At 39.3% G+C, this 52,394-nt stretch carries 59 protein-coding genes; 12 read left to right on the plus strand and 47 right to left on the minus strand.

Translation table 11 applies throughout. The features are described from left to right. On the minus strand, nt 1-1,255 hold a 1,255-nt coding region (locus AB4653_RS00400; protein WP_170965287.1), incomplete at its 3' end, for a hypothetical protein. A gap of 117 nt (nt 1,256-1,372) precedes the next feature. Between AB4653_RS00400 and AB4653_RS00405 the strand changes: the two genes are divergently transcribed. Further along, a complete protein-coding gene (locus AB4653_RS00405; protein WP_102258390.1) occupies nt 1,373-3,034 on the plus strand; it encodes a hypothetical protein in 1,662 nt (553 codons plus the stop codon). 136 nt (nt 3,035-3,170) lie between these two features. Here AB4653_RS00405 and AB4653_RS00410 read toward each other — a convergent pair whose 3' ends face one another. Beyond that, nucleotides 3,171-3,914, minus strand: a complete 744-nt coding sequence (locus tag AB4653_RS00410; RefSeq protein WP_102258391.1) for a hypothetical protein — start codon at nt 3,912-3,914, stop codon at nt 3,171-3,173. A gap of 345 nt (nt 3,915-4,259) precedes the next feature. On the opposite strand from AB4653_RS00410, the gene AB4653_RS00415 reads away from it, so the two are divergent. Next, the gene (locus AB4653_RS00415; RefSeq protein ID WP_133151980.1) at nt 4,260-5,246 is read left to right on the plus strand and encodes a hypothetical protein; all 987 of its coding nucleotides are present in this window, start codon (nt 4,260-4,262) and stop codon (nt 5,244-5,246) included. A 47-nt stretch (nt 5,247-5,293) separates the two neighbouring features. Here the strand turns inward: AB4653_RS00415 and AB4653_RS00420 are convergent, their stop codons facing one another. Then, nucleotides 5,294-5,929, minus strand: a complete 636-nt coding sequence (locus AB4653_RS00420) for a hypothetical protein (protein WP_133151981.1) — start codon at nt 5,927-5,929, stop codon at nt 5,294-5,296. A gap of 73 nt (nt 5,930-6,002) precedes the next feature. Between AB4653_RS00420 and AB4653_RS00425 the strand changes: the two genes are divergently transcribed. Both AB4653_RS00425 and AB4653_RS00430 read left to right on the plus strand, forming a co-directional pair. Continuing rightward, nucleotides 6,003-8,459, plus strand: a complete 2,457-nt coding sequence (locus AB4653_RS00425) for an ATP-dependent helicase (RefSeq protein ID WP_170962714.1) — start codon at nt 6,003-6,005, stop codon at nt 8,457-8,459. A 465-nt stretch (nt 8,460-8,924) separates the two neighbouring features. Next, entirely contained in the window at nt 8,925-10,235 is a 1,311-nt protein-coding gene (locus tag AB4653_RS00430) for a site-specific integrase (protein WP_102258395.1), read from the plus strand. Between the two features lie 653 nt (nt 10,236-10,888). Here AB4653_RS00430 and AB4653_RS00435 read toward each other — a convergent pair. From AB4653_RS00435 to AB4653_RS00445, 3 genes are all read right to left on the minus strand, one after another. After that, nucleotides 10,889-11,185 (minus strand): hypothetical protein, encoded by a 297-nt coding sequence (locus AB4653_RS00435; RefSeq protein ID WP_102258397.1) that lies wholly within the window; start codon nt 11,183-11,185, stop codon nt 10,889-10,891. Nucleotides 11,186-11,223: 38 nt separating this feature from the next. Then, entirely contained in the window at nt 11,224-11,385 is a 162-nt protein-coding gene (locus AB4653_RS00440) for a hypothetical protein (RefSeq protein ID WP_157936405.1), read from the minus strand. Nucleotides 11,386-11,448: 63 nt separating this feature from the next. Beyond that, nucleotides 11,449-12,054, minus strand: coding sequence for a restriction endonuclease (locus AB4653_RS00445; RefSeq protein ID WP_157936406.1), 606 nt, complete (start codon nt 12,052-12,054; stop codon nt 11,449-11,451). A gap of 167 nt (nt 12,055-12,221) precedes the next feature. Here AB4653_RS00445 and AB4653_RS00450 point away from each other — a divergent pair, with 167 nt between their 5' ends. The 3 genes from AB4653_RS00450 to AB4653_RS00460 all read left to right on the plus strand — a co-directional run bounded on the left by AB4653_RS00450 (nt 12,222) and on the right by AB4653_RS00460 (nt 14,844). Beyond that, nucleotides 12,222-12,650, plus strand: coding sequence for a S24 family peptidase (locus AB4653_RS00450; RefSeq protein WP_102258399.1), 429 nt, complete (start codon nt 12,222-12,224; stop codon nt 12,648-12,650). A 17-nt stretch (nt 12,651-12,667) separates the two neighbouring features. Then, the gene (locus tag AB4653_RS00455; RefSeq protein ID WP_372085552.1) at nt 12,668-13,888 is read left to right on the plus strand and encodes a DUF4113 domain-containing protein; all 1,221 of its coding nucleotides are present in this window, start codon (nt 12,668-12,670) and stop codon (nt 13,886-13,888) included. A gap of 440 nt (nt 13,889-14,328) precedes the next feature. Then, nucleotides 14,329-14,844, plus strand: coding sequence for a Fe3+-citrate ABC transporter substrate-binding protein (locus tag AB4653_RS00460; RefSeq protein WP_102258446.1), 516 nt, complete (start codon nt 14,329-14,331; stop codon nt 14,842-14,844). A 97-nt stretch (nt 14,845-14,941) separates the two neighbouring features. On the opposite strand, the gene AB4653_RS00465 is transcribed toward AB4653_RS00460, so the two are convergent. The 15 genes from AB4653_RS00465 to rdgC form a co-directional block, all read right to left on the minus strand. Continuing rightward, entirely contained in the window at nt 14,942-15,847 is a 906-nt protein-coding gene (locus AB4653_RS00465; protein WP_102258401.1) for a DNA cytosine methyltransferase, read from the minus strand. A gap of 76 nt (nt 15,848-15,923) precedes the next feature. Next, entirely contained in the window at nt 15,924-17,393 is a 1,470-nt protein-coding gene (locus AB4653_RS00470) for a hypothetical protein (RefSeq protein WP_102579720.1), read from the minus strand. 53 nt (nt 17,394-17,446) lie between these two features. After that, nucleotides 17,447-18,649, minus strand: a complete 1,203-nt coding sequence (locus AB4653_RS00475) for a site-specific integrase (protein ID WP_102258403.1) — start codon at nt 18,647-18,649, stop codon at nt 17,447-17,449. Nucleotides 18,650-18,661: 12 nt separating this feature from the next. After that, nucleotides 18,662-19,126, minus strand: a complete 465-nt coding sequence (locus tag AB4653_RS00480; RefSeq protein ID WP_102258404.1) for a hypothetical protein — start codon at nt 19,124-19,126, stop codon at nt 18,662-18,664. Nucleotides 19,127-19,187: 61 nt separating this feature from the next. Further along, nucleotides 19,188-19,457 carry a hypothetical protein gene (locus AB4653_RS00485; RefSeq protein ID WP_102258405.1) on the minus strand — a complete coding sequence of 90 codons (270 nt, stop codon included), beginning with the start codon at nt 19,455-19,457 and terminating at the stop codon, nt 19,188-19,190. Nucleotides 19,458-19,471: 14 nt separating this feature from the next. Then, nucleotides 19,472-20,029, minus strand: a complete 558-nt coding sequence (locus tag AB4653_RS00490) for a hypothetical protein (RefSeq protein WP_133153714.1) — start codon at nt 20,027-20,029, stop codon at nt 19,472-19,474. A gap of 118 nt (nt 20,030-20,147) precedes the next feature. Further along, nucleotides 20,148-20,621: a hypothetical protein gene (locus AB4653_RS00495; protein ID WP_372103087.1), complete on the minus strand. Its 474-nt coding sequence runs from the start codon at nt 20,619-20,621 to the stop codon at nt 20,148-20,150. Nucleotides 20,622-20,698: 77 nt separating this feature from the next. Continuing rightward, nucleotides 20,699-21,109 carry a hypothetical protein gene (locus AB4653_RS00500; protein WP_102258408.1) on the minus strand — a complete coding sequence of 137 codons (411 nt, stop codon included), beginning with the start codon at nt 21,107-21,109 and terminating at the stop codon, nt 20,699-20,701. A 322-nt stretch (nt 21,110-21,431) separates the two neighbouring features. Then, nucleotides 21,432-21,875 carry a hypothetical protein gene (locus AB4653_RS00505; RefSeq protein WP_102258409.1) on the minus strand — a complete coding sequence of 148 codons (444 nt, stop codon included), beginning with the start codon at nt 21,873-21,875 and terminating at the stop codon, nt 21,432-21,434. A gap of 430 nt (nt 21,876-22,305) precedes the next feature. Beyond that, complete coding sequence (locus tag AB4653_RS00510) at nt 22,306-23,049, minus strand: hypothetical protein (protein WP_102258410.1); 744 nt, start codon at nt 23,047-23,049, stop codon at nt 22,306-22,308. A gap of 52 nt (nt 23,050-23,101) precedes the next feature. After that, the gene (locus AB4653_RS00515; RefSeq protein ID WP_102258411.1) at nt 23,102-23,491 is read right to left on the minus strand and encodes a hypothetical protein; all 390 of its coding nucleotides are present in this window, start codon (nt 23,489-23,491) and stop codon (nt 23,102-23,104) included. A gap of 42 nt (nt 23,492-23,533) precedes the next feature. Next, nucleotides 23,534-24,946, minus strand: coding sequence for a DNA cytosine methyltransferase (locus AB4653_RS00520; RefSeq protein WP_102258412.1), 1,413 nt, complete (start codon nt 24,944-24,946; stop codon nt 23,534-23,536). Nucleotides 24,947-25,189: 243 nt separating this feature from the next. Next, nucleotides 25,190-26,575, minus strand: coding sequence for a hypothetical protein (locus AB4653_RS00525; protein ID WP_133151984.1), 1,386 nt, complete (start codon nt 26,573-26,575; stop codon nt 25,190-25,192). 16 nt (nt 26,576-26,591) lie between these two features. Beyond that, nucleotides 26,592-27,395 (minus strand): hypothetical protein, encoded by an 804-nt coding sequence (locus tag AB4653_RS00530; RefSeq protein ID WP_133151985.1) that lies wholly within the window; start codon nt 27,393-27,395, stop codon nt 26,592-26,594. Then, entirely contained in the window at nt 27,382-28,302 is a 921-nt protein-coding gene (gene rdgC, locus AB4653_RS00535) for a recombination-associated protein RdgC (RefSeq protein WP_157936407.1), read from the minus strand. The genes AB4653_RS00530 and rdgC overlap by 14 nt, the downstream gene beginning before the upstream one ends. A 137-nt stretch (nt 28,303-28,439) precedes the next feature. Between rdgC and AB4653_RS00540 the strand changes: the two genes are divergently transcribed. Together AB4653_RS00540 and AB4653_RS00545 are read left to right on the plus strand one after the other, a co-directional pair. Beyond that, entirely contained in the window at nt 28,440-29,930 is a 1,491-nt protein-coding gene (locus tag AB4653_RS00540) for a RecQ family ATP-dependent DNA helicase (protein WP_102258416.1), read from the plus strand. Nucleotides 29,931-29,949: 19 nt separating this feature from the next. Continuing rightward, nucleotides 29,950-30,351 carry a hypothetical protein gene (locus tag AB4653_RS00545; RefSeq protein ID WP_133151986.1) on the plus strand — a complete coding sequence of 134 codons (402 nt, stop codon included), beginning with the start codon at nt 29,950-29,952 and terminating at the stop codon, nt 30,349-30,351. Between the two features lie 46 nt (nt 30,352-30,397). Here AB4653_RS00545 and AB4653_RS00550 read toward each other — a convergent pair whose 3' ends face one another. The 9 genes from AB4653_RS00550 to AB4653_RS00590 all read right to left on the minus strand — a co-directional run bounded on the left by AB4653_RS00550 (nt 30,398) and on the right by AB4653_RS00590 (nt 37,924). Beyond that, the gene (locus AB4653_RS00550; RefSeq protein ID WP_102258418.1) at nt 30,398-31,138 is read right to left on the minus strand and encodes a hypothetical protein; all 741 of its coding nucleotides are present in this window, start codon (nt 31,136-31,138) and stop codon (nt 30,398-30,400) included. 27 nt (nt 31,139-31,165) lie between these two features. Further along, the gene (locus AB4653_RS00555) at nt 31,166-31,579 is read right to left on the minus strand and encodes a hypothetical protein (RefSeq protein ID WP_102258419.1); all 414 of its coding nucleotides are present in this window, start codon (nt 31,577-31,579) and stop codon (nt 31,166-31,168) included. Beyond that, a complete protein-coding gene (locus AB4653_RS00560; RefSeq protein ID WP_102258420.1) occupies nt 31,576-31,854 on the minus strand; it encodes a hypothetical protein in 279 nt (92 codons plus the stop codon). Before AB4653_RS00560 ends, AB4653_RS00555 begins: the two co-directional genes overlap by 4 nt. A 4-nt stretch (nt 31,855-31,858) precedes the next feature. Then, nucleotides 31,859-32,317: a hypothetical protein gene (locus AB4653_RS00565; protein ID WP_102258421.1), complete on the minus strand. Its 459-nt coding sequence runs from the start codon at nt 32,315-32,317 to the stop codon at nt 31,859-31,861. A gap of 8 nt (nt 32,318-32,325) precedes the next feature. After that, nucleotides 32,326-32,718, minus strand: coding sequence for a hypothetical protein (locus AB4653_RS00570; RefSeq protein WP_133151987.1), 393 nt, complete (start codon nt 32,716-32,718; stop codon nt 32,326-32,328). Nucleotides 32,719-32,723: 5 nt separating this feature from the next. After that, nucleotides 32,724-33,668 (minus strand): DNA replication terminus site-binding protein, encoded by a 945-nt coding sequence (locus tag AB4653_RS00575; protein ID WP_102258423.1) that lies wholly within the window; start codon nt 33,666-33,668, stop codon nt 32,724-32,726. A gap of 384 nt (nt 33,669-34,052) precedes the next feature. Then, nucleotides 34,053-35,345, minus strand: coding sequence for a hypothetical protein (locus tag AB4653_RS00580; protein ID WP_102258424.1), 1,293 nt, complete (start codon nt 35,343-35,345; stop codon nt 34,053-34,055). A gap of 11 nt (nt 35,346-35,356) precedes the next feature. Next, nucleotides 35,357-36,727, minus strand: a complete 1,371-nt coding sequence (locus tag AB4653_RS00585) for a hypothetical protein (RefSeq protein ID WP_102258425.1) — start codon at nt 36,725-36,727, stop codon at nt 35,357-35,359. A 9-nt stretch (nt 36,728-36,736) separates the two neighbouring features. Beyond that, a complete protein-coding gene (locus tag AB4653_RS00590; RefSeq protein ID WP_102258426.1) occupies nt 36,737-37,924 on the minus strand; it encodes a hypothetical protein in 1,188 nt (395 codons plus the stop codon). A gap of 292 nt (nt 37,925-38,216) precedes the next feature. Between AB4653_RS00590 and AB4653_RS00595 the strand changes: the two genes are divergently transcribed. Continuing rightward, entirely contained in the window at nt 38,217-39,536 is a 1,320-nt protein-coding gene (locus AB4653_RS00595) for a trypsin-like serine protease (protein ID WP_102258427.1), read from the plus strand. 471 nt (nt 39,537-40,007) lie between these two features. On the opposite strand, the gene AB4653_RS00600 is transcribed toward AB4653_RS00595, so the two are convergent. The 17 genes from AB4653_RS00600 to AB4653_RS00680 form a co-directional block, all read right to left on the minus strand. Continuing rightward, the gene (locus tag AB4653_RS00600) at nt 40,008-40,274 is read right to left on the minus strand and encodes a hypothetical protein (protein ID WP_102258428.1); all 267 of its coding nucleotides are present in this window, start codon (nt 40,272-40,274) and stop codon (nt 40,008-40,010) included. Nucleotides 40,275-40,426: 152 nt separating this feature from the next. Next, a complete protein-coding gene (locus AB4653_RS00605; RefSeq protein ID WP_102258429.1) occupies nt 40,427-40,774 on the minus strand; it encodes a hypothetical protein in 348 nt (115 codons plus the stop codon). Nucleotides 40,775-41,041: 267 nt separating this feature from the next. Then, a complete protein-coding gene (locus tag AB4653_RS00610) occupies nt 41,042-41,488 on the minus strand; it encodes a hypothetical protein (RefSeq protein ID WP_102258431.1) in 447 nt (148 codons plus the stop codon). Nucleotides 41,489-41,616: 128 nt separating this feature from the next. After that, complete coding sequence (locus AB4653_RS00615; RefSeq protein ID WP_102258432.1) at nt 41,617-42,672, minus strand: hypothetical protein; 1,056 nt, start codon at nt 42,670-42,672, stop codon at nt 41,617-41,619. 70 nt (nt 42,673-42,742) lie between these two features. Beyond that, nucleotides 42,743-43,819 (minus strand): hypothetical protein, encoded by a 1,077-nt coding sequence (locus AB4653_RS00620; RefSeq protein WP_102258433.1) that lies wholly within the window; start codon nt 43,817-43,819, stop codon nt 42,743-42,745. A 37-nt stretch (nt 43,820-43,856) separates the two neighbouring features. Further along, nucleotides 43,857-44,486, minus strand: a complete 630-nt coding sequence (locus AB4653_RS00625; RefSeq protein WP_102258434.1) for a hypothetical protein — start codon at nt 44,484-44,486, stop codon at nt 43,857-43,859. Nucleotides 44,487-44,562: 76 nt separating this feature from the next. Then, a complete protein-coding gene (locus tag AB4653_RS00630; RefSeq protein WP_157936408.1) occupies nt 44,563-44,721 on the minus strand; it encodes a hypothetical protein in 159 nt (52 codons plus the stop codon). A gap of 82 nt (nt 44,722-44,803) precedes the next feature. Continuing rightward, entirely contained in the window at nt 44,804-44,971 is a 168-nt protein-coding gene (locus AB4653_RS00635; RefSeq protein ID WP_157936409.1) for a hypothetical protein, read from the minus strand. Nucleotides 44,972-45,241: 270 nt separating this feature from the next. Next, nucleotides 45,242-45,547 (minus strand): hypothetical protein, encoded by a 306-nt coding sequence (locus AB4653_RS00640; protein ID WP_102258435.1) that lies wholly within the window; start codon nt 45,545-45,547, stop codon nt 45,242-45,244. Nucleotides 45,548-45,764: 217 nt separating this feature from the next. Then, entirely contained in the window at nt 45,765-46,190 is a 426-nt protein-coding gene (locus tag AB4653_RS00645) for a DUF262 domain-containing protein (RefSeq protein ID WP_170962758.1), read from the minus strand. A gap of 156 nt (nt 46,191-46,346) precedes the next feature. Next, nucleotides 46,347-46,622 (minus strand): helix-turn-helix domain-containing protein, encoded by a 276-nt coding sequence (locus AB4653_RS00650; RefSeq protein WP_102258438.1) that lies wholly within the window; start codon nt 46,620-46,622, stop codon nt 46,347-46,349. Between the two features lies 1 nt (nt 46,623). After that, entirely contained in the window at nt 46,624-47,601 is a 978-nt protein-coding gene (gene rhuM, locus AB4653_RS00655) for a RhuM family protein (protein WP_102258439.1), read from the minus strand. A 52-nt stretch (nt 47,602-47,653) separates the two neighbouring features. Next, nucleotides 47,654-47,965 (minus strand): hypothetical protein, encoded by a 312-nt coding sequence (locus tag AB4653_RS00660; protein WP_102258440.1) that lies wholly within the window; start codon nt 47,963-47,965, stop codon nt 47,654-47,656. A 57-nt stretch (nt 47,966-48,022) separates the two neighbouring features. Continuing rightward, complete coding sequence (locus AB4653_RS00665; protein ID WP_102258441.1) at nt 48,023-49,099, minus strand: hypothetical protein; 1,077 nt, start codon at nt 49,097-49,099, stop codon at nt 48,023-48,025. Nucleotides 49,100-49,115: 16 nt separating this feature from the next. Beyond that, nucleotides 49,116-49,964, minus strand: coding sequence for a hypothetical protein (locus AB4653_RS00670; protein ID WP_102258442.1), 849 nt, complete (start codon nt 49,962-49,964; stop codon nt 49,116-49,118). Nucleotides 49,965-50,042: 78 nt separating this feature from the next. Then, nucleotides 50,043-50,234 carry a hypothetical protein gene (locus AB4653_RS00675; protein WP_102258443.1) on the minus strand — a complete coding sequence of 64 codons (192 nt, stop codon included), beginning with the start codon at nt 50,232-50,234 and terminating at the stop codon, nt 50,043-50,045. Nucleotides 50,235-50,260: 26 nt separating this feature from the next. Next, nucleotides 50,261-51,001 carry a site-specific integrase gene (locus AB4653_RS00680; RefSeq protein ID WP_102258444.1) on the minus strand — a complete coding sequence of 247 codons (741 nt, stop codon included), beginning with the start codon at nt 50,999-51,001 and terminating at the stop codon, nt 50,261-50,263. A gap of 742 nt (nt 51,002-51,743) precedes the next feature. On the opposite strand from AB4653_RS00680, the gene AB4653_RS00685 reads away from it, so the two are divergent. Next, nucleotides 51,744-51,959, plus strand: a complete 216-nt coding sequence (locus AB4653_RS00685) for a helix-turn-helix domain-containing protein (protein ID WP_029189208.1) — start codon at nt 51,744-51,746, stop codon at nt 51,957-51,959. A gap of 64 nt (nt 51,960-52,023) precedes the next feature. Further along, on the plus strand, nt 52,024-52,394 hold a 371-nt coding region (locus AB4653_RS00690), incomplete at its 3' end, for a hypothetical protein (protein ID WP_137002694.1).

The following is a 52,394-nucleotide window of genomic DNA, read 5'->3' on the forward strand; positions in this document are numbered from 1 at the left end:
CGGCTTTAGGAGCTTCGGTATTTTGAGCTTGTGCTTCCGAAACTAGGTTTTTATTGCCATCATTCTTATTTTCGAAAACCTTTTTAAATTCATTTTCATTTGAGTAATGATCTGTAGGCAGATGCGCTAATGGATATCCCTTTGGAAATACTTCGCAAGTATTGGATTCTGTCACGAATAAGTAGTCCGGGTGGTTGTCATTAGGGTCATTTGGCTTTGACAGCCCAATAACGGTAGGTACGTATAGGCGTTCAGATCCATTTTCAGTTCTGCGCATGTATCGGTTGGCTATAACTTCACCTTTTTTAGATAAGTCGTTAACAACTTTTTTTCCGCCATTTCTTGCATCGACTTCTTTCAGTGCAAAGAAGTTCTTCGTTGTAAGAGGGCCGAATTTACGGCGTTCCACGGGCATAACTTCAATAAATAGGTCTTCAGTAGAAAGTTCTTCAGATTCTTTCATTGAATTAACGATAGATTGAAATACATCGATATATGCACCAGTAATATCTTTACCATTACTATCAAGCCTACGAGATAAGAAGTATTCAACACATTCTTCAGGTGAAAACAGTTCATTAGGCTGGTCATCAACCTGGGGCTTGTATGGGGCGGTAAGAGTGATGGAGTCAACGAATGGTTCATCTTCCGTGTAATCTACGATACGAATAGCTACTTCTGGTAAATAGCGTCCAGACCCCTCTGGTTGGATCATTGCTGATTTAACGGCGTTTAATAATTCATTGAACTGATTAGCCGCAAACATTTTTGATTCTTTAACCATCGCTTGACGAACAAATGCCTGATTTCGAATTTCAGCATCAGGGTTTTCAGAGTCATACTCTCCGGCTTTTAAAACCACGGTACTTAAACCAAGCGAAAGAGACTCTTTTGACTTGGCGCTATCTCGGATAAGAACATTACACCAATTTGATTTGAAAGATGATTTCCCTGATTGTTCACAGCCATTAAATAGAACAACCCCTGCTTTATCGCCATTAGTTGAGGCATTAACATGGAGGTTGTTACTTGAGTCTGCAAAATCGGCGATGGAAGGGCGATTTTCGGAAGTATTTTCATCGTATCGAAGAAATACTTTCGCTTCTAGCCCTGTTTGGATATCGATACCAGTTATAAAGTGGTTTGCTGGATCGTCGTCTGAAATGTTATAGCTATCAACCATGAGCGCAATGTTTCTTGGGTTTGGTTTTGATACACGCTTTAATTTGTTGAATTTTTCTCTCATTCCTTGCATTTTGAACCCTTCCATTAAACAAAAACTAAAAAATAATATATAGTGTAAATGAACAATACAGATAATAGTCTGTCTACCAATTCGATGCAAATAAACGAGTAACTTTGGGAGGTTAGCGTGAAGGATATCAACCAAATTAGAAGGCACCTTGAATTTGAAATAAGTCAACTGCCGCAATATCCGTATTTAAAGCAAGAGAATATCGATCGCTGGATAGACGATGTAATAAAACTTGATCCAAGTCGGGCAATCTGGCACGTAGATCGCCTGTTTCGAATAGGAGGTAGTGAAATTGGCCCTTTATTACAGTCTCACCGTAATAAATTGGCAGATACTATTTCAGAACAAAAATATTCGCACTCTTCTGAAATTGATATTTTTAGGCTAAAACTCCTCATAGATTCACCAGCGCCACCAAATGCAGCTATGCGTCGTGGCACAAGGTTCGAACCAATTCTGAACGAGGTAAAGCGTGAAGAATTACAGAAGAAATATACGTTGGTACGTGAACGACCAGATTTAGTTGAACGGATAGTTAATGCAAACTTGCCAGATTTCAATTGGGCGAGGGTTCAAGTGGATCAAATATGGGAAGTGGATGGGAAAATTATTCTATTGGATTATAAGTTCCCATCTGAGGGGGGGCTTAAGACTCTGCTCTATGAAGAACCCTTGATGTATTCAACTCAGTGTACAATTGGAAAGATGATAGCCAATAGGCTGGGTATTGAAATCGATGAAGTTATGGTATCGCCATATAACATGACAACAGATTCATTTGATGACATTAATGTACCGTTTGACTCTGAGTTCGAAGCTGAAATTCTTCATGTAGGTCAAGCAGCTTACAACAAGTACACCAAGGGTTTGTTTCCTACCCCGCCCATTCCTAAATATCAAATACAGAGTTCAGAAGAAATCCCTAATGATATAAAAGAAGCAATGGTTAAAGCTTCATTGCTTCGGATTATGTCTAAAGAGGTAGCTGAAAGCATTATTAAAGAAGAAGATATTTACCAAGACTACCTTAAGGTGCTTTCAAAAGGTCAGAGTGATGACATTCGTATTGAGGTGGCCACATCTAACATTACCGGAAAGACAAAAAAGAACTTCAAAAAAGAAGAGGCCGTGCTCGTTCTTAAAGAAAATGGAATGCCAGAAGCTGAAGTTATGCTTATCAAGAACAACATCACAAAGTTAAACGCTGCTTTAAAAGAGTGCGGGGTACCAAAGGAAGAGGTGAATGCACGCTGTTACTCGTTAGATTATGAGGTCGACATTTCTCAGTCGAGAGCTAAAAAGGGGATTCAACATCAATTAGTTCAGGCGGCTAAGCTTCAAATATCCGAAAATGTTTCTGAGATATTAGAGCAATATTCATCAGATATGTTGGACTATGATTCGCTGAACAATACTGATGGTTCATTGGATAAGCGTAAGCATTATCAATTGAAAACATTATTGAATTTAATTGAGAATTCGGACCTTGTAGAAGTTCAGGAAAAAGCTAAATCTAAGTTAGCAGAACGAGAGGTCGCGTATGGAGCGAAACCGAAAACTTCTAGTAAAGTGTCTAATCAAAGTGAATCACCAGAACTTACAAGCGCGAATTCAATTATCACCTCAGAGCAAATAGATAAGTTTGGATTGGAGGGTTTATTGAGCCCAAATGAACAAACGATAACAAGCCGAGAAGAACCTGACGCTTTAAACACAGAAGTTGAGTTGGAAAATGATCAGTTGAAGCAAATTAGTCACTTATTCAGTATCAACATGTAATCGTTTTCCACATTTTCAGTGCATAAAGGTGTGTTTAAAGTTGAATAAAAAAACCTCACATTGAGAAATCGAGTGAGGTTTTTTTGGTGTCTTTTAAATCCTTGGTGAATGTATCATTTAGGGTTTACGTAGTACATCATGCTGCATTAACCTTTTTCGATTGATTAACTTGGGCTTTTAAAAGTTCCAAGCTAATTTTAGGTTCAGCTGTTTTTATCAAGCTAGGCACAGTTAATGATACATGAGGCGCTTTAGTCACTGATGCTACGAGGGCGCTATGAGATTCATCCTGATAGATTAAGTTTCCGTCGGCGAATACAGTAATCAAATCAACAGGTATGTTTTTTTCATATCCTACAAACTTGATAGCGTCAATGTGACTAAGTTCGGGGATATCTCTCAATCTGTCTATTAATTGTGGTGCGTGACCTAGTACTTGCAGCAAGGCCGAACGCCGAGTGAAGATCTTTTCGCCACCATAAGTGAATTTAATGAAACCTTTTTTATGTAGCTCATTTACTAATTCAGCATGTTCGCCAGTTTCAAACAGTGCGTCTAAAAATAACGCGATAAGTAATTTCAAGTCTTGAGAAGCTTTTGCTAAGTCAAGAATAGAAGCTTTTTTGAGGTCATCGATTGAATGAACGCGTAAAGCTGCGTCTACCTGATTACCAACGTAATTAGTAGTAATTAGATGCATCGGCTTAGTGGTCATTATGTTCGACGTGTAATGCTGGAAAGATGCAACACTAGGAAAAAATGTAATTCCAGTTGAAGGCAGTTTCCCTAAGAAATGTGTGCTGCACAACTCAAGGGAGTTGTTTTCTACTGCTTTTTCAATAGAGTCTTTGTAGATTGCTATCAAGCTTACGGTATTCATCTTTCGATACCTCACATTCAATTACTAACATTAAATTATACAGATAATTGTAAGTTAGTTTGGTTACTTTAAGACGTTGTTTATTTTTTAGTATAATGAACATTTGAACATAAACACAGTAGTTTTTTTAAAAATATTATGTACTTTAATGTACATTCTAAAGTAGGTTTTTGAAACTTAATCCTTTCAAATCATATTGATTGTAAAAGTTCTTTGCTTGCTATGGGGTTCGGTTAGGTAAGGTTTTAGCTAGAAATATTGTGATTATTTTCACAATAACCCAAGAGCTGAATAGTTTTATGATGTATAGTGTAAAAACATTTGAAATTAAGCATGGGTGTAGTTATGAATAGTTCTGATTCATTAGTATCGTTATTGGAAAGTGGTTCGTTAGAACTGTTAGATTTGGACGGAATTGTAGAGAGTCAACCGGCATCTTGTGATTACAATTACGGCTTTACATCTGTTGAGTTACTGGGAGTTATGGCGGCTTCAGGAGTTACCACTGGTAAATTCTGTTCTGGTTTAGCGTTGCCAAATACTCGTTGGCCTAAAATTGTAAAAGTATCAGACGACGCAAGAGATATGGCCAACGAAGTCACATCGCCAGAAATTGAAATGTTTGCTCGCCTTACGAATGTCTATCCCCAGGCAGCTCCTTGGACACTTAAAACAATATCAGATTTAGTGAAAATTTCTGGTTGGAGTGTAAAAGAACTATCTATTGTATGTGCTTCAGCTGAGAACTCTGTCGATAAATGGTTAAATGAAGCTCAGCCAACTATGGATAGTCAATCCGCTATATTGATAGATTTAATTTATCGATTAATTGATACCTATAAGATTCCTAAAGCTGATATTTTGAAAATGGGATTAGGAATGCGAGCTAATCGAAATGCTCACCATATTCATGAAATGGAAGATGGAACTTGGCAGTCAAAATCTGAAAGTTCGTATCGAAGGGCTAGAAAGCTTCTGCGTGAAACGATAATGTCATTTGGTCTACCAGACGAATTACTAAAAACGGTTCGTTTAAGAGAAAAGTTGATTGCAGAATTTATATTAAATACTACTTCAATACAGCAAATTGTTTCTAAGTCTAATTTGAAGGACCTGACAATCGTAGATGAACTATCCGACACACTAGATCGTTTGCGTCATTGGTTCGATTCTCGTAACGAATATCACAAACTGTATATGCAGTATATTCGAAAGTACAACGGCGCTTTTAACCCAATTCAAGCAGATGATCTACAAAAACTAAAAATCTGTTTCGACGAAGCAAGTGAATTTCTTACAGAGAAGCACCCCGATTTTGACCTGAAGTATTAGGGAAAGTTTTATCAAGAAGCAGCAAAACAATTTTTGCTGCTTTTTTCTTATTCTGCAAAGCGCCACCAGCCACCCCAGGGATTATAACCGCCATTTTGCAATTGTGGGTCATGGGTGATCATTGGCTCTAGCCTTAATTCGAATTCAACGAACCGACCTTTCTCTTTATTGGATAGTTGAAATGGAATGGCTTTTCTCATAAGCATTAAATACTCAAGTTCGGCCTTTTCCGCATTTTTGACTGCATTATCGTATTGAGTATGGCTTGTCGCTGCAGTCTCCTCATGTTCAAGATTTGCTTGCACTACGTAAGTTGAGCAAGTCTCTTCCTCTTCCTCTTCCTCTTCGTGACAAGAGAGAGCTGTTACATATTGTCCATATGACAACGGTTGGTGTGTCAGTGTCATGCTCTTAAAGCCATACTCCTTCAATCCATCGAATATTACTTCAACGCCATACGCTTGAGAATCCACATCGAATACTCTTTTCTCAGTGTTATGAGAAAAAACTGAATGTATTAGAGATATATAAGAACTGGTTGGAATATTGAGGATAGGGATTGTATTACCACTTGTTACGGAGGTTTTGACAAAGCAAGACGTATTTTTACCTCGTACCAAAAATGAGATGGCTGTCGATTTGTGAAGCTTAAGTTTGCCAAGCCAATATTGATAGTCTTTCATAGATGACCCTGTGCTAGTTTCTGAAAATAGTATATAGTTTAAACTTGTGATTATGAAGAGATTTGGTGGGATTGTGAGTAATCAATTAGAAAATTCAATGCCGATGCAAGATATAAATGAAGTCTTGAGTGGGTTAAATAAAGAGCAGTATAAAGCAGCTACGTCATCATCATTAAATATTCGAGTTGTTGCAGGACCTGGCACAGGAAAGACGAAAACTATGGAGGCAAGAGTGGCAAACCTCCTTTCTGGTGGAGTTGAGCCTAATGGAATCCTAGCCCTGTCTTTCACGAATGAATCCTCAAAAGAGTTCAAAGATCGAGTGCAGGATACGTGCGGGTTATTAGGCCATAAAATAAAGACTGGAACCTTCCACGGTATCTTCAATCGCTTTCTCCGCAAATATTCTTCACACGAATTTTTCAAAACAAAATTAGGTTACCCTGAAGGTTTCTTTATTATTGACGATGACGATTCAAAAAAGATAATGAAAGAATCCATAAAATCGTTACCAAATGGCTTCAAAAAACTTATTGATAAGCTTGAGCTTAAACCTAGAGATTTCACTTCGCAGATGTCTCTTTTAAGAGCGAAGTGCCACACCCCCAGCACTTTCTTTAAGATCACAGTTAAAGATGATGATCTCTACAAGGAATGGTTAGATATTTCATCAAGCCTGAATTCTACTGATGACGCAGACTCCGTGAATCAAGCTTACTCTACTATTTCACAAAATTATAAGTTGAGAGACTTCTTACTTATTAAAGTCTGGGATAAGTATGCGAAAAATTGCCGAGCGGTCCATGCTATCGATTTTGATGATGTGTTGACCAATACTTACTACCTTCTCAAATTCAACCCATCATTATGTAAAAAAATAGCCAGCGAGTTTAATCATATTCTAATCGATGAGTACCAAGATACTAACTACATTCAAGCTGCAATAATCAAAGAGTTGAAAAGAGGAAACCCTAAATTAAACCTCTTTATAGTTGGGGATGGAAGACAGGCCATCTATGACTTTCGTGGTTCAGATGTGCTACTTATGACTAATGCACAGAACGATTATGGAATCTTCGAAGACCATGAACTTAAAGTGAATTATCGTTCTTCTCAAAATCTGATCACTTCAACCAATATTTTTGCTGTCGATATGCAAAACCAAATAACAAAAGGGCAGCTAGAATGTGGTATTGATACTATCAATAACCAAATGTCTGAGTACCACAAGTTTGATTCAGATTTCGATGAGGCAAATTGGGTAGTCGATGAAATCAAACGTAATATATCTATTGGTGAAAAGGCCGAAGATATCTACGTTATTTACAGAACACGCACTGCAGCAAAGAAAATTGAAGACGTATTGAAACAATCCCACATGCCTTTTGAAATGGTCGGTGAGAGAAATTTTTATGAGTGTGCTGAAGTACGTGATGTAATGGCTTTTCTTCGTTCAATTGTTCGTCCAAAAGATGTTTTAGCCTGGTCGCGCATTACAGATGTTATGCCTATCGCAGTTACGGGTATGTGGATAAGGGATCAATACCAAAAAAACCATGAATCTACACCGATTGAACTGCTTAAGGGTAGGGCAAAGGGGAAGAACTTAGAGCCAATAAATGAAGTCTTAGAGTTTCATCAAATGTCCTATGACCTTTTAAGGCTTGAGGAAACCAAACTTATAGAAGAATTCATTCTTGATGATGGCGGTAACATTACAATAGACGCAGCCAAACAATTTATAGCTACCTCAGATGAAGCAAGGAAAGCATATGCTTCATGGAAAGCAGAGTTTTGGTTAGAAGTCACTGAGGGTATTCGAGATGCATATATTCAAAAGACCCTTCCTGCTTATGAAAAAATTGATGCACTTAAAGCAAAGACAACCGGTAATGAAAATGAATCTGCAACTGATAAGCGTCTGGACAATATAGCCATATTATTTGATGAAATCCGTATTCGACTTAACTCAGAGCAAAGCTTATTCGATATAGTTGATGATCTAACCACAAGAGATTCTAAGCAGCGTGAAAGTGGTGTAAATGGTGTAAAGCTATTAACGGGACATGCATCGAAAGGTTTGGAAGCAAAGGTCTGCTTTATTGTCGGCTGTGATAATGCAATTTGGAAGCGTGGACTCGACCCTCTAACAGCCAAGGAACTCGATGAGGCTGCACGGTTATACTACGTAATGGCCACTCGGTCGAAAGTGAAGAATTACTTAACTACTTCATCATCACGCTTTATGTTTGATAAGACGGTAAAATCAGCGCCGTTCCCTATGATTGCCCAACATATAGCTGACAGCATTAGCGCTGGGGTTATGATCACTGAAGAACACGGTAAATCGTTGTTTCAATCAGATTTTTCATCTCAAACGACGTCCCAATCGAGCAATAGTACTCTCAATGTTATTGCTCCATCTGGAGCCAATAAGACAACTACATCTAAATTGGGTTCTCGGCTAAAAGAATCATTTAAGCGAACTGAAAATAAGGCTCAAACCCAAATGTCAACTTTCAATCCATAATATAAGGAATAGTTATGTTATTTTTATCAACAGATATTGAGCATGCAACACGAGCTATTTCATCTATGAGAGGCATCAAAACATCAGCGAAATCAAATAAATCAAAAAAAAACCTTATGCAATGAAGATACTTTAAGAATAAAAAGGAACATTGCTAACTCTAATCGCTGTAGGCAAGAGAAAGCGGATATTGAAGCTCTTTACAATGGTGAAGCCAGTTTTATTTCTTTTGGTCAGATACACCGGACCAAAAAGGATGTAAAAACTAGATATTAGAAAAGAGGTGAACTTCTTAGGTCGTGTGCCATATACTTAAGGCATGTTCATTAACACAGTATCTTTTTGTTTTCTCCTCCGTTACTGCCAATATGCACATACATCGATAATGTGGCTAGTCGGACGGTTTTACTATCGTTCGCATCTTCATTGCATCTCAAAACAAACCGTTTAATTCTGGAATCGATTATGGTTGAGTTTTTCCCTTTATTTCCACCAGTAACCCATTTGAAAGTAACTATGCCAGATGCTTCTAAGGTGCTTAGAAGCCTTTCTGCATGCAAAGCGACATCTGGGGTGTATACGACTTACGAGCATGTATTGGATTGTTTAGAGTCAGTATCAGGGACGCCCAACACTTACAACGCTATACGAGGCGATATTAATCTATTATTGAATTGGTCTTGGTTGGTTTTGGGAAAAGACATCGTAGAACTAACACTAAAGGATATGAATTCATTTATAGATTTTTGTAATGATCCTCCAAATCACCTTATATCTACTTTCAGCGCAGGGCTTTTAGATAAATCAAAGAGTGACGATCAGTTGATTGTTGTTAATGAACAATGGCGTCCATTCGTTAATAGAAACCATCCAAGGCAATATAAACGTACGGAGGGTAGTTTGAAGACACAACTTTCGAATTTATCATTCGTCTTCGTATACCTAGAAGATATCGAATATAGCTTTAGGAATTCTGCAGCAGTAGCAATGCGAAGATTGACATCTTCCGTAAAAGTGGCCTTGAAGCATGAACGAAGAGAAGTCGGGCATAAAGGTATGAGTGCTTTACAGGTTTCACACTTGCTTTCAACGGTAGAACGAATAGCTAAAGAGAATCCGGATAAATACGAGCGTTCGCGTTTAATCATCTATCTGATGTTGTTTTGCTATCCTAGGATAAGTGAAGTTTCTGCAAGGCCGGCATATTCACCCGTATTTGGTGATTTTGAAATGCATCGCGACCTTAATGATCAAGTTTATTACACTTATTTTATCCCTAATAGCAAGGGAGGTAAAACACGAAAGGTGATTTGTCCTCCTTTACTGATCGATGCTCTTTTGCGTTATAGGAAGCATAGAGGGTTAGGTGATGGATTTCCGTTACCGGATGATCATTCGCCTATGTTCGTAAGGCACCGAGCCGCAACTAATGGTAGAGAAAAGGATATCGTGGATGCAAATCTTGGAATTAGTCAAATAGGGGAGTTAATTCAAGAGGTATTTGAGTTGGTTGCTGATAGTTTGATGGCTGGTGGTTATCCATTGGATGCTGAGTTAATGAGGAAGCTTACACCACACTCATTACGGCATACCGGTATTCAAATTGACTTGGCATCAGGGCGTAATCCTCGTCACGTTATGTTGGATGCTGGACACTCTTCAGAACAAACATTAGCGATTTATGAGAGTCAACGAACGGCAAGTCGTTATCAGTCCATTGATTTAAAGAATAAATTTTTACAGAGAATGCTAAAGCCGATCACGCTATCTAGTTAAGTTAATTGTTAATAGTATCATTACTATATTGTTATTTATGGAATGGAAGTCCCCTAAGTTTAATTTGGAAGTTTTGTTAGATTAAATTGATAAAAATTCACAGAAACCATGTTTACAATTGCGTACATGCGCATTACTATCAACTTGTCTCAAGGTTGCATATACGTAAATTTTATTATGAGATTCATGTTTATTCAGCGAACTAATGTGAATTTTACGTCAAAAGTGTATCAAAAGTGATACTCAGCACAACTAAGCTATACTTATGTTTAATTTGGAAGCATTTTGTATTTATATGCCTAAGAGATATAAAACTTCCAAATTAAAAGTAATATTGAACAGTAAGAGGAGTTGTGATATGAGCATAGAGTCGTTGAAAACAAAAAGTACAAGCACAACGGACCCGGTAGCACTTGCAAAGCTCCAAAAGAACCTAGAAAGGATAATCGGTTTATCTAAGGGTTCTAGAGATATCAAAGAATGCGTTAGCGGAGAGGTCCATAACAAACCTGATTATCAAGTTAATCCAGGCTTTACATTTAAGCCATAGAATATTTAACGCGACTTTAATGTGACAAGATTCAACGGTTAGGAGCTAATTACTCCTCTAATTAGCCCATTGTGTGAGAGGTTTTGGTCCTGTTGAAGCTTTATCAATGAATGTAGACAGCGCCCGACCAGTCTAAATCATTGTTTTCTCTATCCCCATGTAAACCTTTACTCGATGAAGACTCACTTGGCGCTCCGATAAAAACTGAATGTCCACCTACCGATATTGCAGTGCTAAAAAGATCGCCTGATGTCGGGTTTGTTCCCCCTTCCGGTTTTGGCTTTGTTGCAGGCTGTGTTGGGGAGGGTTTTTCTCCCGATGGTGCGGTAGATTCACCTGAGCAACCACTAATTGTGGCGAAGGCGACAATCGCGATTAATGTTCGTTTAAGGTTGAGCATAATGCTTCTCTTTAAGTTGTTCGATTTTTAGGGGAGATTTAAGTATCCAAGACTTCATTGCAATACTTAGGGATTAGTACTTTCTGTTCATTGTGAACCTCTTCGACTTGGCAAATCGGTTCACTGGTGATCTTGCTCCACCCCCATCCAAGTAGAATGGAGAGTAAAATTGCGCTAATAGGCTCGATATATAATTTCATAATCGCTCTTTTAATTAGTAAGTGGATAGGACTTATTTAACTGCTTGAAATGAAGTATTACCTTCATGGATTAAACTGATGTAATGCATTTAATAATTGGGGGGGCATTTTTTTTGAGAACATGGAAAGCATCGATGTGCCGGATACGATTGCACTATTTTTCAATTGTACACGCCCTTTTCGGAATGGTGTTTTACCCGTATGTATGAAGAAACCACAGGTTTGATTTACTTGACATACTTTGTCGAAATTTAAAGCATGGGATGACTGTATTGGCCCCGAATACCTTTTCGCTTGAATAAGGTGCCACTTACCTTTGATTTTTACCTTACCGTCTATTCCACCGTCGTTACTGTATTTTGTACCTCTAGAAATTGTGTAACCATGATACTCAAGAGCTGTAAGAATCATTTCTTCAAAGACATACGGATTAACTTTTCTCAAATAAGCTAGTTTTTCTGAGTCGTTCATGTACACGACTTCTTTGAATAGCCGCTTCGAAACATTGACATTGACTTTGTGTTTTGACCTTCCTTTTGTCAGCCATACGTAGCAGAAGAAAAATACGACTAAGTAAAAGACAACGGCAGCGACATACAAGTACATGCCTAACTGATTGATATCGGGAATAAAACCACTATCATTTTGTAAGTTTAATTGAAAGTCCATATTGAAAAACTCCATATTCATCTTCAACAAGGATATGACTTTTGTGACAATCGTTCAATTAAAATGGTATGTGTAAATTATCTTTTTCCCCACTTGCGTAGTTCTGTTTAATTCCAACTCTCCTTTTTGTTGAATATTCCAATCTCATCGCTCATCATAAGGGCTGTATGCATAAACAGTACTTATCTATGAATTTTTTCCCTATTACCGTTGACGCCTCTATTACCAACTTTGAAAGTCCCGCACTTGATTATGCTGAGTCAAATATAAGTATCGATGAACTGTTAATTGATGATCCGAACTCGATGTTTTTTGTTCGTGTCAGTGGTGACTCAATGCAGGGTCTTCGGATATTTGAATCGGATATTCTTGTCGTCAATAGAAAGCGCCTACCAGAACATTTAAGCATCGTTGTGGCGAATTATAACGGTGCATTTGTCGTCAAAAGGTTGAATAGACACATCCCTGCCCTTGTCTCTATCGATTATTTCGGTCGTGAAAGCGTTGTGCCAATAACAGAAGACGATACCTTGCAAATTGAGGGGGTGGTCACATCTACAATTCGCGCCCTTGTTCCTGAAGGTTTCAGGCTTTAATGATGAAGTATTATTTGATGATTGATGCAAATCGATTCTATGCCAACGCAGAGTTAATCTACCGTCCAGACTTACGAGGCAAACCCATAATTGTGTTATCTAATGGTGATAGTTCTATCGTTGCATTAAACCGCCAAGCCAGTGATTTAGGTTTCAAACGTATGTCTTATTACTCTGAAATAAAGGGGCTGGCAGAGGCAAAAGGAGTCAATGTTTTTAGCTCAAATTACTCACTGTACAATAGCGTTAGTAAAGCCTTTATGTCCGTTGCTAGTGAGTTCGCAAATGAACAGTTTATTTATTCAATTGATGAATGCTGGCTAACGATAGATACTTTATCTGAAAGCGAAATAATAGAGCACGCTAAGATAATACGACGAGAAATATGGAGGCGAACACGAGTGCCAGTGTCTATCGGAATCGCTAAGACAATGACACTATCAAAATGCGCGTCGCGGTTAGCCAAGTCCAATTCGGATGGAGTATTCTTGTTAATAGGGCCTAATAGATCGTTGGTTGACCTCTCCGCAAACGATGTTTGGGGAATAGGCGTACGTAGAGCAAACCAATTAGAACATTCTGGGGTTAGGACTGCTTTAGCCTTATCGAAACAGTGTCCTACTCGCATCAGGAAGGAGTTTAATATCGATGTAGAGAAAACCGTTCGAGAATTAAATAACGAACCTTGTTTTTCCTGGTACGAATCGCGTCCAGACAAAAAGCAAATCTTCTCAACTCGAACGGTGTCACCTAGATTGGCCGGTTTAATAAACGTAAAGCGAGCCGCTTGCGAACTACTAAATTTAGCCTCTCTTAAGGCCAGAAATCAACAATCAAAGATAAAAACGATTACTGTTCATATAGGAACTTCCTCAGACACATGGAAGCCATATTTCAAGCGAAATCTACATCACTTTGATTACGCCACCAGCGACTTGATTATCTTATCTAAAGTCGTTAATTTTCTGGTTGATTCGATGTACGTCCCTGGTACAGAAATTTCAAAAGTGGGGGTAGGTTTTCTTGCTTTGGAAAGTAAGCGTAATGAGCAGCTTGATTTATTTGGTACTGAGGACCGCGATACATTTATGGGACTTTTCGACCAAATTAATCGAAGGTTTGGTAAGAACACTGTCTTTCTTGCGAATACCGGTATCGATAAGGCCAAGGTAGAAAGACAATTCCTATCAAAAAGCCCAACAACACGTTGGAGAGATATCGTAGTCGTGAAAGCATAATAGCCAAACAACTGATTCATAAAGCTTGGTATTAACAATACGAAATGTCATAATTCATACGTACGTAATATTGGAAGCGATTTATGAATAATGCAGTCAGGGTGTATTCTTTGTTAGTTTCTCTAGGAAGCATACATACCAATACAATCAGGAATTTGACTAAAGAACTATTAGAGTTAAGCGAACTCATCCCTCCACGATTTGATTTTTTAGATAAACGTCAAGATATAACCCAGATGTTTAGTCCCACTCAAAAGCGATTAATTATTAAGTGCTTACTCGATACTGATGATCTAAGAAAACTAGACGGTCTTCTGGTTGAAGCCGAAAAAGCGTATGACATTATCGATCATAATGTTATTAGTTCTTTTAACAATAAAGAACCAGCGTCAAAGAATGACTCGACACCTATAGTGAAGAAATTGAAACCCAAGAAAGTGATGAAAAATAATTCATCTACCACAGTCGGCAAGGTTGGTCATCGATTTATTTCCAAAGGAAGAACCGCATACAAGATACACGTCCCCGACTCCTCAATTACTGTACAACACTTAAGCGTTGGATTTATCAAGCTTGGCGAGAAAGAAGCATTAAAGATAGCTATCAAAAAGCGCAATCAATTAGGGAAAAAGTTTTGGGGTAAACATTGGAAAAGGATTTTGGAAGATGAACTTTTATTAGGCCGGTTACCACGTAGCCTAGAGCCAACTTTGGTGTATAAGCCGACCCCGACCCTATCGGACCCCGATAAGAAAGAGTTATGTTATTTGACAAAGTGGAGGGTGTTGAATACCAATTCGGGCAAGTACCAATATAAAACCGTTGTGCGCTCAATTGGAAAGTACGGCAAGCTCTCTGCCTACATCCAAACCAAGTCTGCTTTGCTCGAAGCCTATAGCGATATATTACCTATTATTGAACATATTGGACGTTACTCCTTTGCTAAATTCAAATGATTCAGCAATGAAATTTAATGTTGTTGGTCATTATTTTTGGAGATGAAAAGTAGTTAGCTTACCTTCCCTTCTCATCTCGAAATCTATGATAGGTATCTTAACTAAGATTTGATGCTATTCTTCTGCCTTGGGACATATATCGCTTAAATTCGGTGCCTATCCATATGCCAACATGACGTGTAATTCCATTTCCGATCTGCTTAAAAGCCTCTGTGTCGCACACAGGAAAGACGAATGAATCTTCAAGGCCTTGCAATCTGGCGTACTCCCTAACTGTGTATGGACGCACATTGCGAGGAAAGTTGGTATCGACAACGAGCCTAGTTCCACGGTCTTTACCGTAGTGGGCTAGACAGCAGGGCGCAATGTCGCCTTTGCGCGGATCTGAGATAATCGGTAGATCACGGTAGCCACCATCAAGGCGGGTGTAAACTGACTTTGGAATGCTAATTTGTGGGTTTTTTTCCAATATAGATGCTAATGAAACGGGTTTGAGATTTTCAGGAGGTCTAAAATTGAAATACTTCTTGGTCGCTAAAATTACTAATCTATCTCTACGTTGCGGTACGAAGATAGATGATTCCACAGGGCAAAAAATCTGAACATAGTAGTCGCTCATTTTCGTCATGGCTTCCATGACTATTTTGAAGTATTTGAGTCCTACAACGTTCTCGACGGCGTAAAATTCTGGTCTTGCTATCGCTAAAAATCGTAATGCATGTAGATAGAGGTCATCACCAGTTTGTGTGCCGTGCAAATTCGCCATATTGGAATAACGGGTACACGGGTAAGAAAAAACCATGCCTTCGGATTTTGTTTGTTCAAGCACCAAAGTTTTGGTTATGTCAGTTTCAGAAATTTGGTGATCAAAGTTCGCGTTATACGTTTTAACGGCGTTAGCATCCATTTCAAATGATTGGTTGATCCGAACTCCAGCATCCACAATTCCCTTATCACCAAGGCCAGCTCCGCTAAAGAAACTTGTTATTGAATATTCGCTCATAAAAAAGGTACTCACTAATGTTATTTAGTCAGTACCTTAGCATTGGTTTTTCTGTTAATACGTCGGAATGTCGAAATTAAGCAGCGAAAGAGAACTTTCTGATCCTTGCTGCTTCTTGGCATACAGTTGTAATAAACTCTAAAACAAGTTGGTGGGCATCACGAATTTTTACTTCTGCGTATGTGTCATCAACTAAATTAGATTGAACGGCACTTACGAAGCTGTCGGAGGATAAGGCAGCTGCTCCCCACAAGGTTTTGCAACCACAGGCCAGTATAATATCGTAGTAACCTTCAAACTCGTCTATGTCTAAATCTAGAATAGACACTTTCTTGATTTTTTCGATTTGACTCATTATTTCCAAGGTACGTTTGTTTCTGAACTTGCTGGACCCTAACTGTTCAATTAGACATAAATGGACTTGGTTATTGACCTCCCTTGGCCACCCTTTTTGATGTGGGCCTATGGCTGGATAAATAGGTGTGCCAAAATACGTGAATTGCACTTCAAAATAGATACCCGTTGAAGAATGCACCAATATCGTAAATGGCAAGTCGACAGTAGCAATGTTTAAATTATTACTTCGTGACTTGGATGGCTCGTTAACCACGTAGACATTAAATTCTATGTTTTCTAAACCGACTCCCGATTGTTCAACCTGAATTGTCGAATACAATGTCTTCCATTGCTTTGCTATTTCGAGCTCTGCGCGATGCTTAGAGCGTTCCTCTGCCAATTCTACCTTATGTTCATCTTTGTTTTTCTTTTGCTTGTCGAGCCGCTTCTGGAGTGATTCAGGGTTCATCTTTCGAAGCGTTGCTTCTCTTTTACTTACATCATTCAGTTTTTTAATGGTTGCTGCTAATTTAGACTTTGTGTGTTCATGCTCTTTTATAGCATTGTTATTGGTCACCAGGCTTACGATCACATCATCTAAAATATCAGACTTCTGACAGCTACCTTCCTCGATGCCGAGTTTGTTTTTTAAACACAGTAAAAAATGGGATAAACGCTCAGACGCTTCTTTATTCGACGCTAAATTGTTCTCAAGTAGGCTGTACTTCTCTTTTAGAATCTGTAGTTCTGCTTGACTCTGAGAGAGGATTAATGTGCTTGAAGATAATTGTGTGTTAAGTTCGGATATCTCAGTTATCAGTGAACTGTCTGCTTGGTTTTGAAGAGTGATAGGGTCGGTCAGTTTGTTAATTGTATCATTGTGCTGAACGTTGAGCGTTTGCATTGTTTTGTATAACGAAGTCACACCATTAATGATCGACAAATCAGCTAAGAAGTCTTTTTTCATTTCATCACTAATCGAACCTTCTTTAGATGTTAGCTTGAATGTAGAGACAGCTTGCTTCGTAGAGTTACACAGAAATGCCATGTGGCCATCCATTTCATTTTGGCAAAATTCCTTAGAAATTATGCTTTCGCACAGTACTGAAAGAATAGTCATCAATGGATATCGAGTCATGTTGAAGTCAGCGTTGATTAGGGCTGACTCGATAACGGATTGGTTTGCAGTTATTACAAGTGATTTGTTCATGTAAGCCTCTGTATAAATATAAATTACGTACCATTAAGTCCCAGGTAAATGATTCACTCTGCACTTCTTATGTTTTTTTCCATTTCTTCGTTTTCCATAACTTCACGTAAATAAACCAATACCATTTGAGTTGATTTCCAATCACCTATTGGCTGAATTTGATCTATTCTCAATTTGTTTATTACATATTCGTCCACCACCCGACCAATTCGACCACTATGACCAGTCCAGTTCGGCTTGTTATACACTGAAATGTCAGCTTCTAAATTTTCAGAATTTAGTTGAGTAAAAATCTGAAATAGCGACGATAAATTGCGGTCTATAGTTGTTCCCGTTGGAGGTGTGCTTGGCGATAACGCAACTAAACCTTCGCTTATATTACTGAAAACGAAATCGGTACTGTGCAAAATGGGTGTCACACGAGTCAGGTACGATTTAAGAGTGACAGCGTAACGACCAGTGACAAATTTAGACTTTACGTCAACCCCTGTTTTACTTCGGGTTCGTAGTACTTTAAATGCTACATCACCATTTTCATCAAAAGTTTCTATTAGGTCCTTAAGTTTTATACGACAAATTTCATCTTCACGTAAACAAGTCGAATAAAGCGTACTCGCAATCGCTAAATACTTTCGCTGCTTGAGTGATACTCTGGCCCTGATTTTTAAGTCTAAATTGTCAAAGTGGTCAAATAATGCATTTAAGTGAACAGCCCTCAACGGCGTTGCTTGATTTTGTGTATAGGAATTCCCAGTTAACTCAACGTAATCGAGCTTTAGGGATTTAGTTATTGCTTTTACATCCGGTGAGCGCAGTGGGTTATACACCTCCAAGTAATCATAAATGTATCTCAATTGGTTGCGGTGTTGATTAATGGTCGCAATCGATTTATCGAGCGCAATTAGGTGCATCAAATACAGTTCTACCGCATTACTGTTCGGCTGCGGAAACGCATAAATCCCCCGATCTACGCAAAATTTAGCCCATGCTCTTAATACACTAGCAAGTTGTTGAGTTGTAGATTTGGATAAGCCACCACGATCCTTGTTGAACTTGTTTGCTCGAATAACAATGAAGTCAGCGTTTTCCGATAATGGATCTATTAGCTCAATTAAATCAGGGAAATTAACTTGAAATCGACCTAATTTAGATTGACGCTGTTTCCATTTACTCATGACATCATAATCATCTTCTCTAAGAGCAATTCCTTGAGAAGATGATTTAACAGGTAAAGTGGTGACTTTATTTTTGCTCATACAAATAGCTCGTTATGACGACTTTTGGGTGGAATGGTTATGGTTTATTTTAACGAAATTGCATTCTCTCACAGCATTAACGCCAACTTCTTTTTCAGTTCGTAAGTTGCTAAAGTTAAAGGATGTTGAAGCGTGTATAAAGACATCCGCCCCACTATCGACAAAAACCTCTATGTGAACAGGCTGCAAATCAAAGCTTAATGGGTCTAAATCGAAATTCATCATAGGATAATGATCAATGACGGATTGGCAGTCACTATTAAACTCTACGTGAATGTAGTTTGTATTGTGATAGTTAATAAGTTGAGTGCTGATCGCTTCAAAGTAAAAGTCTTGGCCTTTGGCGTTCGACACTCGTAAACCGTGTATCTTTGAACTTAGGATCTGATTTAGTACTTTTAAATCAACGGCATTAATCCTAATGGACATCAAGCTTATAATTATCGGCATAAAGCCAGTTTGTTGAGCTGTCAGCATAACGCGATCCTCTTTATGATCTAGTCTTTTATGTTTCTTCAGATTTCACTTGCCAGATAAGTCAAAACTTAAAGAAATAGAGGCAAAGCAATTTTGACAGCCTGGCCCATGCATCATGCTTCTCGTCTTTGTCATGCTTTATATTGACGATTTTCTTAGCCCCATTAACGATGATAATCATGGGTTCGCCTACACCTTTAGCTTTGGGAACCGTGATCGCAATGAAATTTAACCCTGCCACAGTCGTCATATTGCGAAGTTCGTAATTGGTTGATGGCATAGAATTTGACATGACTAAGTTGAAATCCGAGTTAACTTTATCGAGTAGCATGATGACCGCCTTAATTATTGATTGGCAATTAGTTCAATTACCTTGTTTCGAGCTTCTAACTCTGTAAATCCATGTTCATACATCAATTTTGCTGCTTTAGCGGATTCTTCTGATGTCGAATTCATTTCAAGGAAACCTTCTAGTGGGTAGCCGATCAGTTGAGCGAACTGTTCATAATCTTCTACATATTCACACGGACTTAACCCACGGTATAAATCATTGAATGTGAGCCCATTTGGGTTGTTGTCTAGTAGGTAGGTTACGATTGCATTCTCTTTAAAAATGAGCCCTCGCTTCTCATCTACTAATAGTGGTTGAATTGGTCGAGGCGTAAGGTGGAAGGTTCTGTACCATTCGGTGCCTTCATTAGCCTCAAGTTGAATTTTATTTCGAATTTGGATGTAACGAGACTTCGATAGTGTAGGAACTTCTTTAGCATCTGGAGAAAACCCAAATTCAACACACTGTTTAAAAGTGCATCCCAATAGCTGACAAAATTGTTCTTTGTCAGATATTGGGAATTCCATTGCCATCAAGTTTGAAATGGCAGGAATGCCACAATTTTCAAACAAGTACTTCACGACCTATTGGCACTGTAAGCGAGCTTTTGAGATTGAGCGCGAGGCGCTTGAGGGTTAAACGGATGCAGAGGTTGTATAGGTTGTTTAGTAGCCATAGTTGTTCCTAAAATTAAAGTTGGTTGCTAGAAATTAGTACAGGGTGCCAAATGCCGCTTCCGTGGCCACACTCAACACCCATAGTGCTGTCAGGGACGATGATCGTGTGTGTTAGTGCTTCTGTCTGGACAAGGCGCTTAGCTGCGAGTCGTTCTGCTAGAGAGATTTCGGTAAGGTTGTCACCAGTTAGTGAAATGCAGCCTTTAAAATGCTCTGTCAACGATTCAACGATTTGTGCATGTAGTGGCAGTGTAATGTTTGTATCACCCCATTGAATTTGACTATTTTCAACAAAGACAAAGCCGGCAAACCATAGCTTACCGCCCCCTAATTCAATTGCTTCATTCGACTGAGGGATAACCAGTGTGTAATTGATGGCGCTTTTTTGCTGTTCATCAATAATGGCGCCCATAGCTTTGTTAGACACTCTCGCTACACTGTCACCAATTAGCTTGGAGATGCCTTCAAACTCCTTTTGTAGACTCAAAACTTCTGCAATTGTTGATTGGGGATAACTCATCATTAATACCTTTTGATCATCGTAAGTTTCTGTTTTGCAATCGGCTATTTCATTACGAATGCATAAATGAAAGCCAACCCAGTGGAAGGGTCATCTCTGCATTCATTTGCCGACAAGCGAAATAGAACGTTATCGTATTTGTCTAGCAGACGGATATCTTTCCCATTTTCGGCAATCGCCAATACATTCATGGTGCGACACAAAAATCGGTAGTCGCCGCTTTCAGGGGCATTGATTGGTAGTGGGATTGATTGAATAAAATCAGCGATTCCTTCCGCCCCTCTCTCAAGATTAGAGATGCTGATTGAAGCCTCTTTGACTTCTTCCCAGATATTGAACTTGAAAAATAACGAACTGAAAGCAAAAGTGTATATCGATGGGTTTGCGACGCCTTCTGGAATGATTTCGAAATAATGGTTTTCATTTTCCGATTGATAAATTGGACTCTTTAGCATTCTCTTACTCCTTACTGTTTATATATACAGCTTACACTCATAATAAAACTAACGCAATGCGTTTTTATTATAATAAGTTGAAATGTAAACACTCGGAATCCCCTATCCATTTAAAATCAATTAACTTGCTGTCATCATGAATTATTTAGCTTGTAATTTAACGAATTCTTTTGTACTTCTGTTTTTGGTGGAGCAATAAGAAAAGTGCAATATCCTAATGGAAATTGCACAGTTTATTGCCGAACAAGTTTAACTGCGCTTAGGGAGGGGTCGGCAAGCTCGCATTGCTTCTTTGTTTTGCTATTTCATAAGTTAGCTCTTTCTATTTCCGACTACTCGCATCCGTAAGGAGCGTATAAATGTTTAGCAATGTTTTTATAGGATCGACTTCCCACTCTTTTGCGGTCGTCGTGATTGTATTAATGCCGGAACTACTAACTTCCAACTTCGAATACCCTCGCCCTTTCCTGTCAAAAGTTAAGAAGTCTACACTTCTTGTGGTAATAGAAATCATATCGCTCTTTCGATCATCAAGTCCCAGGCCTATTTCTAGCGCATTAGTGAATTGAATCATTCCATCTACACCGCGACTTAAATCTTCAACGGATAGATAGGCGCTCGGTTTGTCTATTCCAATAAAGTTCAGTTCAATTTGGTCGATCTGTTTTTTACCGAAGACCTCCGATTCATGACGTACCACTTCGAACTGATGTACAACACATCCCGACATTAGATATGGGTACATTAAAGGTTCACGATAGCTCATTGAATTCCCTCTTAAGTTAACTGCGGATTCCATGCTGCTTTATAATCCACATGAAACATAATCGTTGTAATACACTAACATTCAATTGATGAATTATAGTTTGCAGTATGCATTATAAACATAATAAAATCGTTATGCACGATTTTATTATGTTTCTTTTTACCATCTTTCCCCAAATTGAAATTTACTTTAGACGAACAGCTTACTGGGTGTATGAATTGTCGAGCTTAAGTACTGACAGTATTTCCAATATTAGGATAATTGGTCGGGCATGGTTGATTAATTTAACAGTTACAGCGTCACTCTAGGCTGTGTATAGCTGGTGGTTTTTTAAGGAAAAACCTCGAACATACCGAGGTTTTTCCTTATGTCATTTTAGAGATCAGTATTTAGTATGAAGGTCTACAAAGGTTGGAGTTTGAGCAGTGCATTAAAGGCTTTCAAATTGAGTCACAACGTTGTATTTGGCTAATTGCTCATATGTCATTGGAGCTATTTTTTCATGAGGAATGCTAAATGTTACATCAATCAATTTTTCTATTTCGGATATTGGTCTACTTCCTTTCTCTTTGTAAGAGAGGAGTAAATTCATTATTTGATCTTTTGATCTTTTATCTGTGAATGTGTAAACACAAAAGCCACAAACTCCAATTGTTGATTGAGATGAATGGTAAAGAAATTCTGTGGATTTACCAAGCATTATACGTTCGTTTCCAGACATATAAGTAAACGGACACATAGAGGCACATATAGTGGCTTCATTAGATTCAGATAATTCTGACGTTAGTTCTCCCGCTACATAATAAGCATCAGCAACACACGTATTTATTTTGTTGTTAGCAATTTCAGTTCCAAGGTATATCCCAAATGAATTTTCACCGCCTGGCGAATCGAAGCAAATATATTCAACATCCCCAAAAGTTAAATTATTTTCAAGAAAAAAGTCTTCCAGTACCTCTTTTGAGAAAATGGTAAATTGACCTTGCAGAAGAAGCACTCCGTCTATGCAGTCTCCCTCTAAAGAGCACGCTTGCGCGATAGATGCAGTCATAGGTTTTAACCCATGCCGAGTTATTTCTGGTTCTGTGTTGGCTCTTTGATAACACCAAGCAAATAATATGGCGATCACAACAAGCAATAGTTTTACTTTTTGGAATGGTTTCAGTGACATCATTACGTTTTACTCTCATATTTTAGAAGTTCGTTTCAATTCAATCGCTTACTCGTTACTTGGCTTCAAGTTGCCCATTGATAGCATGTAGTGAAATTACGTTCATCAAATCGGTTTTAGCATCTTCTTTCAATAGTTCAAGCAATTGCGTTATGACATCATCACTCATAGGTTGCTCTAACATTGCGTGACCATTTTCAATGAACCTTTTTAATGTGTTTAAACACTCAGTAGTCACGTCACCATTAGGAACATAAATAAATTTGTCTAACTTTAGTTGCTCATCTAATAGCCATTCGTCTACATCATCTGGCATAAATTCATATGCAGACTTTGTTTCAGAGCCCACATAACAAAACAACTGCGACAGAGGGCGATCCCAACCGCACACAATGATATCTCTCGTTGTATCATTTCTATCAAACTGCATAATTCTCTGTGACATTATTCCATCCTTAAAATTTATCTGTTTGGTCAAATATATCTGCTATCGGAACTTACTCATAAGACTTTCCTTATAAGCTAGGTTTCTTAAATAACCCCCAATAAATGCTGATAAATTGAACCATGCCTTTGGCGAAACTCCATTACCTAGCATTCGATGGACGTGTGAGGTGTTTCCTCGTTTACTCACCAAACTGTGATTACCGGCACCTACTTTCTCAAGGACACGCCATAATTGGTCCGGGATACCTCGGATTCTAGAATGTTCCAAATTGGAAATTAAACGCTGTAGTCCGTTTTCTTCATAATTATCATGCGCCACCATCGGAGATCCTATTCTGGGTGATGCGTATCCCGCCGTGAGCGTTGCTACTTTGTCTTCATCGCCAATTAGAAGGTTGTGCTTAAAATTAAGCCTGGTATCGTTTGACTTCTTAGTTACGTGTTCCATTAGGCTCCATTTATCGCTGTTATCTGCAATATCATCCCTAATCGAATTGAATGTTGAGCGTTCGATATCAGATGGAGGGTAAAATTGATCTAAAGGGAGTTCTGGTAAACCTTTTGATATGAGTACTGCGCAAGCTCTTCTCCTTTCCTCAAAGTCACCGTTATCGTAGCCATTAATTTTTGTGGTTTGCAGTCTATAGCCTAAGAAGTCAAATTCTCGTTCCATTAGTGAAAGTGTTTGACTCTTAATAAATGGTACGGAATTTTCTAGAATAATTAAGGCAGGATTTAGCTTCTTAATGATGCCGATTAGTGGGATAAATAGTGTTCCTGCTTCTGGGTGATCTAAGTCCCTTCTGCTCGCGGGACAAAGCGTAGATTGCCCTACGCACGGATACCCTACTTCTGCTACGTGAACCGATTTAAGTTGATCTACGTCTATATCTCGTATATCAACTCCATATGCTTGTGCATCTTCTGTCGGAGTGTTCCAAATGGGATTCCCTTCTATTTGAATATTCATGGCCAAGGTATCAGAATCAATTGAGAGAGCTATTTCTGATTCAATTAACTGAGATTGTAACCCTTTCTTTATTTGGTATGACAGAGTACCAATACCGGAGAATATAGAGGCGAATCTGAGCGGAATCTCATTCAATAGACTTTTGATAAGGGCTGCTTCTCGGATCATGCGCTTTAGCTCTACCAAAGCCACTTCAATATAAATTATTCCCTGCTTGAACGTAACATTGACCTTTGAAACGCCATTTAGAACAGCACCGACCATCTTAGACCTGATTTCTACCAGTTCACCCCTGTTGGTCTTGTTTACGCTCTTGGTACCATCGTTGCAAAGGGTAAGTTTTAAAGCATGTTTCCTTTCAGTGATTGAGAATTGAGCCCCAGCTACATAACCATTTTGTCGAAGGATTTTTGAGTTTTTTATATAAATTCGGCCCACACCGTTTGCAATATGTTTTACCGAATATGTTTCTCTTGTTATCACGCGTATCGACTCTCGTTAAATTAATTCTTAATTTACAATACCACTCGAAATGTCGCGAATACGGCGTTTTTCTAACAATTAATTACATAATAGCTACCTGTTCTTATGAATCAGTTTCAACTTCAGACTTCACCACAGACCTTCTTTTTCGATATACACGAATTAGAGCGTACTCGTTGAGCGGCGCTAAACTAAATCCTGAACGTTCTCTCAATTTTGACACTGGCACTTTGGTTAGTTTCATTATTTTTTCCACCGTACATATGACTCGCCTACAAGAGTAACAAAGGTATCAAATGCTCCTTTGTCGCTTACACTTTCTGTGTTGTTGCTTCCTAAGTTGTAGTAAAGAGTTTCCTGTGCGCCAATGGTCGATTGATCGATAACTTCAGGAAGCATGAAAACTGGAAAGTTAGGATTGCCACTTTCCTTGCCGACTACGATGACTACCATTGAAGAATTAGATTTAAAATCGGCACTGTAAGAATTATCAAGTGTTACGGCTGGTGTATTTGCCAAAATATCCGATACATCCAAATAAAGCGGAGATGACGGGTCATTCAAATCAACACCGAAGCCAATCTTGTTCTTAACGTCCAGAAACTCTTGTCCTAGGAAGGTTTCGATAAATTTCGTTTTGTTTCTGGCGAAATGTTCAATTTTGTATCGATCATTCCTAGCAATGCTACTGAGGGTTCCTGCCTCTCTATTAAGTTTTTTTAGGCTTCCATATACTTTATCTAATTGTTTCTTTTCATGGTGAATGCTTTGTTTAATTTCATCTATTTCTGCTAAGTATGTACCATTGTAAGCGGGGCTACTGTTAGTAAGTTTAAATCGGTGACCGATGTAGTCGATGAATCCTTTTTGGTACGCTTTGTTCATCGCTATATCGAACTTCACACCTGGCGGGAGGGATTTTACAAAGCAAAGATCACCTATATAGACACGGTACTTGTACTTACCACTGTACCTATTGCAGTTATTATTTATAGCTGCAAATACGTTGTGGTGTTCATAAGCTACATCTTTAGCCTTAAAAATGGCCCCAGCACGTAATTGGAACCCCCTAACCTTACGCTCTAATTCTTGTTTTAATTGAACAATGCGATATTTTGAATTGGCGATTTCATTTTGCACTACTTCAGTTTTCTTGCCTTCAATTTTGTCGAGAGCAACATACTTATCTATATGACTTTCTATTTTCTGTAATTGGCTTTGAGAATGTTCAGAGGCAATGGAAAGTCCTGATAGTTCCTCGTTAAAGGACTTCATCGCTTCGTTGTATCTAAAATTTTGCATTAAATCAGATAAGTTTTGATCGTAATAATTACGCAATCGTACCGAGTTTAGAGATGGTAGGTATTCATTAATGGTGCGCAAATCTGCCGAGTCGAGTGCCTGGTTAACAAGCAGCATATCTGTGTATACCGTAGTGATTTTTGAAAATGTTTGGGTGTCGAGATAAAAAACACTGAAATCACTAGGGTTCATTTCAGCAAGAAGTTTTTTTGTAGCCTGGTCACTAATTGAAACCGAGATAGTAGACGGCCCACTACTGAAGCAACCAGTCAACATAAGTGTCACAACGCACGCGGATACTTTATTCATTTTGTATTTGTAATCCATTGCTCTACTGCCTGCTCTAAAATCTAAACTCACTTAAAAATAGTGGCGCTCCACCTTTCCCAGTGTTCAAGTTGATTGGGTACAGCTTTACGAGGTCATCTGGGTTTTGTTGCTTATATCTTGCTACTAGAAGTTCATTAGTCGTTTTGTTGTACATCACGAATGAACTCTTATTTGGATTAAAGCCGTACAATTTAGAAAATTGATTGGTTACTCTCGCAAGTTTTGCTTTTGAGATAAATGGAATTACGACATCTTCACATTTAACGGAACGTTCTTTGTCCCCATTACCTATTGTGCAGGTAAACCATTTACGATAAAGGGTATGATGTCTAAGTGATTGTAGGTTGTCGTACAGCTTGTAAAGATCTGCGCTGCTTTGTCCATTTAGTTTATGGCTGAACAGCATGATATTCATACCTAAGAGATCTCGTCTTGCGGTTTTCTCTTTGAAGCGCCCGGGTATTTGACCAAAAGAATTAATATATGAGTTGACCCATTTCTCTGATAAGGAAGTCATTCTATTGTAATTTTTAACCAATCCCTTACCGTTAACCATATTTCCTATTTCCGCCAATTCGCGTTGTACAGTAGTTCTGGATTCAGGTGAGGTATCGTAGATATCGAAAACAACAGTTTGTTTCCACCGGCTATCGGGAAATTTATTGTAATCAACACTTTCCTGAAACTCCCAATGCCCCCTAGAAACCCAGTCTCCAGCATTGCAGATGGCGGGTAAAAACGGGAGTGCGAGTGTTAACCCAAGTATCAATTTTGAAAACTTGCTATTCATCATTAATTCCTCTTTAACTAATTTCAAAACCGCCACTTTCGTCCATAGCGTCAAACATGGAGAAAAGATTCGGAATAAGTAGATTGAGAGCTTCCAATCTAATGCGGATCGATTGCTTGGCTAAATGCAATAAATCGCCATCTTCTACTTCATACTCTAACATCTCAATAACTGCATCTTTATCGTACTTTATGCTAGTTAGAGCTTGTGTGTTACTGATAGAAAATTTAATGGCTTTTTTGAATTCAAATTCAGCACTGGTGACTTGTTTGCATTTATCTACATTCGTTTCAAGTTCAGAAGATGCTAAATCTTGCCCCGTGTATCGAGCGATAGCTTTTTCATTGACCAAGCTAGCTTTATCTCCTAAATCAAAGTCTTCAGCAATCTTGTTAGGCACTTTTATGAATTCGGTTAAGTTTTCCTCCATGACTGGCGAAAACGGTTTTGCTTGAAGGGAAATACCTGCAGACATAAGTAAAGAAGAAATTTCATCAATTTCTTTTTTAGAGCTGGTGGTCAACCAAATTTGTTGATTTTTGATATCAATGAACATCTCTATTTCATTGCGGCTCGGTAATGCTATTTTAGCTAACTCTGCTTCGATAACTTTCCTTTGATCACGTTCATCCTTACGCGTGACAGGGGCATCGCCATTACGCATCTCTTGCTTCCATATAGCTAACTTATGGCTGACATCATCTCGCTTAGCCTTTCTCTCCTGAATGACAATCATAGCGATAACAAATTCACCAACTTGAACCGCAAACTCCTCATGTTGATCAATATCCATAAAGGGGCGTTCAAAACCGCGAGTTTTCAAGATGGTTTCTGTTGTTTCAGGACATGAATTGTTTGAGGCAATCTTATTTATGTTAGGAAGCGTGTTATCCGATAAGTTATACGAAAACACACTGATTTTTTTTATAAGCACTGTTACGCCCTTATGTTCGGATTGTTTGTTTATAGTATATAACTTAATTTAAAATTTCATCCTAATTCCGCCGGATGCCGGGAAAAACCCATGTTAGATTGGGTGGAGAGTAAACGATTTATTAAAGGGGATAAAAGATGCTTAATGAAATCTTAGAGAAGCTTGGGGTAGATTGCTTAAAGCCATTGCAGAGAGATGTCATACAGCTAGTCGTCAAAGAACGGAAAAATGTTTTAGCCGCTTTATCTACAGGGTACGGAAAAAGCCTTTGCTTTCAGTTGCCGGCGTTACTCGACGACCAAGTTACGATTGTTATCAGCCCTTTGATATCCACCATTTCGGATCAAGTGACCACCATTAATAAGAAAATGGGTGAAGTCGTAGCTATGGCCTACCACAGTCAGCTTATAGAGTCAGAAAGAGAAGCCATTACTAAGAATTTAGAATCTGTTAAGCTCATCTATTGTTCACCTGAGTCGATTGCTCACACAGCACTTCTCTCAAGAGTATTGTCAAAACGTAAAGTAAGACGCATAGTGATTGATGAAGCTCATTTTGTTAAGCAATGGGGAGATAACTTTAGACCAGCTTTTAAAGCCTTCTCTGACACGATCCGCTCGCAGATCAAAAAACCTCAATTTTTAGCCTTAACCGCTACAGCATCACTCGCCACCATTGATACTTTAAATGAGGTGTTCGATTCTGATTTTACAGTTATTAGAGATAATCCAGTAAAAGCAAATATTGATTATACAATCTTGCAAGAATCTGGAGCACTAACACTTAGCGAGCTAGTCAGGTTAAACGGAGCTGCAGGAGACAGTAAAGCATCCAAGCTTCATAATTCGTGTGTTAAAGCAGTTAAGACAATGAAGCCTTATCTGGGTATCGATAAAACTCTGATATTTTGTGGTACACGAAAGCGCGTAGATGTCGTCTTTAAATTGTTAGAACTCTTAGGCTTAAATGTATACAAATATCATTCAGGCATGCTCCCTGAACAAAAGAAAACCCAATTTAGTGAATACGTACAATCTAATTCAGGGGTAATGGTTGCAACGAACGCATTTGGTGTTGGTATAGACATCTCAGATATTCGTCAATGTTTTCATGTAGACATCCCATTAAATGTAGATGCTTACTTGCAAGAAACGGGGCGAATTGGTCGCGATGGCCAACCTTCCAATGCCTATTTACTTCATTCTGAAGACAGCCATCATGTTGGAAATGTCCTTATTGAGATGTCTTATCCAAGTAGTAAGTCGGTCGCGCTGATGCTTCAATATTTAAAAGAGTATGCTGCATTTGAATCATCCATAGAGGTTGATTCCCCAGAACTCTATGAGCAAATTACGCCTTGGATCGTTGCTCACGCTGAGTATTCAACCGAATTAAGTGAAACGGTAATCAACGCCTGTCTAAGTTATTTAGTCCGAACGGGAATTGTGTACCTCGATGTTCAATCAGGTCAACCGTTCTACATTCTAATGCCTAATGTGAACTTTAGTTGTGAGGCTTATAACGAAGGAAAGGCACATGCCAAATTAGAGTTTAACTTGATGCAAGATTACATCGCCAAAAAAGGCACTAATGTCAATTACCTAACACAGTGCTATGCGGGGTTATAGTTACCATGAGGACGATGAAATGAGCATAGAACCTAAAAAACGGTGTTGTCAAATCTGTGAATTTGAGAAATCCGTAGGGAAATACTACCTCAGTAAAGAAGAAAGTGAACATTATGGCTGGTGGAGAGTCTGTTCTATCTGCGCTCAAATGGTATCTAGATTAGGTTCTGACGTCACCTACTATCGATACTCTCAAGAATACAAAAAAGAGTTAGAGGTGATGAAGCTTCCAATTAATGTCCTTGCTTGTGAACATGAGTGGGATAAACATTCTTTGGTTAGCGAAGTGGAACACAAAACAGACCTGATGTTTGACTGGATGCGCTGTAAACGGTGCAATGTCTACGGTAAGCGGTTTACGTTGGCACAATGCGAGATGGACGATTTAATGATGGAGATAGATATTAATTGCTCTCGGTAGAAGCCGAAATCCCACTGCGCGACCAACAAAGGAGCAGATCTTAATTCTACATATTAAAATCGGTGGAATACGTTAGGTCTTCTACATTCTCAACGTTTTGTAGACTCACTAATTCGGCAAGTTCTTTCCTGACTACGCGGAAATCCGCTTTCAATACTTTATCTAACTGGGATGGCTCAAGGTGCTCTTCTAAATGAAATCTGAATTTCAGTTGCCGCTCAAGTCCCAGGTTCATTTGGTCAAACAAGCAAAGTACGGGCTGTCCTGCTATGTATTTAACGCCAAAGTTATCTTCTTTTACGTCTGCGGCCATATTACCCAATGCCTGATGCTGATAAATACCATTTTGGAGTTCTTCAATGCACTCCATTAGTTCAGGTTCAGCTTCAAATTGATATCGAATTTCATCCCTCATATCATCAAGGTCAAGGAAGTCATAAATGCTGAAGAGAGATTCATCCAATAGAGATAAAGCTCGCCCTGCGACATAGCAGCGATCGTGATTGGTATCGACTAAATCTTGCTCTATAAGGAAGATGGGGTTCTTAATAAAATCGCTATCTTGAAAACAAACTACGTTATGAATGTCAGTTACATTATCCATTTTTTGATTTAAACAACGAGCTGCGTACACTCCTTCACTCAAACTTGTGGTGACCTTCAGAGCATGTCCGTTAGATAATTCAAAGCAGGTCCCAAAGCTACCAGAGTCCAATCTATCAACAATAACTACATCGAACTTGGATTTTAAGTAGTGATTAATTGAATCTTCTTGTGTGATCCTCATTTACACATCCTTTGTGTTGGAGATTGTCTATTGAACAACGCAGGTAAGTTCTTCCCTTACCGCCTCGTAGTAACGCATTGCTTCATAGTTTTCTAAGTCCATAAAGAAGTTCGGTTCTCTATCTGCAATCGTTATCATTTCTAATATATGGCCAGAAAGTATATGTGTAGATGGGCCATAAATGCCGACTCTTGGCTGTTTCTTGTAGAAAGCTTTAGTCACCTCAAGAATGTAGATTGGTGATTTAGTGTGTTGTGCAATAAAGCGAGCAACCATTCTTCGAATACAAGATGTCGGATATCCACTTTTGGCATCAATCAAATCATCTGTTAACTGTCTAGCAATGTCGAAATCTAGCGGTACTATGCGTGCAAATAGTTTGGGATATCTATTTTTAACCATAGTTTCAAATTCAAATTGCATTTGTTTATTCATACTCATAACAATACAGTTCCTTTTGTTAAGTACTTAGGTTGGAGAGTTTCACCACCTGGTTGTCTCTCAATCACTACAACTTCATTGGCAATCATGAATGACAAATGTCCGTCTACTGTTCTTTTAATGATGCCTGAGTTATCGTTCGTGTATTCTGATAAGGTCAGAATGATATTGTCGTAGCTTTGCCCTTGTTCAATTATAACCCTAGCTAGACTCCACAATCCTTTGATTTTGGCTGTTTCTTTAATCAAATTATCGAAATTTACATTCAACTTCACTGTGCTACCTATTTATATTTAGTTGTGCGCGTCGTGACGATAATGCGCGTAATAAATCTAGTACATCTTTCACGCTGATCTTATCTCTTTTCGCCACAACGTCGGCCACCAGCGTTAATAACTCAAAGCGAGCATCCTCATCAATTACGAAGGTAAGCTGTGTTTCTTTCCTCCCCTCACGCATAAAGATGAACAAACCGTTGTTCTGATTGCGTACTGTGAGCATTTTGTCATTGTTGCTGCCGTGATTACCAATCGACATTTCTTCTCGATACAAGAGCAACGTTTCTAATAGAACACTGACTTCCGACTCTTTTAGTTGAACCAAAATTTTGTTTTCGTAGTCGTTGTTGTCGCTCTCTCTAGGGATAAGCTCAATGGCTACTGTGATGATCTTTCTAGTGTTGTGTTGCTGTGACACTTGAGCACATACACCGTTATTGAAATACCGTTTAATGTTCATGTTATCCCTTACGCTACCAAAGTGAGGTCATCGAGATAAGCGAGCTGTTCTCTAGCGTGAATAGCAGAGCTTATTGCCTTTCGGTGGGTGTTCATCGCCACGAATGCATCAAACGCCGAATCAGTAACGGGCCATTTGGCCAAACACCGCTTTGCCACTTCCTTTTCGATATCTGCTTTCGTCGTGACTAACTCAGCAGCATCGCTTTGCTCTGTAATCCATTGTCCTAATTGCCAGCTGAACGTTTCCAACTCAAGGTTATATAGTTCTAGATGTATGGACTCTTCGAGTTCGTTGAAATTAGCTCGAATGTGTGCATGAATGTAATCCATAGGGATTTCGCTATTAAAAAAGGCTTCTGCAGTCTCTTTAGCGCAAATCAACGCTTGATCACTTTTCATTGTGTTCATGACTCCTTTTCTTGTGCTTTTTTGCATTTTTCAAGGTATTCATCGTCCGATAATCGTCGCTGCAACAAACCTAGTGGTTCGTAGAGCGTGTGGTATTTGTATTTTGATTTGTTGTTGTTCATTTTGGTTAGTGAGTTCGCTTTAAAATTGCCGAGAACGCATGGCTCAATAGGTTGATTACCAAAAATGATAAGTGGTAACCCAGGTCGATGCTTATCGCGCTTTCTTATCCCGTTTTCATTCACATAGCTCAAGTTGGCAAAAACATGAGCTCGGACATCGCTAATTTGGACGATTTGATCTTTTGCATTGTGACTCACTCTTTCATCAATCATATCGCTGACTGTAGACATACTGGTGTTGTCGTCATTGAACTTAGCTAAGATGTCGGGAATGTCTGCGTACTCACGAAATACCGCTTTTGTATTGGCCTCTGTCCAGTGAAGAGTAAATTTAACGGTATTGCTATCACCAATGATGAGTTGTCGCTGTACCGACCGAGAGCTCATTGATTGAAATTGTTCACGAAGAAATGTAGAGCGCTTTCTCATGTTCGGAAACATTTCCTTCAGCTGATCACCAAACTGCTCTTTTAGGGAATTAAGTCGTACGGCTTTTTCTTTCGCTGCAGCAACCAATTCATCCTTACCAGTTATCTGTAAAAAACCAATGAGTCGTGTTGGGTATGGCGAAGATTCCGAACGGTAGTGAGGCATAAGTACATTACGCAACGGTTCAATGATGTCTGAAATAGAATCGGCAGTCAGAGGATTAACTTCGACATGATCTTTGAGTTTTAACTTATCCGGCATTTGAAACCCAAATAACGGGGCCTGGATCAGTTCACACTTACTCAATGCGTCGAGTAAGTTAGGAATGGCCACAAGTTTTATTTCTTCATAGGTTTTGATAACCGGTACATCTTCTTGGAACTGACTCATATTCGACCCTCAATTGGTTACATACTAACGAGAGTATGACTTATAAACTTCAACAGTGCCAATGCTCGACCCGCCGGAGAAATGGAAGGAAGGAAGAAAAAGAAGAAAAGAAATAAATGTGCATCATTTTCAACAAATCCAAGTGATTAAGGCTTAATGCAAGGGTGAAGCGCCGATTAAAGCCCTCCTAGCATTGTTAGTATGTTACCAAATAAATGATTTACAATATACATTGTAAATCATTTTACTCGTTTCTGTTTGCGATGTGAATAGTATTATTAAGAATGGTTTTGTTGGTAGTGGCAGCTATATCGATTCTGTGTTTACATCAAGGTAGCTTCTATAAACAAAAACCGCTGCAATAATGGCAGCGGTTTTTTATGACTATAAGCAGGTGTAGTAAGTGTTATAAATTCTACAGTTTTCGCCTTTATAATTGCATTCCTCTTTTGAGGTGTAAGCTTTATCACCTTTTTTACAAATCCCATCCATATGGTCTAATCTTCTGTTTCCCGTACTGCCCCCTTTTACCCAATGCCCTACCCTTATGACACTCAGATTTACTCTCTGCAAAGAAGCTATCTTCTGTTCATTTATTTTAGATTGACTCTGAACGTTTGTTAGATAGTTATTTCCGTAACGTACGTTATTTGTTTGACTTGTTCCTGCATTTAATGTGGACGTATTGATGGCTTGATTATTGCGCATTATAAGGGTTGAAGCCGTTAGATTTGACGCGGTTAGTCCTGCGTTAAAGTGCTGGTCAGCCGTGAATGTATTTCCTACATCTTTTCTCGCCAAAGAACTCGAATCCAAGCCCCTTACTCTATTGGTATCCACTGCTGTGGAATTCTTCCTTAAAAGTAAATTATCCAGATCTCTATTTCTATGATAAACCTTGCCATTTCCACTAAATACTAAGGCACCATTAACACTCATACCACTATCGGCATTTGTTCTTCCCTTGTTATTCAAAGTCGATACAGTTGCATGGTTTAACTTAGCTGTGTCCAAATTAGCTACCGTTGCTGTCAAATTCGTTACAGTGTCTTTATTTATCTTCGTTACACCAGAGGCAGCCATATTAGTGGTGTTCGCTGTGGTTATTGTTGCTGATGTGCCAGCGAGTTCAATTATTGTGGCTGTTTTCGCTTCTATTAGGTTTATCTCTGACAAGTTTTGGTTGTTAACGTCCAAATTAGTGTGCATCGTATTTAGCTCACCTGACGGGTCCTTAAATCTAGATAATCCGCTTTGCATAGCCACTGATGTTTGGTCTGCACTCACATCGAAAATCAATTTTGAGCCAACTAATTCTCCATTATTTCGTTCTGCCATATCCCCCAACAAAGCCAGCTGTGTCTTGTCGCTAGTTCGTAAGGTGATCGTTAATCGATACTTTGACCCTTTAATTGCTCCAGTGATAGAGCCGAATGGAGTTGCAAAATCCCCGTTGTAGTTGGTCACGCCTTTTAATGAGGATGGCCATGTTGCCATATTTTTTGTGTAATGGCTGCGAAGAGCGTTAGCCAACCTCGCTACTTCATTTTGGGTTCGTGTTATAAGGCTTACATTTGCTTGTGACGTAAACTCCATTTTTTTGTGACCGTCGGCGTATGCTATGGGAGCAGTACAAATAAACGATAGAACTACAAGCGTTGCGGTTATGTATTTCATGGTGTTTGCTCCTATTGACATGTTAAAACTTCACCATATAAAAATGTGTTTGAAGGCCGGTTATAGTTATCACATTGAGTTGAAGTCCAGTCTGAGTGACAGGAGTTTTGTTGATGATATGCGTTCACTACGTTTTGGCCGGTTTTCTTACATAACTCTCCAACTATCGCAGTAAAATCGGACTGACCTCTAGGTTGATTGTGATAACCAAATCTAGTTACGAATCTCCAGTGACCAACAGGAAATGAGCCACTGACATTAAATTTACGGCTTAACGCATCCAAGTTGATAGTGTTTCTATCAACCCTTGCGTATGTACTGCTGGCCCACTCATTCCCTACATAAGCGTTACCGATCGTTGCTACTGAAGAGTTCACCTGATTGGTATGTGCGTTTCCTTTGACGCGTACGTTAGTGGATTTAGTCGTAGATGCTGATGCATTTCTTGTGATCGTATTTGTACCATTAAATACGTTGGATTTGTCATTTCGTGCAAAATTGGCGGCCAAAATATTATCCAGCCTTGTGGCATTTTGAGCCATGACTCCAAGGCCTAAGTAGCGGGTATCTAAATCTTCACCTTCGTAGAATACTTTACCGTCATTATTTATAACGACATGGCCACCAGCGGCAATGACACCATCATTTTCTAGAGTCCCTACTGTAAATGCTGATGCAACCGTTAACTCAGTCGCTAAATTTGCCCTCGTTATTGTTACGTCTTGAGCTGCTTGATTCTGCACGTTAAGTACATTTAAAGAGGCTTTGTCAACTACACTATTAGTTATAGATACCGCATCTAAATTGGAATTGCTTATCTTGGCTGTGTCAAATTCAGCTGATTTTACCCCTGCATTTTGGACATTATTCAGATCATGCCCGTTCATGAGGATATTTGCGTACATCTTGTTTTTCTCACCAGATGCGTCCGTATATCGAGAAAGTGCTTTGTCTGTGAAATTCATCGATACCGGGGCATCTAAGTCATATCTAATAGTCGATCCTGACATTGAACCGCCACTTGTTTTTACCATGCTCGACAAATTAGCTAGTACGTTACCGGATAGGCCACTGGTTACAACGCTTACTGAGTAGCCATTTAGAGTTTGTGTACCCGATATTTTTCCAAATGGTGTGTTAAAGTCACCATTGTAATATTTAGATATATTGGCAATGCTTGATGGCCAAGCTTCTTTAGCTTGGTAGTATTTATTTAGTGATTTTATTAATGTTTTTAGTTCTACTTTTGTGTCAGCAATTAGTTCCAAATTGTTTTCGGTCGTTACATTTTGTTTTCTCAGATGTTCACCGGAAGCAAGCGCATGGTGGCTTAGTGAACCTAGTGTAATTACGCACACTAAGTTTAGTATTTTCAGTTTCATAACCTGTCCTTAGTTCCAAACGCCTATTTGGGCAGTACCTTGATTTTGAATCTTCCTTTCAACTTCTTTAATTTTGTTTACATTGTGTATCCGAGAGCGATTATCGTAAGACTGAGCATTTTTACCGTTTATTGTCGCTCTGCTTGTGGCTTTTATTTGATTACCATAAATTCGACCATTCACCGTTGTATTGGATGCTGTTACTGTTCCTGTTGTTAGTTGGCCGTTAACAACTAACGAGTTGTTAAATTTCTGACTGTGACGAAAATTATTTACTTTGTTGCGTTGTAAAAACCTTGCTCCATCTACGCCACCTAACCTTAGACTGTCATCCGCCTTAGAATTAATACCTAGATAGCGGTGCGTTACGTCTTGACCTTGGTATTTAATCACGCCGCCATTAGCAATAACATTGTAACCTCCAGCGTTAACTTTAGAGACATCGATCCTGGGAGTTGAATTAATTACACCATTGTTTACCAGTGTTGTGATTCCTGTCGTTTTGTAATTAGCGACATCAGCATTTAACTGAGTTACTAATTCTGTACCTACAGTTTGTTCCGTAATGTTGGCATTGACGACATTCAAATTAGTTGCGAGGCTCGTTTTTATCGTGGCGTTGACTACGTTTGCTGTTTGAATGTTTGTGTTATCTATTCCAGTAATATCATTGCCGTTCATGTTGACTGCAGCGTGGAGTTTGTTTCGTTCCCCCCCTCCTTGGACATCTTCAAATCGTGAGATGATGTTATTTAGTGGGGCGTATTGGTTAGGCGAGGCTATTGGAAAATTGAGAATGTTACCTGTTAGAGTTCCGGCATTCTTAGAAGCCATCGCGTTAAGCATGGTAATCAAATTTTTATCACTGCTTCTAACGCTTACAGTTAAATTAAACCCGGTAGGTGTCGGTGAACCGGTAATAGTTCCTGCCGGTGTAATAAAGCTACCTGAATAGAATGTTGAGATATCTGCTAACGCAGTTGGCCAAGTGCCACTATTTGATATGTAGTATTGCTGAACACCTGTAATTACACGCTTGACAATATCTTTTGTTAAACGTGTAGTTTGCTGGTGGCTTGTATGAGTTGTTAAAGCCTTATTTTGTGCTTGGAGGCTGTTTGCTAGTACTGGCATTGATGAAGCCGCAATTAGCCCGAATAACATGCTTAATGCTATCGGTTTTATGCGAAATTTCATAGATCACCCCTGACGAGTAAGTTATATGAAATGTTGCCGCATCACCGTTTAACACACCGCAAGTCAACACAAGATTTTAATGCATTACAGTATACATTATATTCTTGCAATCCTAAAATTTTTACAATTATCCTCAACTATTTCTTGTTAGCTAACCTACAACACTCTCAATTAACTAATTTTTTTACACTATATAGTATTTTTTTCCAATTCCTGTGTAGGACTGCATAGGGGGGTGTTATAGTGAACACATAAAGTATAAGTATACGAACTGTTCAATTAAGGATTAATTATGAAACGTCTTCAAGCCTCTTTCCTAGCTATATCTGTGCTAGCATCGTTACCTGCAGTTGCTGTTGTCAATGGCACAAATGTGTCTTCGTCAACTTACCAAGATTATGTTCTTAAAGTTGACTTTAACGGTTCAAATTGTGGTGGAGCGTTAATCGGTTCCGAGTATTTCCTTACAGCAAAACACTGTCTGGTTGGTGGTATTGGTTCGACAGGTATTATGAAGTATGGCCAAAGTATCAAGAATGAAACCACGGCTTCTGTAGGATATACCATTGTAAAAACGGGGGAAGATTCGGGTTTAGCAGCTGATTGGGTGGCCAACACGGATGCTCGATTCGCTACTTTACTTGCGGCTGACAGTGGCTTGACTGGATACTCATTGAAAGATTCAAAAGTCAATAAAGATTGGGCGCTTTTGAAATTAGATTCTAAAATTGGTCACAGTACAGGCGCTATTCTATCTCCTCTGTATGATTTTGGTACCAAAACAAATAATTTGCCGTTAGATACAAAGATGACCTTTCGTGGGTTTGGTATCGATAGTTCGGGTTCAGCACCGAGCATCATGCAAACTTCGCAATTTAAAACGAACAACTCATGGCATCAAGCACGAACTGAAGGTAAGGGGTTTGGTGACGTGTATGACGCAGAAGTAGGTGTTGATATTCCCATTGTTTGCCTAGCGACTACATACAATGGGACTACAGGTGATATTTGTTACTGGGATGGATACGACACAGTTGAACTATGGAATGTAGGGACTACTGAATTAGGAGCTGGCGATAGTGGTACTCCTCTTTCACATGACAACAAGATCCTTGCAATTGCTTCATCAAGTGCTTGGTCAAACAAAGACGTTTTTCAGCACTTTACATATTCTATGGATCATATTGCCTCTGCAATTAATAAAGTTATCTACCCTAACGCACATAAGCAAGTAACCAGTGGTGATAGCTCAACTCAAGCATTCACTGTAGCTATTCAAAACTTCTCTGGATCAAGTGTTAATCTTGCGCCAACGCTTGTTGATCCTACGGGACAGTTTAGTGCTGTTGTTGCAGGCTGTGTTGGAATCCTTGATGCTAAACAAGGTTGTTTAATGACGGCTTCATTTGATCCGAAAGGTGTTGGTATTACGTCAACATTCACCGCATCTATAGATATGGGTAACGGGGAGTCAGTACCACTTAAAATAAGTGTTAAACCAACCACTAAAAGCACTCCCGCTGCAGCACCTAGTGGTGGTTCGGGTGGGTCTATGGGCTTATTTTCAATGCTCGCTCTTATGAGTTTTGGATGGTTGCGCCGAAAAGCTTAATTAAAAATTTATGATCTAGCCCAACACTATATAATTTAGTGTTGGGCTTTTTTATTGGAAATTTCAATTAAAAAATGCTGAGTTTTTTACAAGCCATATCTGACTCGAACCTAGCTGACTAAAGTGGCGCATCTCTAACAGGGTTTCTTGAGCTACAGTAAGTGGGTACAATGTTCTTATGCAGAATTAGCTCTGCTGCCAGTTCAATACCTTTCTTCATAATACGATTTCCTATTTATGCTGGCGCACCTTAAAAGGTTGGTCGTTAGTATGATTCTTACGATTCAGCAAATTAACTAGCTGTTTTCTTAGCGGTGAAGTTGACGGATGAGACTCTACTAGGCTTCTTACGTCTTCCAGTAGTTCTGTTAAATATTTCTCTTGTCCTGACATCTCGTTTTCCAAATTAATGATTTTGTAAAAAAACTTATTTTTTTACATCAATTGAGTCTTCAAAATACGGGGCTCGACTTATACTTTGTCAGTGTCCGTACTAGACTCAGCCTCTAAAACAATCGCACAACCTTCCAGCATTTTTGCCACTGCCCTGCACTCACTAGCGGTTAAGTCTACACCTTGAGAATTCACCGGCTCATCACTGTCAGGTGCCAAGCACTCTATGTTCAACCGAGCGTACCCTTTAAGCGAACTTTCAGCAGTCACCTTGTAACCATTAGCATTGGCTGTTTCTTGTGCTCCTACATCTCCGGCATGGATAAATTGCGAAATAACGGTCATTTTACTTATCTCCTATTTCCTAATTAATTGATTTTTTTAGTGTAAGTCCGTTTAGGTCGCATTCTGTAAGAATGTAATTCCTCAGCATACAGCCGACCTTTACTAGTAAATTGCCACTATTGCTTTGCGTTACCGTAATGTTCATTTATCGTTTATTGTGTAGCTTTCTTGAAAGCAGCAATACCAGCATCACAAAGCGGTTTTGTGATAGGTTTTGAAGCGTTATGAGTTTTCTTAAGACCAGAGTTAGTATATTCAGCACACCAAACACTATCTTCTTTACCAGTGGTCTTATTGCGATAGTGAACACTTAAGTAACTTAAATCGTTAATCTCGACCTTAAGGATGTCAGAACCATCATATTTGTTTGGCAATGTGACTAGCACCTGATTCGCTTGAACTTTAGTAGGTTTCTTACTAAAAGCTGACGTTTGTGCGTAGGCCAATTGAGGCGAAAAGGCTAAGACCGCAATAGCGGCTAGAATAGATTTTAATCGCATATTTAATGAACTCCTTGTTTAATTTAATCACCCAGCCTTGGTACATGCTTCCTACTTTAGTGATCTGTTAATTTCACGAATAAAAGTAATGTACTGAATTAAGCCGATACCCAGTACTACAACCACGAAAACACTAGATGTAATCATCCAGGTGTTATCGCTCGAATAATACCCATACACACCAGTACCAATGCTAACTAGTACGCCAAGCGCCATTCGAGCATAAATATTAAATAATCGTCCTTCTTCGTTCACGAATTTCCCATCCTAAAAATCTTTAGTAATATCAGCCCAGGTTCTTATGAATTTTGTAAATTTTGGATAACCCTGTGTAATAAGCTTGTCATTGGTCAGGGCTTCAAAATCCGAACTAAAACTCTTGCATGATGTATGTGACATAACAGATGTCATTACAACCCCAAGAAGGGTGTCTTTTTCAAGACCTGTGTTTGTCATTCTTTCAGCAGCTTCTAGCGCTGTAATAATGCTTTGGAACCCAGTTGAATTAACAGATGTAATAGTAAGCTTAGAGGCACATTTACTTTCGACGAAGTCTTTATGCATTACAGTAAACTTGGCTCTATTAGGTGCCATTGTTCCTAATGCTAACAAGTAGCCCTCAAAACCCAAATCATTTTCATTACTTGATGAAGCTGCTATCGAAGGTGCTGACAAAGCCACGGTTAACACTAACGCCGAATATTTAATTAACATGTAGTTTATTCCTTTGAATTGATTTCTTGGTCCCACTCTATTTTGAGCTTTCAATGTTACTCACAGTCCATATAGAGGGATGTAGTTGTCCAGAAAGAAGTCACTAGAACTACAAAATAACCTTTACTTTACTTCTTTCCCTTTACTTGAAACTTAGAAGCTAGATCTGAGCGGGAACATTTTATAATTGGAGCTATTGCCATAAAAAGCACCCCGCTTGCGAAAGCCATAATTGCCATTGATGCTGTGTTTAAAATGTCATTGCTAGTTCTATTAGTCTCGTACACCACAACACCCGATAGCATTGCTCCAATCGCAAAAAATATTACATTTTTTATGGAGTGTTTGGTACGCCAAAGACCACATCGATCCGATTGAGCATTATATTGGCTTACTTCCTCAGTAATGTTGATTCGGTCTATCACTAACTTTATATCTATCAGTCCAGAATTATTTTTAATATCAACGGAGTGACTCACCAATTCTAGTGCTGAAGGCCATTCTTCAGGCCAAACGTCTAGTATCGAGACTCCATAGGCTCGTAACATCGGAAGAGCATATGCAAAGTGACTGACTTTTTTGATAAACCGATCGTCCAATACTGCCCATACATCAGTCCCCCACGCCATATTGAGTGTGAAAATTTTGATTCTGTTCGCTTCAGGGTAGTTCTTGATCATTACGCGAGCAGGTATGTGAGGGATATTATGATAGCGGCAAAAGTTTACTCTATTCTTGCCTTCTCCAGCCAAGAATAAACTGAGTTCTGGTATGTAAGTATAGAATGTATCTATTATTCCCGATTCGGAATATATGTAATCTATGACTTCATCTTTCTCGATAGTTGATATGTTTGGGTCTGGCCATACTCTCCAACTACAACCTAAAATGTGGTCAGTAGGAACATTCATTACAACTTGTTTATCGTTTGAAAATTCTCTTGGCAAAAAAGGTAAAATACTTGACAGGAAATCAGACCCAAAGTGAGGGCCATATTCACCTCCGGCTGCAGGGCCATGCAAGTCGCTAGGTATATTTTCGGGCGCTTTCCTAGCGATAGTATCAATATCATACTTTAGACTAGCCAATCGGCGTGCCGCATCAGCGACTGGATTATCTTCAATACTTATAAGGCCTCCGATGTTAGGTAATACCACTTGTTCCCTGTCATTTTGTGTAGTCATCTGGCTAATTCCTTTCGGATTTCCCTCGTAAAGTTTTGCATTGGTTAGTTTCAAACCTATACCGATGCGTTTAGCTTAAACGGTATTCACGAATATTTTCTTCATCACTATTGGCATCACCTACCAGAGTAGGTTTAATCCAAATCAATTCAGAAACCGCCAAAGCTTCTCCTTTACGTTGATTTCGCCAATGCCCTCTACGCCAGTGTTGTTTATTGCTCGTAGCGTTCCCATTAACTGGGCTCATTGTCGATTCATCTAAGTCGAGTCGAATATAAGTTACAGGCAAGTACCCCATTGACTTCAGTTGGCTTTCTGCTTTTTGTTTTTGTTTTGGAGTTTTAGCATTACTCAGTTTTTCTATTAATGACTTCGGAGCATCTGATGGGAAGTCTGTTTCCAATAAACGATGTAATGAAAGGTAGCAAAGGCAATTAGCTAAATACTCCATCGCCTGTTGGATAGCCTGTCTACCACTACTCAGATCCATTGTTTCTCGCTTTGCTCGTTGCTCTCTCAAATCTATGATAGCTGGATCTTCAATCGGCATTGACTTGGTAGCAAGTTCCCATTTGCTTGCGATTTCTACATCAATAGTTTGTTGGATAATATCGCCCAATGGTGTGTCAGATTCTTTAGAGAGTGGCAAATAGAAGTAACCTGATGGCGATGCCATCCAGTGAGATGAACCGTTGAGTGGTTTGATGACTAAGCATACTTGCAATAGCGTTGGAACATCTACGATATATGCGCCTGTAATCTCTAGGTTTCCCCACGAAACAGATTTATGGAATTGCACAAAGTAGTAAGGGTAAGGCGACTTTAATGCGCTAATTGGTACTTCTGAGGCTTTAGTGTTTGAAAGCATTTCACCTATACGATCAGTGAACGAAAATAGGTTGTGACCATTTGCAGCAAAAGCACCATAGTACATAGCCAAGCTAATTTCAGGCATAAGGTCGATACTAATACTATCTTTATGTATCTTCCCCTGCTCAAGAGCAGCATTCCATTCTCGACTGATTGCCGCTTGAATAGATTGGATGGAGTTACCACTAAAACCAAACTGATTAATAGTGTGCTTTGCCGTTTTTGAAAAAGGGCGATTACGTTGATACCATATCGGATGGTAACTATTTGAGTTCATGGTTTTTCCATTTCATTAGTCAGCAAAAAAGTGTTGTTTATTGTGGTATGGACGGTACTGAACTCAGCGACTCGAAACGCAAAGCACCTTTAGCCCATCTATCACCAGACCTAGCAGCATCGTTTAAACCATGCTTAGAAGTCAGTATCCAAGTAGGCAACTTTTTCTTTGCTGCTCGCGAAAAGTACCTTTTACTGCAGTCCTCAATGAATGTTTTAATTCGGTTGGCAATGTCATCTGGAAGACAGTATTGCGCGTCCTCCATATAGCGAATTGTCTCTTCATATTGAAGATACTTCGGTAAAACTTCCGATTTATCCCAAACAATCATGGGCATTTCTACTGCATCCATGCGAGAACCTTTGGGTAGATAGGTTGTATTCGGATCGAGAATGTACCCCTGTGTTTCAACCCAAAAGTGGCTTGGTTGTTCTGATGTAAATCCTCTAAAGCCCTCTAAACGAGCATCACGGCCATCGATAGACATAGTAAATACGCCCACATTTCCACCGACAATACTGGACTTTACACCTGCATTTAACAGGATGGTATGTATCGCACAAGCACTATATAAACACCTGATATCGTAGTCATTTGGAAAGCTCTTTCTTAAGCACCAATCTGTGCTTGCAAACAAGTCAACTATATTTACACTTCCTACTCGCATATCCTTTTCCTATTACGATTGGACGCCCGTTCTAGCGCACAGTACGTCACCTTTATTACATTCCATCGTCGTTAATTTATGATACGTAACCTAAGCAAGGAGTAGTTTCGATACCAGCCAATTTCAGGGTAGTGTGCATAATTGCTGTAGAGGCATAGCAAGCTCCACCCCAGGAGTAGTTTTCTATAAGTTCTGCCATCGCGCTGGCAATTCTATCTACGTTCACAAACTTCATCGCTATTCCCTTTAGTTAATTACTTCTGTCAAAGGCGCTAAATTCAGCTATTTCAATGCCTTTTGCACAAGCTCGATTTTTCCTACGTTAAGTTAAGGAGATTTCGCCATTCAGCATCTTGTACGTGCAGATTCGCTAGTTCTGCGTCTTCAGCCTCAGAAAGACCTCTATCGAGAGCCGCCAGGAATGCAATTCTATCTAAGATCCCCCCGTATTCAGGGTGACTGTTCTTGGCCTCTGCGAAAGTCATATCGTTTTCCACGTTTCCCACGTTGGTTAAGTGTTCGATGAGCGAATCAAATCACGCTTCATTGCCATACGATAAGCGGTACGTGTACCGACTCGATCCCCTGAGCACTTGGGTACTCGTTTTGATCGACATTTCTTGCTAAAAAGACTCGCGTTCGATGCAGGATCAATAACTTGTTTAATAAATGGTTTCACTGCTTATTCCTTGTTGTAGAATCGTGGTTGCCATATCAATTCCATTGCTGTTTGGTAGTGGCGATGCTCTTAACTATTACGACTGGACGGCAGTTTCTTCATATTCAATCGCTAGCCAAATGTTCCCTTCAACAAATTGACCTCGATAGAACAAGCGGTCTTGACGTACTGACCAGTCCCTTAGTTGATCTTCTAAAAATGCTGAGCCACCGTGAATTAAAGGAAGGCTTTTAGGAGGCTTAATGTCTTTACAGCGGAAATGGGGTAATGACCATAATCGGTATGGTTTCTTGTCTCGACAAAATGAGACTGGCGCACAGAGTTTATGTGATAAACCCTCTTTCACTTCACCTTCTTCAATATAAATATACTCACGGATCATTTGAAATTCCCTAATCTACTTTTCCCAAAATACTGACAGGTTCCTCGTAACTAACAGGCCACCAGCGCTTGCCATTGAAACTATATGAAAAAGCTCGTTTCCCCGATGAATACGTAGCAAATTTAAACTGCATGTGAGGCGCATCTTTGATGTTTTGCTGCTTACAATAATCACAAATCCATTGCTTGATGGCCTTGTTCTTCAATTTAAGTTCCCATTAGACATTAGTTTCTTGGTAGTTATAGCCTTGGGTAGCTCGATACTCATCTTTGTGAGCCGTACCACCGAACGCTAATCGGTCTGATAGTTGACGCAGTTCATTTTCATCCCAGATATTTACTTCGATACAGTTAAAGGGAGCATTTAAGAATCTACGTTTTTCGCCTTTTGTTAACTCTGACCAATACGCACCAAATACCTTAAACTCATCGTTGAGGTACTTTTCAATTGTGGTGATCCGTTGTTGACCATCTAAGAGCGCTCCCGAGAACTTTCTAGGCTTACCTTCAGAGCCTTCATAATCGTTAGCATTAAGAACGTAAACGCCGTGATACAGGTCTAAATAGATTGACTCGATCAAACGCTGTTGCTGCACTTCATCCCATTCATAGGGACGTTGCCAGGCAGGGAGTGGTAAACCCATAACATATCTTTTAGACCAACCACATTCACGCTCATCCGAGCGTTTCTGTATATAAACTAAATGCTCGACATTAAAAGCTCGATGCTGGCCTAGTGGTTGTCGTTGTGGAATAAACATAGGTTACTAGTCTCTTAATAAAACAAATCAATAGACACATTACAACACACCTTTAATGTGCTGTAAATTAATTTGGATATACTCTTTCGAAATAAACCCCCAACTCGTTATTTCATACCAACCAGTACGATCTGAACCAACTCGATTAAGTTCTACATCAAGGTCTACCAATGACTTTATTAAAGCCTGAATTGTACGTCTACCCATGCCAGTTTTAGCTTCTAACAAAGGAACTGTATTTACCCCACTATCTATCAAAGAAAGTAAGTACAGACGTTTGTAGTTAGCAATTCCGCTACGTGTTTTGTTCTGCATTTCACTTCTCTACCGCAAGCATGTTCATGATGAGTCGAATAATCGTGTCTTTCTGACTAGGCTCAGACTCCGCAACTAACAGTGTTAGTGCAGCCAATCCAGAATCATTGATAACGGCACTACCTTCCGCATCATAGAGGCGATTATTGCGATGGAGAAAGTCTGCAAACAAAAAAGCCGCGCTCCGTTTGTTGCCATCATTAAAGACATGATTCTTTACACAAAAATACAGCAAGTGTGCAGCTTTGCTTTCAATGGTCGGGTAAGCATCTTCACCAAATACGCTCTGGTTTAAGTTACCAAAGATACTAGAAAGCCCACCAGCACCTCTGTCACGCGCAAATAACTCGGTGGCCTCACCTTTAGCCATAAGATCGACTTTAAGCTCTGAAAGAGCCTGTAGCGCGACTTCCGTTGATGGAAACTCACCACCTTGAATACCTCTAGGTTCAGTTAATAAACCTTCGTCATATCGTTGAAGCCATAAAAAGGTAGAGGTATAGCGACTGATGATATCTACGATGCCACGACTACTACTTAAAGTTAGCTCTGGCGACTTGACTGAACGTTGAATTAACTTGATTGCGGCCTCTAATTCCTGAGCATTTGACTCAAGACGACTGCTGTCAATGGCATAGCCTCGAATCAAATACTCCTTGAGTAGTTTGGTTGCCCACTGCCTAAACTGAACGCCAACTTTTGACTTAACTCGATAACCAACGGAGATTACAACATCCAAGCTATAAAACTTCACAGGTTTGTCTGAATTAGCAATGTGCATATTTTGCACATTGCTTTTTTCTTCAAGCTCACCTTCCTTGAAGACGTTATTTACGTGCTTGGTAATAACAGAACGTTCACGACCAAACAGATGACAAATCTGAGCTTGTGAAAGCCATGTTGTGTCGCTTTCGACGTTAACCTCAAGTCTGATTTCACCATCTTTTGATTCGAATATGTCGATCACTGAATTGCTCATTATCTAACCTTTTAATCCTGAAAAGTCCATTTGCGTACTTGTTTCAATCGTTTTATGGCACAGCTATATATTTAAAGGTCTTTAAACCTAACCGCTTTGCGTTCTCTTTCGCTGCTGCTTTAGAAACGAATGGATATACGTCTTTCGTTTCAAGACTACTTAAAGCTTCTTCAACAGAATCCACTAGCCAATGACCATCAACGCAAGGCTGTGTACCTCCGATTTGTCTATGGGTTAACTTGCCCGTTTCATCCATTGATGAAAATACTTTCTCATCCACGTAATTGAGTTCAATTTCCACGATTGAACCGTCTACCTTGTAAAACTTAGGGTATTTATGCCCAGTAACTAATAAATATCGCATATCTAACCTCAGTGTTACTTGAACATTTGGCTAACTTTTGTGCGCAACGTTTTCCTATCACGTTAAACGGTATTCTCGAACATCATCTTCATCACTATCGGCATCGCCCACCAGAGTAGGTTTAATCCAAATTAATTCAGAAATCGACAAAGACTGTCCTTTGCGTTGATTGCGCCAATGTCCTCTACGCCAGTGTTGTTTTTTACTCGTACCATCCCCTTTACCTGTACTTATTGTCGATTCATCTAAGTCAAGTCGAATATAAGTTACAGGCAAGTACCCCATTGACTTCAATTGGCTTTCTGCTTTTTGTTTTTGCTTTGTCGTTTTAGCATTATTCAGTTTGTCTAATAATGATTTCGGCGCATCTGATGGAAATTCTGTTTCCAATAAACGGTGTGATGAGAGATAGCAAAGACAATTAGCCAAATACTCCATTGCCTGTTGAATTGCTTGTCTACCACTACTTAGATCCATTGTTTCTCGCTTAGCTCGTTGCTCTCTCAAATCTATGATTGCGGGATCTTCAATCGGCATTGATTTGGTAGCGTGTTCCCATTTACTAGCAATTTCTGAATCAATCGTTTGTTGGATAATGTCGCCCAATGATGTGTCAGATTCTTTAGAGAGTGGCAAATAGAAGTAACCGGATGGTGAGGCCATCCAGTGTGATGAATCGTTGAGTGGTTTCAGAACAAGGCATACTTGCAATAATGTTGGAACATCTACGATATATGCACCTGTGATTTCTAAGTTTCCCCAAGAAACCGCTTTATGGAATTGAACAAAGTAGTAAGGATAAGGCGACTGTAATGCACTAATCGGCACTTCTGAGGCTTTAGTATTTGAAAGCATTTCACCTATGCGATCAGTAAACGAAAATAGGTTGTGACCATTTGCAGCAAAAGCACCATAGTACATAGCCAAGCTAATTTCTGGCATAAGGTCGGTACTGATACTATCTTTATGTATCTTCCCCTGCTCAAGAGCTGCGTTCCATTCTCTGCTGATTGTCGCTTGAATAGTTTGGATGGAGTTGCCACTAAAACCAAACTGACTAATGGTGTGCTTTGCCTTTTTAGAAAAAGGGCGATTGCGCTGATACCATATTGGATGATAGCTATTTGAGTTCATTCCACTACTCCTTTACCTATATGGATTTTTCATTCGATGGTTCATGATTTTCAATGACGAACCACGCTCCGTATTCTCTAGTTCGCTTTGCTATCTCAAACTTATCAATAAATTTTGAGATACTTGCCATTGCCACTTTGTCACTCACATAGTGATGTCCTCCAAGCGGCCTAATGTCATTTATTATGTGTTGTATGTGAAGCTCTTTTCCATCTTCAAGCACCGCTCTGACTCTATTCATGGTTCTCTTGAATGGTGTCATGTAATCGGTCTCCCCGCCTTTAACACCAGCTTGAGCGCAGCGCATGTCATCATTCAACAATTCAATTATGCGATGGGCTGTTTTACGAGAGCCGTGTTGAATTTTAGGTGCAACATCTTGATGAATAGTGTACTCATAGCTTCCCCATACGATAGTCCAATACCGCTCATCACTTATGCTGATATATGGTTGAGATTGTATATTGCGAGTCCTCATGTTAGGCCGCTTAGATATTGAGTAAACACCAATTCGGTATTGCTCTAGCATGATTTTTTTAAGATCGGACATTGACCCGTTTGTTCGACTTACGAATGCTATCAATAAGTGGGGAACCGCGATCTTTTGTTCATACCCTTTTCGATGCCATTCCTTTCTTTTTTCCGCATCAATTTGCCACCTAGCTAACTGTTCGATAACCGGATAGCTCAACGTTTTTTTGCACTCAATAACCTGGCATAGACTCCCTTTTACTCCAATAAAGTCAGGGCGACCATTAAATAGATCGATAACTACCTCTGGATACAAAGACCAGTTACTCAACTCAAGAAATACCTTGGCTACATCTGCTATTTCAGCTTCATTTTTTATAGGATCATCTCTCATAGGTCGCTCCTTTGGCCTTACTGATTGAGAAAGTGCAGGGTTTCGTTTTAGGATCGCCATAACAACTTGCTTTTTCTTTTACTCAACAAGAACAAGGTCTTGCTCAAGCTTTTTTACTTCGAGTTCAATCTGCTTCAAAGTTAGTTTTTTTTCGACAATAGATAGCTCAAGCAACTCGGAATTTTGTTCAGAATTGAGCTTATAGTTAAATGCGATACTACAGAGTGCTGTAGCGATAATTGCCAATAGAAAGACTTGTAACTTAACCATAACGTCACCTCAAATGTCGTCTTTTGTTAATCCGCGAATGTCCACTTTCTAACCTGTCTCATGCGATTTAGCCGCCTCTTGGCTGCCTCATCACGTTTAGTAAACCATTCGTGAATTGGCGCATATTGCCCCACATCCATAGCTATCGCCTTCTTTATGCTGTCAACCGAGAAACCACTTATAGTAGAAATATCTCTAAGGCCAATATCGCTTTTGTACGCTTCGATCAGAAACAGCCTGTGCAGGGACTTACGTGTAATCCCAACATCACTAAGTTTTGCAGAGTGAATAATTCCATCGACAAACTTGTTTAAGTGCGTTGAACTGTAAGCGATTTTGTCTCCCCTAACTCCACGTTTTTGCAACCCAAAAGGCTTAAATGTCAGTGGATTGATGATTAACAATGCTGTTGGCATTAAGCTCAAGTAACTTCGGTTGGGTGAACTAAGAACCCCCTCTGACCGCAGTAAAGCCAAATACTGCTCTAACGTTTTCTTGAGATCATCATTTAGCAATATGGGGCGCTCTTTTCCGTTATATGTTCTGTCAGCATCTAAAATAAATAGCTCATGCAAATCACCGTTTGCTGCCACAAGGTCTTGTACCATCAAGTTTGCTATTTCAATTTCTCGGAGTGCAGCGCAGCTCATTAGCTGTATCACTAGCTTGCCGATGATGCTCCATTTGTTCGTTCTGTTAATACTGACCTTGAGGATCTTGTTGTACTCGGCTCTAGTCGGTGGTCTACCTTTCACAATATCACGCATTTTTACAACCAATAATGCACATTGTAGCGCGTTACTACTCTTCGTAATAGAGCAAGTGGTAAGTTTTGGTCACAAAACCAACTAGTTAAGTCCTGCGTGTAGGAAAATCACGCTGCTGGCCGTTTTTCAGAAAAACATCTCTTAGTTTTCCCTTAAAGCCCCACCAAACAAAGCCTAGTTCGCTGAATTAAGCTTATCCCACTGCTAACGTGTGTGCGTATTCATTAATAAATAAGGATTTACACACATAGCACTACCTCAAATAATCGAAGCCAAAGATAAAACTGGCTCTTTAAAGTCACAGAACAAAGCCGAAATATGGTGGCAATTGCGGAAATGGCTTTGTGTTTGCTATCAAAAAAACGCTTGCAATACTATCATATAATTGATAGTATACATTCATGGTCAGAAACGACCTAGTTCTTTAACAATGTGAGGTGGTTATGAGTGAGGGCAACAATGCTACGCCTGTCACGTCTGAGCTTGAAAAGGCACAGATACGAGGTATTAACTCAGAGATACGCTTAAAGACGTTTGGCTTTTGCCAACGTTGGCTTATAATCTGGTTAACTATTGGCGGTTTCATCAAATTAGACTTAGCTAAGGAGGTGATTTCATGGATAAGTGGATAGAGAATCACATGATGCTGACTTCTGTTGTTATCATGGTTTCAGGTTTAACTTTAGGCTTCATCCTCTTCTAAAATAAGCCCCTTATGGGGCTTATTAACATTCAGAATCAAATGCACCCAAACAACAAACAACTCAAATTAATCCTAGAGCACCTTTTTAAAAGAGAGGAGCAAAGGCAGTTAGTAGAAGCCGTTTTAAGCAATAAGGTTTCATCTGTATATGAGGCTGAAAAACGGTTTGGAATTTCACCCAACACAGGAACCCGACACATAAAAAAGTACGAGAGTCATATCGAGTATTTAAAAAGTATCGGTCTCAAGCTGTAACAATCAATCACCTCACTAGCCCACTGTTTACAGTGGGTTTTTTATTATCCAGATAAGGGAATAAATGGAACAATCACACGAAGAGTGGCGCAAAAGTCGAGAAGCTGAAAGGCTTGCATTTAACGACTGGTGTAAAAGTGAAGAGGCGCAACAGTTAGCGGCCAAACAATGGCAAACTGAGCGTTTTGAAGGTGTATATATAGCCGTGTCGAATATCGATGATGACCTACCCGAACAATCGCGTACAGAAGCCGCCATTCAAGCCGTACAGAACGAACAAAACGTGTCTGTGGAATCTGTTTTTTTAGATTTACACAACAAATCAGAAGGCTTTGAATACAGCGTTGAGAATGTAGAAACGTTCTTAAAATGTCAAAAAGAGATACTTAGTCGAGCATTCGGTGATTCTGTACCTAATAGCGCATTCGTATCATG

Source organism: Vibrio sp. 10N.222.48.A3 (genome assembly GCF_041475345.1).
Lineage (GTDB): Bacteria > Pseudomonadota > Gammaproteobacteria > Enterobacterales > Vibrionaceae > Vibrio > Vibrio tasmaniensis_A.

Excerpts from the sequence above, each read along its gene's own strand:
- AB4653_RS00410 (WP_102258391.1), bottom strand. The coding sequence starts at position 3,914 with ATGAATACCGTAAGCTTGATAGCAATCTACAAAGACTCTATTGAAAAA.
- AB4653_RS00415 (WP_133151980.1), top strand. The coding sequence starts at position 4,260 with ATGAATAGTTCTGATTCATTAGTATCGTTATTGGAAAGTGGTTCGTTA.
- AB4653_RS00420 (WP_133151981.1), bottom strand. The coding sequence starts at position 5,929 with ATGAAAGACTATCAATATTGGCTTGGCAAACTTAAGCTTCACAAATCG.
- AB4653_RS00430 (WP_102258395.1), top strand. The coding sequence starts at position 8,925 with ATGGTTGAGTTTTTCCCTTTATTTCCACCAGTAACCCATTTGAAAGTA.
- AB4653_RS00435 (WP_102258397.1), bottom strand. The coding sequence starts at position 11,185 with ATGCTCAACCTTAAACGAACATTAATCGCGATTGTCGCCTTCGCCACA.
- AB4653_RS00440 (WP_157936405.1), bottom strand. The coding sequence starts at position 11,385 with ATGAAATTATATATCGAGCCTATTAGCGCAATTTTACTCTCCATTCTA.
- AB4653_RS00445 (WP_157936406.1), bottom strand. The coding sequence starts at position 12,054 with ATGGACTTTCAATTAAACTTACAAAATGATAGTGGTTTTATTCCCGAT.
- AB4653_RS00450 (WP_102258399.1), top strand. The coding sequence starts at position 12,222 with ATGCATAAACAGTACTTATCTATGAATTTTTTCCCTATTACCGTTGAC.
- AB4653_RS00455 (WP_372085552.1), top strand. The coding sequence starts at position 12,668 with ATGATTGATGCAAATCGATTCTATGCCAACGCAGAGTTAATCTACCGT.
- AB4653_RS00460 (WP_102258446.1), top strand. The coding sequence starts at position 14,329 with ATGAAAAATAATTCATCTACCACAGTCGGCAAGGTTGGTCATCGATTT.
- AB4653_RS00465 (WP_102258401.1), bottom strand. The coding sequence starts at position 15,847 with ATGAGCGAATATTCAATAACAAGTTTCTTTAGCGGAGCTGGCCTTGGT.
- AB4653_RS00470 (WP_102579720.1), bottom strand. The coding sequence starts at position 17,393 with ATGAACAAATCACTTGTAATAACTGCAAACCAATCCGTTATCGAGTCA.
- AB4653_RS00475 (WP_102258403.1), bottom strand. The coding sequence starts at position 18,649 with ATGAGCAAAAATAAAGTCACCACTTTACCTGTTAAATCATCTTCTCAA.
- AB4653_RS00480 (WP_102258404.1), bottom strand. The coding sequence starts at position 19,126 with ATGCTGACAGCTCAACAAACTGGCTTTATGCCGATAATTATAAGCTTG.
- AB4653_RS00485 (WP_102258405.1), bottom strand. The coding sequence starts at position 19,457 with ATGCTACTCGATAAAGTTAACTCGGATTTCAACTTAGTCATGTCAAAT.
- AB4653_RS00500 (WP_102258408.1), bottom strand. The coding sequence starts at position 21,109 with ATGCTAAAGAGTCCAATTTATCAATCGGAAAATGAAAACCATTATTTC.
- AB4653_RS00505 (WP_102258409.1), bottom strand. The coding sequence starts at position 21,875 with ATGAGCTATCGTGAACCTTTAATGTACCCATATCTAATGTCGGGATGT.
- AB4653_RS00510 (WP_102258410.1), bottom strand. The coding sequence starts at position 23,049 with ATGATGTCACTGAAACCATTCCAAAAAGTAAAACTATTGCTTGTTGTG.
- AB4653_RS00515 (WP_102258411.1), bottom strand. The coding sequence starts at position 23,491 with ATGTCACAGAGAATTATGCAGTTTGATAGAAATGATACAACGAGAGAT.
- AB4653_RS00525 (WP_133151984.1), bottom strand. The coding sequence starts at position 26,575 with ATGGATTACAAATACAAAATGAATAAAGTATCCGCGTGCGTTGTGACA.
- AB4653_RS00540 (WP_102258416.1), top strand. The coding sequence starts at position 28,440 with ATGCTTAATGAAATCTTAGAGAAGCTTGGGGTAGATTGCTTAAAGCCA.
- AB4653_RS00545 (WP_133151986.1), top strand. The coding sequence starts at position 29,950 with ATGAGCATAGAACCTAAAAAACGGTGTTGTCAAATCTGTGAATTTGAG.
- AB4653_RS00550 (WP_102258418.1), bottom strand. The coding sequence starts at position 31,138 with ATGAGGATCACACAAGAAGATTCAATTAATCACTACTTAAAATCCAAG.
- AB4653_RS00555 (WP_102258419.1), bottom strand. The coding sequence starts at position 31,579 with ATGAGTATGAATAAACAAATGCAATTTGAATTTGAAACTATGGTTAAA.
- AB4653_RS00565 (WP_102258421.1), bottom strand. The coding sequence starts at position 32,317 with ATGAACATTAAACGGTATTTCAATAACGGTGTATGTGCTCAAGTGTCA.
- AB4653_RS00570 (WP_133151987.1), bottom strand. The coding sequence starts at position 32,718 with ATGAAAAGTGATCAAGCGTTGATTTGCGCTAAAGAGACTGCAGAAGCC.
- AB4653_RS00575 (WP_102258423.1), bottom strand. The coding sequence starts at position 33,668 with ATGAGTCAGTTCCAAGAAGATGTACCGGTTATCAAAACCTATGAAGAA.
- AB4653_RS00580 (WP_102258424.1), bottom strand. The coding sequence starts at position 35,345 with ATGAAATACATAACCGCAACGCTTGTAGTTCTATCGTTTATTTGTACT.
- AB4653_RS00585 (WP_102258425.1), bottom strand. The coding sequence starts at position 36,727 with ATGAAACTGAAAATACTAAACTTAGTGTGCGTAATTACACTAGGTTCA.
- AB4653_RS00590 (WP_102258426.1), bottom strand. The coding sequence starts at position 37,924 with ATGAAATTTCGCATAAAACCGATAGCATTAAGCATGTTATTCGGGCTA.
- AB4653_RS00595 (WP_102258427.1), top strand. The coding sequence starts at position 38,217 with ATGAAACGTCTTCAAGCCTCTTTCCTAGCTATATCTGTGCTAGCATCG.
- AB4653_RS00600 (WP_102258428.1), bottom strand. The coding sequence starts at position 40,274 with ATGACCGTTATTTCGCAATTTATCCATGCCGGAGATGTAGGAGCACAA.
- AB4653_RS00605 (WP_102258429.1), bottom strand. The coding sequence starts at position 40,774 with ATGCGATTAAAATCTATTCTAGCCGCTATTGCGGTCTTAGCCTTTTCG.
- AB4653_RS00610 (WP_102258431.1), bottom strand. The coding sequence starts at position 41,488 with ATGTTAATTAAATATTCGGCGTTAGTGTTAACCGTGGCTTTGTCAGCA.
- AB4653_RS00615 (WP_102258432.1), bottom strand. The coding sequence starts at position 42,672 with ATGACTACACAAAATGACAGGGAACAAGTGGTATTACCTAACATCGGA.
- AB4653_RS00620 (WP_102258433.1), bottom strand. The coding sequence starts at position 43,819 with ATGAACTCAAATAGTTACCATCCGATATGGTATCAACGTAATCGCCCT.
- AB4653_RS00625 (WP_102258434.1), bottom strand. The coding sequence starts at position 44,486 with ATGCGAGTAGGAAGTGTAAATATAGTTGACTTGTTTGCAAGCACAGAT.
- AB4653_RS00630 (WP_157936408.1), bottom strand. The coding sequence starts at position 44,721 with ATGAAGTTTGTGAACGTAGATAGAATTGCCAGCGCGATGGCAGAACTT.
- AB4653_RS00635 (WP_157936409.1), bottom strand. The coding sequence starts at position 44,971 with ATGACTTTCGCAGAGGCCAAGAACAGTCACCCTGAATACGGGGGGATC.
- AB4653_RS00640 (WP_102258435.1), bottom strand. The coding sequence starts at position 45,547 with ATGATCCGTGAGTATATTTATATTGAAGAAGGTGAAGTGAAAGAGGGT.
- AB4653_RS00645 (WP_170962758.1), bottom strand. The coding sequence starts at position 46,190 with ATGGGTTTACCACTCCCTGCCTGGCAACGTCCCTATGAATGGGATGAA.
- AB4653_RS00650 (WP_102258438.1), bottom strand. The coding sequence starts at position 46,622 with ATGCAGAACAAAACACGTAGCGGAATTGCTAACTACAAACGTCTGTAC.
- rhuM (WP_102258439.1), bottom strand. The coding sequence starts at position 47,601 with ATGAGCAATTCAGTGATCGACATATTCGAATCAAAAGATGGTGAAATC.
- AB4653_RS00660 (WP_102258440.1), bottom strand. The coding sequence starts at position 47,965 with ATGCGATATTTATTAGTTACTGGGCATAAATACCCTAAGTTTTACAAG.
- AB4653_RS00665 (WP_102258441.1), bottom strand. The coding sequence starts at position 49,099 with ATGAACTCAAATAGCTATCATCCAATATGGTATCAGCGCAATCGCCCT.
- AB4653_RS00670 (WP_102258442.1), bottom strand. The coding sequence starts at position 49,964 with ATGAGAGATGATCCTATAAAAAATGAAGCTGAAATAGCAGATGTAGCC.
- AB4653_RS00675 (WP_102258443.1), bottom strand. The coding sequence starts at position 50,234 with ATGGTTAAGTTACAAGTCTTTCTATTGGCAATTATCGCTACAGCACTC.
- AB4653_RS00680 (WP_102258444.1), bottom strand. The coding sequence starts at position 51,001 with ATGCGTGATATTGTGAAAGGTAGACCACCGACTAGAGCCGAGTACAAC.
- AB4653_RS00685 (WP_029189208.1), top strand. The coding sequence starts at position 51,744 with ATGCACCCAAACAACAAACAACTCAAATTAATCCTAGAGCACCTTTTT.